The sequence below is a fragment of the Terrabacter sp. R4-6 genome, from assembly GCF_057529065.1.
Genome location: NZ_CP197224.1, coordinates 1,980,783 through 2,036,081, shown reverse-complemented (window position 1 = coordinate 2,036,081; position 55,299 = coordinate 1,980,783). Strand labels below are relative to the sequence as shown.

At 72.1% G+C, this 55,299-nt stretch carries 58 protein-coding genes (2 of these 58 running past the window's edge); 36 read left to right on the top strand and 22 right to left on the bottom strand.

All coding sequences use genetic code 11. The features are described 5' to 3' along the window. The 3 genes from ACSSS0_RS09645 to ptsP all read left to right on the top strand — a co-directional run. Positions 1-1,983: the 3' portion of a PTS fructose transporter subunit IIABC gene (locus tag ACSSS0_RS09645; protein ID WP_487230961.1), read on the top strand. Its footprint begins 102 nt before the window's first position; only the last 1,983 of its 2,085 coding nucleotides appear in the window; its start codon lies off the left edge, out of view; it ends in the stop codon at positions 1,981-1,983. Positions 1,984-2,059: 76 nt separating this feature from the next. Next, the gene (locus ACSSS0_RS09640) at positions 2,060-2,329 is read left to right on the top strand and encodes an HPr family phosphocarrier protein (RefSeq protein WP_435984204.1); all 270 of its coding nucleotides are present in this window, start codon (positions 2,060-2,062) and stop codon (positions 2,327-2,329) included. Between the two features lie 5 nt (positions 2,330-2,334). Then, a complete protein-coding gene (gene ptsP, locus ACSSS0_RS09635) occupies positions 2,335-4,029 on the top strand; it encodes a phosphoenolpyruvate--protein phosphotransferase (protein WP_487230960.1) in 1,695 nt (564 codons plus the stop codon). A gap of 26 nt (positions 4,030-4,055) precedes the next feature. On the opposite strand, the gene ACSSS0_RS09630 is transcribed toward ptsP, so the two are convergent. Then, entirely contained in the window at positions 4,056-4,496 is a 441-nt protein-coding gene (locus ACSSS0_RS09630) for an SRPBCC family protein (protein ID WP_487230959.1), read from the bottom strand. A 148-nt stretch (positions 4,497-4,644) separates the two neighbouring features. Between ACSSS0_RS09630 and ACSSS0_RS09625 the strand changes: the two genes are divergently transcribed. Beyond that, positions 4,645-4,986 carry a hypothetical protein gene (locus tag ACSSS0_RS09625; protein ID WP_487230958.1) on the top strand — a complete coding sequence of 114 codons (342 nt, stop codon included), beginning with the start codon at positions 4,645-4,647 and terminating at the stop codon, positions 4,984-4,986. 21 nt (positions 4,987-5,007) lie between these two features. On the opposite strand, the gene ACSSS0_RS09620 is transcribed toward ACSSS0_RS09625, so the two are convergent. Then, positions 5,008-7,209 (bottom strand): ATP-dependent DNA ligase, encoded by a 2,202-nt coding sequence (locus ACSSS0_RS09620; protein WP_487230957.1) that lies wholly within the window; start codon positions 7,207-7,209, stop codon positions 5,008-5,010. Positions 7,210-7,393: 184 nt separating this feature from the next. Here ACSSS0_RS09620 and ACSSS0_RS09615 point away from each other — a divergent pair, with 184 nt between their 5' ends. Then, on the top strand, positions 7,394-7,795 hold the full coding sequence (locus tag ACSSS0_RS09615) for a PPOX class F420-dependent oxidoreductase (protein WP_435984208.1): 402 nt from the start codon (positions 7,394-7,396) through the stop codon (positions 7,793-7,795). A 2-nt stretch (positions 7,796-7,797) separates the two neighbouring features. On the opposite strand, the gene ACSSS0_RS09610 is transcribed toward ACSSS0_RS09615, so the two are convergent. After that, on the bottom strand, positions 7,798-8,604 hold the full coding sequence (locus ACSSS0_RS09610) for a UbiA family prenyltransferase (RefSeq protein ID WP_487230956.1): 807 nt from the start codon (positions 8,602-8,604) through the stop codon (positions 7,798-7,800). 118 nt (positions 8,605-8,722) lie between these two features. Between ACSSS0_RS09610 and ACSSS0_RS09605 the strand changes: the two genes are divergently transcribed. The 5 genes from ACSSS0_RS09605 (at position 8,723) to ACSSS0_RS09585 (ending at position 12,890) form a co-directional block, all read left to right on the top strand. Then, entirely contained in the window at positions 8,723-9,793 is a 1,071-nt protein-coding gene (locus ACSSS0_RS09605) for a type III polyketide synthase (protein ID WP_487230955.1), read from the top strand. 11 nt (positions 9,794-9,804) lie between these two features. Then, a complete protein-coding gene (locus tag ACSSS0_RS09600) occupies positions 9,805-10,356 on the top strand; it encodes an isoprenylcysteine carboxyl methyltransferase family protein (RefSeq protein ID WP_487230954.1) in 552 nt (183 codons plus the stop codon). After that, complete coding sequence (locus ACSSS0_RS09595; protein WP_487230953.1) at positions 10,353-11,468, top strand: NAD(P)/FAD-dependent oxidoreductase; 1,116 nt, start codon at positions 10,353-10,355, stop codon at positions 11,466-11,468. The genes ACSSS0_RS09600 and ACSSS0_RS09595 overlap by 4 nt, the downstream gene beginning before the upstream one ends. Then, positions 11,465-12,097 carry an isopentenyl-diphosphate Delta-isomerase gene (idi, locus tag ACSSS0_RS09590; RefSeq protein WP_487230952.1) on the top strand — a complete coding sequence of 211 codons (633 nt, stop codon included), beginning with the start codon at positions 11,465-11,467 and terminating at the stop codon, positions 12,095-12,097. The genes ACSSS0_RS09595 and idi overlap by 4 nt, the downstream gene beginning before the upstream one ends. 73 nt (positions 12,098-12,170) lie before the next feature. After that, positions 12,171-12,890, top strand: coding sequence for a phosphodiesterase (locus ACSSS0_RS09585; RefSeq protein ID WP_487230951.1), 720 nt, complete (start codon positions 12,171-12,173; stop codon positions 12,888-12,890). Here ACSSS0_RS09585 and ACSSS0_RS09580 read toward each other — a convergent pair. The 7 genes from ACSSS0_RS09580 to ACSSS0_RS09550 form a co-directional block, all read right to left on the bottom strand. Continuing rightward, the gene (locus tag ACSSS0_RS09580) at positions 12,862-13,281 is read right to left on the bottom strand and encodes a CBS domain-containing protein (RefSeq protein ID WP_487230950.1); all 420 of its coding nucleotides are present in this window, start codon (positions 13,279-13,281) and stop codon (positions 12,862-12,864) included. The two genes, ACSSS0_RS09585 and ACSSS0_RS09580, sit on opposite strands and share 29 nt — an antisense overlap. 101 nt (positions 13,282-13,382) lie before the next feature. Further along, the gene (locus tag ACSSS0_RS09575; RefSeq protein WP_487230949.1) at positions 13,383-13,823 is read right to left on the bottom strand and encodes a hypothetical protein; all 441 of its coding nucleotides are present in this window, start codon (positions 13,821-13,823) and stop codon (positions 13,383-13,385) included. 183 nt (positions 13,824-14,006) lie between these two features. Next, on the bottom strand, positions 14,007-14,354 hold the full coding sequence (locus ACSSS0_RS09570; RefSeq protein WP_435984217.1) for a YciI family protein: 348 nt from the start codon (positions 14,352-14,354) through the stop codon (positions 14,007-14,009). A 121-nt stretch (positions 14,355-14,475) separates the two neighbouring features. Beyond that, on the bottom strand, positions 14,476-15,186 hold the full coding sequence (locus ACSSS0_RS09565; protein WP_487230948.1) for a dienelactone hydrolase family protein: 711 nt from the start codon (positions 15,184-15,186) through the stop codon (positions 14,476-14,478). Positions 15,187-15,303: 117 nt separating this feature from the next. Next, positions 15,304-15,759, bottom strand: a complete 456-nt coding sequence (locus tag ACSSS0_RS09560) for a hypothetical protein (RefSeq protein WP_487230947.1) — start codon at positions 15,757-15,759, stop codon at positions 15,304-15,306. 82 nt (positions 15,760-15,841) lie between these two features. Beyond that, positions 15,842-16,372: a DoxX family protein gene (locus tag ACSSS0_RS09555; RefSeq protein ID WP_487230946.1), complete on the bottom strand. Its 531-nt coding sequence runs from the start codon at positions 16,370-16,372 to the stop codon at positions 15,842-15,844. Between the two features lie 190 nt (positions 16,373-16,562). Continuing rightward, positions 16,563-16,994 (bottom strand): NINE protein, encoded by a 432-nt coding sequence (locus ACSSS0_RS09550; protein WP_487230945.1) that lies wholly within the window; start codon positions 16,992-16,994, stop codon positions 16,563-16,565. A 175-nt stretch (positions 16,995-17,169) separates the two neighbouring features. On the opposite strand from ACSSS0_RS09550, the gene ACSSS0_RS09545 reads away from it, so the two are divergent. The 3 genes from ACSSS0_RS09545 to ACSSS0_RS09535 are packed head-to-tail and all read left to right on the top strand — an operon-like array spanning position 17,170 to position 20,010. Further along, positions 17,170-18,426, top strand: coding sequence for a sensor histidine kinase (locus ACSSS0_RS09545; RefSeq protein ID WP_487230944.1), 1,257 nt, complete (start codon positions 17,170-17,172; stop codon positions 18,424-18,426). Beyond that, positions 18,414-19,055: a response regulator gene (locus ACSSS0_RS09540; protein WP_487230943.1), complete on the top strand. Its 642-nt coding sequence runs from the start codon at positions 18,414-18,416 to the stop codon at positions 19,053-19,055. Before ACSSS0_RS09545 ends, ACSSS0_RS09540 begins: the two co-directional genes overlap by 13 nt. A 10-nt stretch (positions 19,056-19,065) precedes the next feature. Next, positions 19,066-20,010, top strand: coding sequence for a DUF4097 family beta strand repeat-containing protein (locus ACSSS0_RS09535; protein ID WP_487230942.1), 945 nt, complete (start codon positions 19,066-19,068; stop codon positions 20,008-20,010). Positions 20,011-20,092: 82 nt separating this feature from the next. Here the strand turns inward: ACSSS0_RS09535 and ACSSS0_RS09530 are convergent, their stop codons facing one another. Next, positions 20,093-20,458, bottom strand: coding sequence for an antitoxin (locus ACSSS0_RS09530; protein WP_435984225.1), 366 nt, complete (start codon positions 20,456-20,458; stop codon positions 20,093-20,095). A gap of 302 nt (positions 20,459-20,760) precedes the next feature. Here ACSSS0_RS09530 and ACSSS0_RS09525 point away from each other — a divergent pair, with 302 nt between their 5' ends. Continuing rightward, the gene (locus ACSSS0_RS09525; protein ID WP_487230941.1) at positions 20,761-21,513 is read left to right on the top strand and encodes an SDR family NAD(P)-dependent oxidoreductase; all 753 of its coding nucleotides are present in this window, start codon (positions 20,761-20,763) and stop codon (positions 21,511-21,513) included. On the opposite strand, the gene ACSSS0_RS09520 is transcribed toward ACSSS0_RS09525, so the two are convergent. The 3 genes from ACSSS0_RS09520 to ACSSS0_RS09510 all read right to left on the bottom strand — a co-directional run bounded on the left by ACSSS0_RS09520 (position 21,510) and on the right by ACSSS0_RS09510 (position 24,382). Beyond that, positions 21,510-22,541, bottom strand: coding sequence for an NAD-dependent epimerase/dehydratase family protein (locus ACSSS0_RS09520; protein ID WP_487230940.1), 1,032 nt, complete (start codon positions 22,539-22,541; stop codon positions 21,510-21,512). The genes ACSSS0_RS09525 and ACSSS0_RS09520 overlap by 4 nt on opposite strands. Next, positions 22,538-23,092 carry an SRPBCC domain-containing protein gene (locus ACSSS0_RS09515; RefSeq protein ID WP_435984228.1) on the bottom strand — a complete coding sequence of 185 codons (555 nt, stop codon included), beginning with the start codon at positions 23,090-23,092 and terminating at the stop codon, positions 22,538-22,540. Before ACSSS0_RS09515 ends, ACSSS0_RS09520 begins: the two co-directional genes overlap by 4 nt. A 102-nt stretch (positions 23,093-23,194) precedes the next feature. Beyond that, complete coding sequence (locus ACSSS0_RS09510) at positions 23,195-24,382, bottom strand: GNAT family N-acetyltransferase (RefSeq protein ID WP_487230939.1); 1,188 nt, start codon at positions 24,380-24,382, stop codon at positions 23,195-23,197. Between the two features lie 425 nt (positions 24,383-24,807). Between ACSSS0_RS09510 and ACSSS0_RS09505 the strand changes: the two genes are divergently transcribed. From ACSSS0_RS09505 to ACSSS0_RS09495, 3 genes are read left to right on the top strand one after another with little or no spacing between them, the layout of a single operon-like run. Next, complete coding sequence (locus ACSSS0_RS09505) at positions 24,808-26,382, top strand: hypothetical protein (protein WP_487230938.1); 1,575 nt, start codon at positions 24,808-24,810, stop codon at positions 26,380-26,382. Between the two features lie 29 nt (positions 26,383-26,411). Beyond that, complete coding sequence (locus ACSSS0_RS09500) at positions 26,412-27,212, top strand: inositol monophosphatase family protein (RefSeq protein ID WP_487230937.1); 801 nt, start codon at positions 26,412-26,414, stop codon at positions 27,210-27,212. A gap of 7 nt (positions 27,213-27,219) precedes the next feature. After that, positions 27,220-28,413, top strand: coding sequence for a benzoate/H(+) symporter BenE family transporter (locus ACSSS0_RS09495; RefSeq protein WP_487230936.1), 1,194 nt, complete (start codon positions 27,220-27,222; stop codon positions 28,411-28,413). Positions 28,414-28,519: 106 nt separating this feature from the next. Here ACSSS0_RS09495 and ACSSS0_RS09490 read toward each other — a convergent pair whose 3' ends face one another. Continuing rightward, positions 28,520-29,152, bottom strand: a complete 633-nt coding sequence (locus ACSSS0_RS09490) for a hemerythrin domain-containing protein (RefSeq protein ID WP_487230935.1) — start codon at positions 29,150-29,152, stop codon at positions 28,520-28,522. Between the two features lie 175 nt (positions 29,153-29,327). Here ACSSS0_RS09490 and ACSSS0_RS09485 point away from each other — a divergent pair, with 175 nt between their 5' ends. The 3 genes from ACSSS0_RS09485 (at position 29,328) to ACSSS0_RS09475 (ending at position 32,070) form a co-directional block, all read left to right on the top strand. After that, positions 29,328-30,743: an esterase/lipase family protein gene (locus ACSSS0_RS09485; RefSeq protein ID WP_487230934.1), complete on the top strand. Its 1,416-nt coding sequence runs from the start codon at positions 29,328-29,330 to the stop codon at positions 30,741-30,743. A 67-nt stretch (positions 30,744-30,810) separates the two neighbouring features. After that, on the top strand, positions 30,811-31,575 hold the full coding sequence (locus ACSSS0_RS09480; RefSeq protein WP_487230933.1) for a hypothetical protein: 765 nt from the start codon (positions 30,811-30,813) through the stop codon (positions 31,573-31,575). An 81-nt stretch (positions 31,576-31,656) separates the two neighbouring features. Beyond that, entirely contained in the window at positions 31,657-32,070 is a 414-nt protein-coding gene (locus ACSSS0_RS09475) for a VOC family protein (RefSeq protein WP_487230932.1), read from the top strand. Positions 32,071-32,114: 44 nt separating this feature from the next. On the opposite strand, the gene ACSSS0_RS09470 is transcribed toward ACSSS0_RS09475, so the two are convergent. The 5 genes from ACSSS0_RS09470 to ACSSS0_RS09450 are packed head-to-tail and all read right to left on the bottom strand — an operon-like array spanning position 32,115 to position 37,671. Then, positions 32,115-33,713, bottom strand: a complete 1,599-nt coding sequence (locus ACSSS0_RS09470) for an MFS transporter (protein WP_487230931.1) — start codon at positions 33,711-33,713, stop codon at positions 32,115-32,117. Between the two features lie 58 nt (positions 33,714-33,771). Then, positions 33,772-34,569, bottom strand: coding sequence for an arylamine N-acetyltransferase family protein (locus ACSSS0_RS09465; RefSeq protein WP_487230930.1), 798 nt, complete (start codon positions 34,567-34,569; stop codon positions 33,772-33,774). 33 nt (positions 34,570-34,602) lie between these two features. Continuing rightward, complete coding sequence (locus tag ACSSS0_RS09460; protein ID WP_487231202.1) at positions 34,603-35,622, bottom strand: Y-family DNA polymerase; 1,020 nt, start codon at positions 35,620-35,622, stop codon at positions 34,603-34,605. 57 nt (positions 35,623-35,679) lie between these two features. Continuing rightward, positions 35,680-36,696, bottom strand: coding sequence for a patatin-like phospholipase family protein (locus ACSSS0_RS09455; protein ID WP_487231201.1), 1,017 nt, complete (start codon positions 36,694-36,696; stop codon positions 35,680-35,682). A gap of 54 nt (positions 36,697-36,750) precedes the next feature. After that, positions 36,751-37,671, bottom strand: coding sequence for a sigma-70 family RNA polymerase sigma factor (locus ACSSS0_RS09450; protein ID WP_487230929.1), 921 nt, complete (start codon positions 37,669-37,671; stop codon positions 36,751-36,753). 90 nt (positions 37,672-37,761) lie between these two features. Between ACSSS0_RS09450 and ACSSS0_RS09445 the strand changes: the two genes are divergently transcribed. The 9 genes from ACSSS0_RS09445 (at position 37,762) to ACSSS0_RS09405 (ending at position 47,681) form a co-directional block, all read left to right on the top strand. Then, the gene (locus ACSSS0_RS09445; RefSeq protein ID WP_435984240.1) at positions 37,762-38,100 is read left to right on the top strand and encodes a VOC family protein; all 339 of its coding nucleotides are present in this window, start codon (positions 37,762-37,764) and stop codon (positions 38,098-38,100) included. Further along, the gene (locus tag ACSSS0_RS09440; RefSeq protein WP_487230928.1) at positions 38,097-38,654 is read left to right on the top strand and encodes a pyridoxamine 5'-phosphate oxidase family protein; all 558 of its coding nucleotides are present in this window, start codon (positions 38,097-38,099) and stop codon (positions 38,652-38,654) included. The genes ACSSS0_RS09445 and ACSSS0_RS09440 overlap by 4 nt, the downstream gene beginning before the upstream one ends. Before the next feature lie 313 nt (positions 38,655-38,967). Next, positions 38,968-40,011 carry a LacI family DNA-binding transcriptional regulator gene (locus ACSSS0_RS09435; protein ID WP_487230927.1) on the top strand — a complete coding sequence of 348 codons (1,044 nt, stop codon included), beginning with the start codon at positions 38,968-38,970 and terminating at the stop codon, positions 40,009-40,011. A 137-nt stretch (positions 40,012-40,148) separates the two neighbouring features. Further along, positions 40,149-41,402 (top strand): sugar ABC transporter substrate-binding protein, encoded by a 1,254-nt coding sequence (locus tag ACSSS0_RS09430; protein ID WP_487230926.1) that lies wholly within the window; start codon positions 40,149-40,151, stop codon positions 41,400-41,402. Between the two features lie 4 nt (positions 41,403-41,406). Beyond that, complete coding sequence (locus ACSSS0_RS09425; RefSeq protein ID WP_487230925.1) at positions 41,407-42,417, top strand: carbohydrate ABC transporter permease; 1,011 nt, start codon at positions 41,407-41,409, stop codon at positions 42,415-42,417. A 1-nt stretch (position 42,418) separates the two neighbouring features. Further along, complete coding sequence (locus ACSSS0_RS09420; RefSeq protein WP_487230924.1) at positions 42,419-43,294, top strand: carbohydrate ABC transporter permease; 876 nt, start codon at positions 42,419-42,421, stop codon at positions 43,292-43,294. Positions 43,295-43,327: 33 nt separating this feature from the next. Continuing rightward, positions 43,328-44,953: a glucoamylase family protein gene (locus ACSSS0_RS09415; RefSeq protein ID WP_487230923.1), complete on the top strand. Its 1,626-nt coding sequence runs from the start codon at positions 43,328-43,330 to the stop codon at positions 44,951-44,953. A gap of 40 nt (positions 44,954-44,993) precedes the next feature. Further along, a complete protein-coding gene (locus tag ACSSS0_RS09410) occupies positions 44,994-46,820 on the top strand; it encodes a glycoside hydrolase family 3 protein (protein ID WP_487230922.1) in 1,827 nt (608 codons plus the stop codon). Between the two features lie 138 nt (positions 46,821-46,958). After that, positions 46,959-47,681: a hypothetical protein gene (locus ACSSS0_RS09405; RefSeq protein WP_487230921.1), complete on the top strand. Its 723-nt coding sequence runs from the start codon at positions 46,959-46,961 to the stop codon at positions 47,679-47,681. Here ACSSS0_RS09405 and ACSSS0_RS09400 read toward each other — a convergent pair whose 3' ends face one another. After that, positions 47,682-47,930 (bottom strand): DUF2630 family protein, encoded by a 249-nt coding sequence (locus ACSSS0_RS09400; protein ID WP_435984249.1) that lies wholly within the window; start codon positions 47,928-47,930, stop codon positions 47,682-47,684. 53 nt (positions 47,931-47,983) lie between these two features. Here ACSSS0_RS09400 and ACSSS0_RS09395 point away from each other — a divergent pair, with 53 nt between their 5' ends. From ACSSS0_RS09395 to ACSSS0_RS09385, 3 genes are all read left to right on the top strand, one after another. Continuing rightward, positions 47,984-48,655: an alpha/beta fold hydrolase gene (locus tag ACSSS0_RS09395; protein ID WP_487230920.1), complete on the top strand. Its 672-nt coding sequence runs from the start codon at positions 47,984-47,986 to the stop codon at positions 48,653-48,655. A gap of 25 nt (positions 48,656-48,680) precedes the next feature. Further along, complete coding sequence (locus ACSSS0_RS09390; RefSeq protein ID WP_487230919.1) at positions 48,681-49,253, top strand: DinB family protein; 573 nt, start codon at positions 48,681-48,683, stop codon at positions 49,251-49,253. 135 nt (positions 49,254-49,388) lie between these two features. Continuing rightward, entirely contained in the window at positions 49,389-50,018 is a 630-nt protein-coding gene (locus ACSSS0_RS09385; RefSeq protein WP_487230918.1) for a hypothetical protein, read from the top strand. Here the strand turns inward: ACSSS0_RS09385 and ACSSS0_RS09380 are convergent. Beyond that, positions 49,995-50,987: a LacI family DNA-binding transcriptional regulator gene (locus ACSSS0_RS09380; protein WP_487230917.1), complete on the bottom strand. Its 993-nt coding sequence runs from the start codon at positions 50,985-50,987 to the stop codon at positions 49,995-49,997. The genes ACSSS0_RS09385 and ACSSS0_RS09380 overlap by 24 nt on opposite strands. A 226-nt stretch (positions 50,988-51,213) precedes the next feature. On the opposite strand from ACSSS0_RS09380, the gene arfA reads away from it, so the two are divergent. The 4 genes in view from arfA to ACSSS0_RS09360 are tightly spaced (at most 4 nt apart) and all read left to right on the top strand, a layout consistent with a single transcriptional unit that may run on beyond the window. Beyond that, complete coding sequence (arfA, locus tag ACSSS0_RS09375) at positions 51,214-52,749, top strand: arabinosylfuranosidase ArfA (RefSeq protein ID WP_487230916.1); 1,536 nt, start codon at positions 51,214-51,216, stop codon at positions 52,747-52,749. Beyond that, the gene (locus ACSSS0_RS09370) at positions 52,746-54,110 is read left to right on the top strand and encodes an ABC transporter substrate-binding protein (protein ID WP_487230915.1); all 1,365 of its coding nucleotides are present in this window, start codon (positions 52,746-52,748) and stop codon (positions 54,108-54,110) included. Before arfA ends, ACSSS0_RS09370 begins: the two co-directional genes overlap by 4 nt. A gap of 4 nt (positions 54,111-54,114) precedes the next feature. Then, positions 54,115-55,086, top strand: a complete 972-nt coding sequence (locus ACSSS0_RS09365; protein WP_487230914.1) for a carbohydrate ABC transporter permease — start codon at positions 54,115-54,117, stop codon at positions 55,084-55,086. Next, positions 55,083-55,299: the beginning of a carbohydrate ABC transporter permease gene (locus tag ACSSS0_RS09360; protein WP_435984257.1), read on the top strand. The gene runs 611 nt beyond the window's last position; 217 of the gene's 828 nt are visible here — the first part of the coding sequence; it begins with the start codon at positions 55,083-55,085; its stop codon lies off the right edge, out of view. The genes ACSSS0_RS09365 and ACSSS0_RS09360 overlap by 4 nt, the downstream gene beginning before the upstream one ends.

Genomic DNA, 55,299 nt, shown 5'->3' with positions numbered 1-55,299 from the left:
TGCACCGACCTCGACGCCTTCCTGGGCGACGTGCGCAAGCGCGAGGAGACGATGGCGACCGGGCTGCCCGGCGGCATCGGCATCCCGCACGCCCGCAGCGCCGCCATCACCGAGCCCTCGCTCGTCTTCGGGCGCTCCGGCGACGGCATCGACTGGGGTGCCAAGGACGGGCCGGCCACCCTCGTGTTCCTCATCGCGGCCCCCGAGGCCGGCGGCGACGCGCACATGCAGATGCTGCCCAAGCTCGCCCGCGCCCTCATGAAGAAGGACTTCAAGGCCGCCCTCGCCGCCGCGACGACGGAGGCCGAGGTCGTCCGGATCGTCAGCGCCGAGGTCGAGCTCGACCAGCCGGTCATGGCAGCCGCAGCCGCCGGCACCGCTGGGGCCGGAGCCGGTGCCGCCGGCACGGACACGACGGGCGCTGCTGCGCCCCCGGCCGCCAAGCGCGTGCTCAACCTCGTCGGGGTCACCTCGTGCCCGACCGGCATCGCCCACACCTACATGGCGGCCGAGGGTCTCGAGAACGCCGCGAAGGCCGCGGGCCACACGATGAAGGTCGAGACCCAGGGCTCGGCAGGCTCGACGCCGCTCAGCGCGGCCGAGATCGCGGCCGCCGACGCCGTCATCTTCGCCCACGACCTGCCCGTCAAGGACGCCGGCCGCTTCGCCGGCAAGCCCCTCGTCGACGTCGGCGTCAAGAAGGGCATCTCCGACGGCCCGGCGCTCGTCTCCCAGGCCGAGCAGCTCGTCACCGAGTGGGACGCCGACCCGAGCAAGCGCGAGGCCGCCGTCGCGGCCGCCGCTGCCGGTGGCTCCTCCGGCGGTCTGACCTCGAAGGTCGAGAGCGGCGCGAGCACCGGCACGAAGATCCGCCAGTGGCTCATGACCGGTGTCTCCTACATGATCCCGTTCGTCGCGGCAGGCGGCATCCTCATCGCCCTGTCGTTCATGCTCGCCCAGGTCGCCCTCGGCGAGCAGGGCGCCATCGAGATCGTCAAGTACGGCCTCACGGCCGAGGGCAAGTACAACATCACCCAGAGCTTCAGCGCCCTCAGCCTCGAGTCGTGGGCCGGTCTGCTCTTCGTCATCGGCGGCGCCTCCTTCGGCTTCCTCGTGCCGATCCTCTCCGGCTTCATCGCCTTCGCGATCGCCGACCGTCCCGGCCTCGTGCCCGGCATCGTCGGCGGGTCCATCGCCGCGACGATGGGCGCCGGCTTCCTCGGCGGCCTCGCCACCGGCTTCCTCGCCGGCTTCGTCGCCCGCTGGATCGCGCACTGGAAGGTCGCCAAGGGGGTCCGCGGCGTCATGCCGGTCGTCGTCATCCCGCTCCTGTCGACCCTCATCACCGCAGGACTGTTCATCACCGTCCTCGGCCGCCCGATCAAGGCCCTGAGCGACGCGCTGACGAGCGGCCTCAACGACATGAGCGGCTCGAGCGCCCTGCTCCTCGGCATCGTGCTCGGCGCCATGATGGGCTTCGACCTCGGTGGCCCGGTCAACAAGGCGGCCTACTTCTTCGCGACCGCGGGCCTGGCCACGGCCGGCACGGTGGCCGACGCTCCCCAGCTGAAGATCATGGCCGCCGTCATGGCGGCGGGCATGGTCGCGCCGCTCGCCATGGCCCTCGCCACGACGGTCCGCCCGCACCTCTTCTCCGAGCCCGAGCGCGAGAACGGCAAGGCCGCGTGGCTGCTCGGCGCGTCGTTCATCTCCGAGGGAGCCATCCCGTTCGCGGCGGCCGACCCGGTCCGCATCATCACCTCATCCGTGATCGGCTCCGCCGTCACCGGTGGCCTCGTGATGATGTTCGGCGCGACGCTCCGGGCGCCGCACGGCGGCATCTGGGTGCTGCCGCTCATCGGCAACTTCCTCCTCTTCCTGCTCGCTCTCGTCATCGGCGTCCTCGTCATGACCGCGATCGTCGTCGCCCTGAAGTCCCGCGACACGCACCTTGCAGAGGTCGACGCGAGCGCTACGGTCTGATCAGGGCGTGAGCTCGATCGCCGTCTGATCCACATCGACAGCACGACCACTCTGAATCCATAGAAGGAGCACGTCCATGGCAACCCGCACCGTCACCATCGCCTCCTCGGTGGGGCTCCACGCCCGCCCGGCCGCCCTCTTCGTCGAGGCCGCGAGCGCGTCCGGGCTCGACGTCGAGATCGCCAAGCCCGGCGAGGACCCCGTCGACGCGACGAGCATCCTCGGCGTCATGGCCCTCGGGGCCAGGCACGGCGAGGAGGTCGTCCTGACGGCCGAGGGCGACGGCGCCGACGAGACGCTCGACTCGCTCGTCGCGCTCCTCTCGCGCGACCTCGACGCGGAGTAACGAGCATGGCCGAGTCGGCGAGCTCCTCCGAGACCAGGCACGGCATCGGTGTCAGCCCGGGCACGGCGTACGGGCCGGTGGTGCAGGTCGCACCGCCGGTCCGGCCGCCGGCCGATGAGAAGGCGGTCGACGACCAGGAGGCGGCGCTCGCCGACGTGCGTGCGGCCTTCGAGTCGGTCGCCGTCTCGCTCGAGGAGCGGGCGACCCGGGTCGACGACACGGCCCAGCAGATCCTCAAGGCGACGGCCCTCATCGCCCGCGACAAGGGCCTCGTCAAGGCCGCGGCCAAGGAGCTCGCGGCCGGGCACGGCCGGGCGCACTCCATCGCCAACGCGGTGGAGACGTATGCCGCGCAGTTCGAGGCGCTCGGCGGCTACTTCGCCGAGCGGGTCGCCGACCTGCGTGACGTCGGGTCGCGCGCGGTCGCAGCGGTGCTCGGGGTCCCGGCCCCCGGCGTACCTTCCTTCACCGAGCCCAGCGTCATCGTCGCCGAGGACCTCGCGCCCGCCGAGACGGCGACGCTCGACCGGCGCCTCGTCGTCGGCATCGTCACCGAGGCCGGCGGCCGCACGAGCCACACGGCGATCCTCGCCGCGCAGATGGGGATCCCCGCCGTCGTCCAGCTCGCCGGGGCCACCGAGATCGCCGCAGGCACCCCCGTCGCGCTCGACGGCGACACCGGTGAGGTGACGATCGACCCCGACATGGAGCTCGTGACCGCCCAGCGGGAGCGGGCCGCGCGCCGCGCCGAGGCGCTGTCGCACCTCTCCGGTCCGGGTCGCACGTCCGACGGCGCCGAGGTCGCGTTGCTCGCCAACATCGGCGGCGTCGAGGACGCCGTCGCCGCCGGAGCCCTGGACCTCGAGGGCGTCGGGCTCTTCCGCACCGAGTTCGTCTACCTCTCGGCGACCAAGGCCCCGACGGTCGAGGAGCAGACCGAGATCTACCGCGGCGTCTTCGCGCCCTTCGAGGGACGACGCGTCGTCGTTCGCACCCTCGACGCCGGCGCCGACAAGCCGCTGAAGTTCGCCGACCTCGGGCCGGAGGAGAACCCGGCCCTCGGGCGTCGCGGCCTGCGGCTCTCGGCTGAGCGGCCCGACCTGCTCGACGCCCAGCTCGAGGCGCTCGCCGTCGCCGCCCGCGAGACCGGCGCCGACGTGCGCGTCATGGCCCCGATGGTCGCCACGGCCGAGGAGGCGGCGTGGTTCGCGCGGCGCGTCCGCGAGAACGGGCTGCCCAAGGCCGGCGTCATGATCGAGGTGCCGGGCGCCGCGCTGCGCGCCCACGACGTGCTCGGCGAGGTCGACTTCGGCTCGCTCGGCACCAACGACCTCGCGCAGTACACGATGGCCGCCGACCGCATGCAGGGCGCGCTGTCCGACCTGCTCGACCCGTGGCAGCCCGGCGTCCTCGACGTCGTCGGGCTCGCATGCGAGGGGGCCGCCCGAGCCGGCCGTCCTATCGGGGTCTGTGGCGAGTCCGCCGGCGACCCGCTGCTCGCCCTCGTCCTCGTCGGCCTCGGGGCCTCGTCGCTGTCCATGGCGCCGAGCAAGGTGCCGGTCGTGCGGCTGGCACTCTCGCTCCACTCGGTCGCCGAGTGCCAGGCCCTCGCCGCCGCGGCCCGTGGTGCGCGCACCGCCGTCGACGCCCTCACGGCCGTGCGGGAGGCGGCCCGGACCGAGCTCACCGACCTGCTCTGAGCACTACCTGTGCGGGGTCGCGCCTGCTACCGCGCCTGCGACTCGGCGAAGGTCTTGAACGCCTCCATCATCGACAGGCTCTGCTTCGGGAAGCTCTTGGCCATCAGCACGCCCACGACCTTCATGGCGCCCTGGAACTGGAACTCGTTGTGGGTCACCCAGCGCGTGGCGTCGGGGCCGGCCTCGTGGAACTCGTTGCGCGTGGTCGAGTGCACGCCCTTGGCGTCGTAGGTGCCCTCGAACGCATACGGCAGGTCACGGCGCGTCACCGTCTCGACCATCTCGAGGGTGCCGCGCCCACGGCGGTAGGTCAGGCGGGACTGGGCGCCCGGGTGACCGGGCTCGCCGTGCATCGGCTCGAAGGAGATCAGCCCCTCCTGCCACTTCGGCAGGTTGGCCGGGTCGTCGAACAGCTCGATGAACCGCTCCCGCGGCACCTGGACGACGATCTCCTGGGTGAACTGCATGCTCGCACGCTACTGCCGATGCGCGGCGCCGTCTGCGGCCCGCGGTGGGTGACCACCCTCATAGGCCTGAAACGGTTGCACGCCAAGGCGCCTCGATAGACTCGAGGTGGACGTCGACACCGGCGCCCACGCGGCAAAGGAGCTCGGCATGAGCACGTCCAGCCTCTACATGGATCGGGTCCGTCTCGAGGACGGCTACCACGCGGACGACCTTCCCTTCATCGAGCACGCGCTGACCCAGCTGTTCACCCAGCTGGAGCGCTTCGACCCGTCGATGGTCCACATCGGGCTCCGGGTCAAGGACCGCGGGCAGCCGGGCATGCACACCTCCGTCGAGGTCTGCATCAGCGGGCTGCCGACCGTCATCGGGGTCTCCGACCTGACCGACACCAAGGCCGCGCTCAAGGACGCCGAGGACAAGGTCGTCTCCCAGCTGCGCGAGGCGGCCGACCGCCACCACGACCGCCGCCCCCGCCAGCCCCGCCACTGACGGGTCGAGACGCCCTGTCGCTCAGTCGGACCCGGCGGAGAGCACGTCGGCGAGGTCGTAGCTGACGGGCTCGTCGAGCTGGTCGAAGGTGCACGACTCGGGCGTGCGGTCCTCGCGCCACCGGACGAACTGCGCCGTGTGCCGGAAGCGGGTGCCCTCCATGTGGTCGTAGCGCACCTCGACGACTCGCTCGGGACGCAGGGGCACGAACGAGAGGTCCTTCTGGTTGTTCCAGCGGGAGTACTCCGACGAGCGCGGAGTGCGGACGCCGCCGGCATCCTCCGCTGGAGCAGCCCAGTTCCAGGGGTGCTCGTCCCACTCGGCGACGAGGGGCTGGAGCTCCTCGAAGAGCTCCTTGCGGCGAGCCATGGGGAAGGCGCCGATGACGCCGACCGAGGCGAGCTGCCCGTCCTCGCCGTAGAGCCCGAGCAGGAGCGAGCCGATGGCGTCGGGCCCGCTCTTGTGCACCCGGTAGCCGGCGACGACGCAGTCGGCCGTGCGCTCGTGCTTGATCTTGAACATGAGGCGCTTGTCGGGCTCGTAGGCGATGTCGACCGGCTTGGCGATGACGCCGTCGAGGCCCGCGCCTTCGAACTGGGTGAACCAGCCCTTCGCGACGTCGCGGTCGGCTGTCGCCGCGGTCAGGTGGACGGGCGCCTCGGCCGTGGCGAGCGCCTTCTCGAGCGCCGCGCGCCGCTCGGCGAACGGCTTGTCGAGGTAGGATTCCTCGCCGAGCGCGAGCAGGTCGAAGGCGACGAACGATGCCGGCGTCTCGGCCGCCAGCTTCTTGACGCGCGAGGCCGCCGGGTGGATGCGCTGCTGGAGCAGGTCGAAGTCGAGCCGGTCTCCCGACTCCGGTGACACGAGGACGATTTCGCCGTCGATGACGCACTTCTCGGGGAAGTTGGCGAGAACGGCCTCGACGACGTCGGGGAAGTAGCGCGTCATCGGCTTCTCGTTGCGGGACCCGATCTCGACGAGGTCGCCGGACCGGAAGATGATCGACCGGAAGCCGTCCCACTTCGGCTCGTAGAGCACGTCGACCTTGACGGCCGAGAAGTCCTTGACCGGCTTGGCGAGCATCGGCGACACGGGAGGAACGACCGGCATGCCCCACGTCGAGCGCAGGTCGGCGTCGCGCTCGGCCTTGGGCGCCATGTACTCCTCGTCGGCCTTGTCGGTGCGCCGCTTGCTCGGCTGAACGCGCGGCGGCTCGCCCGGCATCTTGGGGTAGTCGGGCGGGAAGTTCAGCTCGCCGAGCCCCCGCTCGCTGACGTCCTTGTCCCACAGAGCGATCGCGGCCGCGACGTCACCGACCACGTCGTCGATGCCGGCCCACGCGTCGCCGCGGTCGGCGACGAGCTGCGGCACGGTGCGCACCGTCAGCTCCTTGGGGTCGACGGTCGCGAGCTCGTCCCAGGTCACCGGCGTCGACACCGGCGCACCGGGGAGCGGCCGGGGGGAGTAGGCCGACGCGATGGTGCGGTCGCGGCAGGCCTGGTTGAAGTCGACGAAGATCTTCTCGCCGCGCTCCTCCTTCCACCACGAGGTCGTCACGAGGTCGGGGAGGCGTCGCTCGAGCTCGCGCGCGATGCCGATGACGCCGTGCCGCACGTCGAGGAACTCGTGGGTCGGCGCGACCCGCGCATAGACGTGGACCCCCCGGTTGCCGGAGGTCTTGGCCCACGCGGTGAGCCCGATCTCGGCCATCACCTCGCGCAGGGCGAGCGCGGCCTCGACGGCGTCCGTGAAACCGCGCCCCGGCTGGGGGTCGAGGTCGATGCGCAGCTCGTCGGGCCGGTCGACGTCGGCCGTGCGGACCGGCCACGGGTGGAAGGTGATGGTGTTCATCTGCGCCGCCCACACGGCATCGGCGATCTCGTCGATGACGAGCTGCGGGTGCCTGCGGCCCGACGGATAGGTGCACATGACCGTGCGCGTCCCCTCGGGCACGCCCTTGGGTGGGTTCTTGGAGAAGAACTCATCGCCCTCGATGCCCTCCGGGAAGCGCTGGAGCGTCACCGGCCGGCCGCCGAGCGCCCGCAGCATCGGGTCGGCCACGGCGACGAGGTAGTGCGCCATGTCGAGCTTCGTCACGGGCTGCCCGTCGGCCATCCCGGCCGCCGGCCACAGCACCCGGTCGGGGCTCGAGACGCGCACCTCCCGCACCCCGGACGGGCTCGACGGACTGGGCGCTTCGACGACGACGGGCTTGGCGCTCACCCGCCGATCGTAGCCACGAGGTGCGACGACGGGACGGACCGCGCGCTGTGCATCGGGTCAGGAGGTGACTTTGCCTCGCGGCAGCCGGACGAACGGCGTCCGTGGGTCAGGGGGTGACCCAAGGCACAGGGTGCCGGCGGGGCCTCCCTGCAGGCGGCGCCGGCGGACCGGGTACGTCTGGCCCATGACCCAGGCGCCCACGCTCCACAACCTCGGCGGCGAACGTTTCGTGCTGCTGACGACGTACCGCCGCAACGGCGAGCCGGTCCCGACCCCCGTGTGGGTGCTGCCCGACGCCGGGGCCGCGATCGTCAGCACGCCCGACGGTGCCGGCAAGCTCAAGCGCCTGCGCCACGACCCGCGCGTCACGATCCAGCCGTGCGACCGCCGCGGCAACGTGGAGCCCGACGCCCCGGTCGTCGAGGGCCGCGCCGAGATCATCCGCGACTCCGCCGCCTCCGAGGCGGTCAACCGTCGGCTCGCGCGCAAGTACGGCGTCGAGTTCCGCATCTTCATGGCCATCGAGTGGGTCGTGCGCCGCGGCAACAGCACTCGTGTCGTCGTCCGGATCACGCCGACCGACTGAGCTCAGCTGCGCACGACGAGACTGACGACGTTCGCGAGGGCGATGAGCACCGCCGCGACGAACGGCAGGCGCCCGCGCCCCACGACGGCCACGACCGCGAGAGCCACGCTCGCTGCGAGCAGTCCCAGCCCGACGGCGTCAGGACCGGGGCCGTATGCCGCCACGACCGACCCCGCGAGCAGCACCGTGGGTGCCAGCCACCGCACGACCCGCTCCCCGAGCCGGTGCGGCAGACCGCGCACCCCGGTCGCCTCGTCGTCGGCGAGGTCGGGCAGGGCGTTGAGCAGGTGCGCGCCGACCCCGAGCAGCGCGCCGGTGAGGAGCACCCACGCGGGCGGCCAGACGGGGTGGGGGAGGGCGAGCGTGACGACGGCCGGCAGCGCGGCGAACGCGACGGCATACGGCAGCGGGGAGAGCGCGGTGCGCTTGAACCACAGGTTGTACGCCCAGCCCGACGCGACGCCGAGGAAGAGGTGGACGAATCCCGAGGCCCAGCCGCACGCGAGGGACAGCACGACGCACGCGACGAGCGCGGCTCCGCAGGCGGCGCGGACGACCGGCTCGGTCACGGCGCCGGCGGCCAAGGGCTTGTCGGTGCGCCCGACGGCGCGGTCACGACGTGCGTCGAGGAGGTCGTTCGACCAGCCGATCGACAGCTGGCCGGTGAGCACGGCCGCGGTCACGAGCAGCCCGCGCGCGAGCGTGTGGCCCGCCGACCAGGCGAGCAGGGCGGTGAGCACGGTGACGGCCACGGTCGGGCCCGGATGGCAGGCGAGCGCCAGACCCCGCACCGTCCGCCGCACCGCCACGGGCCGAGCCTAGGGCTCCCGCCGCCACCCTCCGGGGACCGCCGGGGACGCGACGCTCTGCCGAAGGCCCTGTCCAGCCTCGCGACACACCGGCGCCCGGGGCGCCTACTCTGAGGCGGTGAGCCACCTAGCGGCCGTCCGCGGCGTCCTGCCCGAGCACAGCTACGCGCAGGCCGAGGTCACGGCGGCCTTCGCCGACGTGCTCGGCTCGACCGGGTCGGACCGGGCGCTCCTCGAGCGCTTCCACGCCAACGCCGGGGTGAGCCAGCGCCACCTGGCCCTGCCGCTCGAGCGCTACTGGCAGCTCGCGGACTTCGGCGCGGCCAACGACGAGTTCATCCGGGTCGCGACCGAGCTCGGCTCGCACGCGGTCACCAAGGCGCTCGCCGCCTGTGGTCTCACCCCGCAGGACGTCGATCTCATCATGTCGACGACGATCACCGGCCTCGCCGTCCCGTCGATCGAGGCCCGCGTCGCCGCCGAGATCGGGCTGCGTGACGACGTGAAGCGGGTCCCCCTCGTCGGGCTCGGCTGCGTCGCGGGCGCCGCCGGTGTGGCCCGCGTCCACGACTACCTCCTCGGCCATCCCGACGACGTCGCGGTGCTCCTCTCCGTCGAGCTGTGCAGCCTCACCGTCCAGCGCGACGACCGCTCGACCGCGAACCTCGTCGCCAGCGGCCTCTTCGGCGACGGCGCCGCCGCCGTCGTCATGGTCGGTGCCCACCGCGCGGCCGACCTCGCGTCGGCCCAGCCACGCGTCGTCGCCACCCGCAGCCGGCTCTACTCCGGCACCGAGCGCGCCATGGGCTGGGACGTCGGCGCGACGGGGCTGCGCATCGTCCTCGGCGCCGAGGTCCCCGACCTCGTGCGCGAGAACGTCCGCGACGATGTCGACCGCTTCCTCGCCGGACAGGGCCTGACCCGCGCCGACATCGGCTGGTGGGTCGCGCACCCCGGCGGGCCCAAGGTCCTCGAGGCGATGCAGGAGGCGCTCGGGGTGGACCGGGAGGCGCTCGGCGTCACCTGGCGCTCGCTCGACCGCATCGGCAACCTCAGCTCCGCGTCCGTGCTCCACGTGCTCGCCGACACCCTCGCCGACCACACCCCCGAGCCGGGCTCGTGGGGCGTCCTCATGGCGATGGGCCCTGGCTTCTGCCTCGAGCTCGTCCTGCTCCGCGCGGCCGACTGACAGGAGTGGCGATGACCTCCCAGTGGCTCTTCACCGGCCTCGTCCTGCTCGTCGGGCTCGAGCGTCTCGCCGAGCTCGTCGTGTCGAAACGCCATGCCGCATGGGCGTTCTCGCGCGGCGGTGTCGAGCGGGGGCAGTCGCACTACCCCGTCATGGTCGTGCTCCACACGGGCCTGCTCGTCGGTGCCGTCGCGGAGGTGTGGCTCGCCGACCGCCCGTTCGTCCCGGCGCTCGGCTGGGTCATGCTCGCGCTCGTCGTGGCCAGCCAGGCCTTGCGCTGGTGGTGCATCACGACCCTCGGCAACCAGTGGAACACCCGCGTCATCGTCGTCCCCGGCCTCCCGCTCGTGCGCCGCGGCCCCTACGGCGTCATCCCGCACCCGAACTACGTCGCCGTCGTCGTCGAGGGCCTCGCCCTGCCGCTCGTGCACACCGCCTGGGTGACGGCCCTCGTCTTCACCGTCGCCAACGCGGCCCTGCTCACCGTCCGCATCCGCGTCGAGAACGATGCCTTGCGCGAGATCGGCTCTCCCGCAGGCGCCCCCACTGGGGCCACCCCGTGAGCGTCGACGTCATCGTCATCGGCGGCGGCCCTGTCGGCCTCGCCACGGCGTTGTATGCCGTCCGCTCGGGTCTGTCTCCCGTCGTCCTCGAGCCGCGGGCGGGCTCGATCGACAAGGCCTGCGGCGAGGGCCTGATGCCCGGCGGCCTCCAGGCCCTCGCCGGCCTCGGGGTCGACCCGGCCGGACACGACCTCCGCGGCATCCGCTACATCGCCCGGGGCCGCGTCGCCGAGGCCGACTTCACGGCCGGTCCGGGACGGGGCATCCGGCGCACCACCCTGCACGCCGCCCTGACCGAGGCCGTGGTCGCCGCCGGCGTCGAGGTGCTCCCGTTCGGCGCGACCGAGGTGACGCAGGACGACACCGGCGTGACCGTGCGCACCGACGACGCGGGCAGCGACGGGCCGACACTCACCGCGCCCTGGGTCATCGCCGCCGACGGGCTGCACTCGCCGACGCGCCGCTCCCTCGGTCTCGACCGCGACCACCCGACCGGCCGCCGCCTCACCACCAGCAGCCGAGGCGTCGCTCGAACGGCCGACACGCGCCCGCTCCGCCGCTACGGGCTCCGCCAGCACTACGGCATACCCCCGTGGGGAGACCACGTCGAGGTGCACTGGGGCGCCCACGGAGAGGCGTACGTGACGCCCGTCGCCGACGACCTCGTCGGGGTCGCCGTGCTCAGCAAGCAGCGAAACCCCTTGTCGGAGAGTCTTGCCGAGTTCCCCGAGCTGCGCGAGCGCCTCGACGGGGCGCCGGTCGTGACGTCGGTGCGCGGTGCCGGGCCGCTGCGACAGCGCACGACGCACCGCGTCGCGGGCAGGGTCCTGCTCGCCGGCGACGCGAGCGGCTACGTCGACGCCCTGACGGGAGAAGGCATCTCGCTCGGCCTCGCCCACGCGCGGGCCGCGGTCGCGGCGGTCGCCGGCGACGACCCACAGTCCTACGAGCGGTCGTGGCGGGCGGCCACCCGGCGCTACACGCTGCTGACGCACGCGCTCGTCCACGTCACCCGCCCTGCGTGGACCCGGTGGCTGCTCGTGCCGGCCGCCGCGACCCTGCCCCCGGTCTTCCGTGGCGCGGTCAACGAGCTGGCGAGGCCCGGCCGATGATCGCCGTGACCCCGACCGGCGAGGAGGAGCTCGTCGTGCTCGTCTCCCCGGACGGCGAGGCCATCGGCACGGCGCCCAAGGCGACGGTCCACCACGCCGACACCCCGCTCCACCTCGCCTTCTCCGTCTACCTCCTCGACGACACCGGCTCGCTCCTCGTGACGCAGCGCGCCCTCGCCAAGGCCACCTTCCCGGGCGTCTGGACCAACTCCGCCTGCGGTCACCCGGCCCCGGGTGAGCCCGTCGAGGACGCCGTCGGCCGCCGCGCGCGGGACGAGCTCGGCCTCGACGCGCACGACCTGCGCCTCGTGCTGCCCCGCTTCTCCTACCGCGCCGAGATGGACGGCGTCGTCGAGTGGGAGCTGTGCCCGGTGCTCGTCGGTCGCGTCAGCGGGGTCGCGCCTGCGCCCGGCCCCGACCCCGCCGAGGTCGAGGCGGCGGAGTGGGTGCCGTGGCGCCAGTTCTCCGCGGACGTCCTGTCCGGCCGACGTGAAGTCTCGACGTGGTGTCGTGAGCAGGTGACCGAGCTGGCCGCCCTCGGTCCCGACCCGGCGGCCTGGCCGTCCGCCGACGCCGCCGACCTCCCGCCCGCGATGTCCTCCCGTCCGACACGACCCCCACTCGAGTGAGCGCCTCTCTCCGGTCGCGTGAGCGCCCCGCCCCAGGACGGCGCATTCGCCTCCGGCTGGGTAGGTGGACCTCGTGACCGCCACCTCTCTCCCGCGACCCGCACCGCCTCGTATGCCCACCCCTCCCGAGCGCGCTGCCGGCGTCGTGCTCGCCGCGGGACTCGGGCTCGTCGCGTGGGCCTCCGGACGCAAGCCGCTCCATGCCGTCGGGAGGACCTGGGACGCCGAGCTACGCATCGACGCGCCGGCCGCGCACCTCGGGGTCCCGCTGCTCGTCGACCGCGGCGTGCACCCGTGCACCGTCCGCGTCTCGCGCGCCATGAGCACCAGGCCCGGCTGGTGGGACGTCGGCGGCCTCGCCGTGCGTCTGCCGGCCGCCGGCACGTCCGGCGGCCCCGCCGACCTGCTCCTCGCCACGACGGGGACGGGACGGGTCACCCGCTACGTCCTGCGTCCGGTCCGGTGGGCAGCGAGCCGGCCCCTGACGACGCTGCTGCCGACCAGGGCCGGGGAGCACTCGCTCGCCCTGCTCGCGAGACCCAGCGGCGACGACGCCGTGCCGCGTGAGTACGAGCTGGCGGTATCGCTCGACGGTGGCCCCTGGCGCGCGACAGGGCTCCTGCAGCTGCACCTCGAGCAGGCTGACGCCGCCACGCGGTTCGACCCGGTCGTCAACGAGCTCGCCGGCACCTCACCGCCGGCCTGGGTCGTCGCCGTGCGCGAGCCCGCCTACCGGTGGGCGCGACGGCTCGGCAGCAGACGCCTCAGAGGCGGTCGGGCGCGGCCGCGCTGATGTCTGCGAGGACCGAGCCGTGATCCTGCTCGATCGCCAGGTCGCCGAGTGACACGACTCCCACCGGCGTGCCGCCCTCCACGACGGGAACGCGACGCACGGCACTGTCGCGCATGAGGCGCACGACGTCGCCGACGAGGTCGTCCGGTGCGGCCACCACGTCGGCCGGGGTGCTGATGCTCGAGAGCATGGCCGAACCGGGGGCCACGTTCTCTGCGATGACCCGCAGCACGATGTCCCGGTCCGTCACGATGCCGACCAGCTGGTCGCCGTCCACCACGAGGACGCTGCCGATGTTGACGTCGCGCATGGCGCGGGCCGCGTCGACGGCCGTCGCCTCGGGCCCGAGCACGACGGGACCCTCTGTCATGATCTCGCGGATGGTCTTCACGATGTCGCCCTTCTCTCGCGGTCGCTCACCGTCCCCCTACCCGGTGGCAGCCTGTGTGGACAGCCGAAGACGTGAGGGAGTGGACCCGTGGGGCCGAAGCGTCAGAGGACCTCGTCGGCGATGGCCACGAGCGCAGAGGCCTCGCACCCGGCGGCGAGCGCCTCCTGGGTGGCCTGCCGGGCGGCGACGATCGCGTCGGGCTTGAGGGCCGCGATGACGGCGGCGACGGCACGGGCCTCGATGCATTCGTCGTGCTCGCGCAGCTCATCGAGGTTGCAGGTGCTGGGATGCGTGCCGATCTGGGCCTCGCAGGCGGAGTCGAGATCGCGCTCGAGGTCCCACAGCGCCACGAGGTCCTCGATCTCGGGATAGTGCTCGAGACCGTTGCGGGCGACCTCGAGGGCGTTGCGGTCGTGCACTCCGGCGATCGTGCACGCGAGGCGGGCGACCCGGAACGCGAAACGTCGCGCCTCCCCGCGCTCCGCGCCCGCGATGCGCGCGGCAAGGCTGGGAGCCACGGCCTCGACCGGGTGCAGCTTCACGGGTACTCCTCGACGGTCTGGGACAAGGCTGCAAGAGCAGCCCACCCCGCCATACCCGCTCGGGGACCTGCCCACCCGGTCGGCGGCCGCGGACCAAGAAGGCGTCCTCCCGGACCGTCACGAACACCCGCAAACGGCCGTCCCCGCTCGGTGCCGGGCCCTCCGCGACAGCTGGGTGCGAGGTCACTCGTCCTGCAGGGCCCGCACCTCGACGGGACCGTGACACGCCGCCGAGCCCTCGCGGGCCAGGGCCAGGGCGGCGTCGAGGTCGGCGGCCTCGACGATCCAGAAGCCGCCGAGCCACTCACGGGCCTCGCTGAACGGGCCGTCGGTGACCGACCCCGCGCCGGCCGACGCGTCGACGACCTTGGCCTGGCTCACATCGGTGAGCCCGCCGGCGTGGACCCACGCCCCGGTCTCCTGCAGCTTCCGGTTGAAGGCGTCGACGGCGGCGTACATGTGCTGGATCTCGTCCTCGGAGGGCATGGCGTCGCCCTCGCGGTGGTGGACGGAGAGGAGGAACTGCGTCATGGGAGGTGCTCCTGGGTCGGTGGTGTGGCTGGGTCCGGCTCGGCTGCCGGCTCACCCCCACGTCGAACGGCCGGACGCTGCCTCGACACGGCTCGATGAAGGAGGTCTGCGGTGGCGAGGCTCAGCCGACGGGCAGCCGCTCGCGGAGGAACTCGGTCGTCGTCGCCCACGCGAGCGCCGAGGACGCCGGGTCGTGCCACGGCATGTCGTCGTTGTCGAAGGCGTGGTCGGCGCCGGCATACGTCTCGAAGACGGTCGCGGGCTGCTCGGTCACGGAGGCCTCGATGCGGCGAACCGTATCGGTGTCGATGAAGGAGTCGGCGAGCCCGAAGTGGTGCAGGCTCGGGGCCGTCACCGTCATGACGTCGTGGAGGCCGGGGAGCGCCGAGCCGTAGTAGCTGACGAGCGCGTCGAGCGGCGCGGAGCCGTCGGACTCGAGGTGTGCTGCCACGTTGAAGCCGAGGCCCCCGCCGAAGCAGAAGCCGACCGCGCCGACACCGGCGGTGACCTCGTCGCGTTCGCGCAGCCACTCGACCGTCGCCGCGGCGTCGGTGACGGCGGCCTGCCAGTCGAGGCGCTGCACGAGGCCCATGCCCTGCTGGAGCGCGTCGTCGCCCACGACGGGCGAGGTGACGCCGAGGCGCCAGAAGATCTCCGGTGCCACGACGACGTAGCCCTGCTCGGCGAGCTGGGCGCCGCGGCGCTGGATGTAGTCGCTGACGCCGAAGATCTCCTGCAGCACGACGATCCCAGGGCCGTGCCCGGTCGGAGGAAGCCAGAGGTGCGCGGGCATCTCGCCGGCGTCGGTCGTGATGGTCACGTGTTCGGTCATGCCGTCAGTATGTCGAGACGGCCGGGACCGTGGCCGTGTGGCGCCAGCGTGTCCCGGCCGTCGTCATGGCGTATGCCGTGTGCTCCCACGGGTACCCGAGGCGGGCTCGTCGGGAGGTCAGCGTCGCGGACGCAGCTCGAGCAGGCGCGCGTCGTACATCCGCACCCGCTCGGCGAGGACGTCGTGCTCGCGCTCGTGGCTGCGCAGCACCGCGACGAGCGCCACGATGGCGACGACGAGGAGGCCACCGAGGGCCACGAGGGTCAGGACGCCACCACGCGTGTCCGCGCGACCGGTGGCGAGCAGGGCGAGGACGGCGACGAAGAGCAGCGCGACGACGCCTCCGAGGCCGCCGATGCGACGCGACGCGGACCGGTCGGCCGCGTCGAGCGCCTCCTGGGCGATGGCGCGCTCCTCACGGGCGACGCTGTGGCACAGGTAGGTCGCGGCCGGGAAGCGGTGGCTGTCGCGGCGGCGTCCGCGCCCGTGCAGCCGGTAGTCCATGGGGACGTCGACGAGGTGCGGGCGGGGTGCGCCGAGGCCCGGCGCGGGGATCGTGGTCAGCGCGGTCATCTGCGGGCTCCTTCTCTCTGCCGCTGGGTGCGCCCCATCACCATCAGGGTGCACCCAGCGGCGGCTGGGTGATGCGGTTTCGTCAGTCGTCCGAGCCGGCGTGCAGCCGGGCCCCGAGGGCGTAGGCGGCGACGACGAGGGCCGAGGCGGCCAGGACGACGTCCTTGAGGACGTACTGGCCCATCAGCGTCGGACCGTGCGGGAAGAGCTCGGCCGTGAAGAGGGCCAGCGGCGACATGATCCCGATGAGCGCTCCGCCGAGGACGACGATGCCGAGCCGCAGGAACTTGCCGGTGACAAGGGTCAGGCCGATGACCGTCTCGGTGACGGCGGTGAGCAGCACCGCGGTGTGGCCTGAGACGAGGCCGAAGGTCAGCCGGTCGATCGTCGCCGAGGCGATGGCCTCGGCCGGGCTGAGACCCGGGACGAACTTGATGACGCCGAAGCCGAGGAAGACCAGCCCGAGGCTGATGCGCAGGGCCTGGAGGCTGTAGGCCACGAGGAACGCCTGGAGGCGGTCGACGGCCGTGGTGGCGACGCCCGTCACGGTGCCGCGGAGGGTGGATCGGTGGGTCCCGGGCTTGCCGGGACGGTCGAGGACGTACTGCGACATGGTGGTTGCTCCTTGTGAGGTCGAACTGTCGAGACCTCAGATGGAGCAGGACCGCCGGAAGATACGCCCGGCGCTCGGGTTGAGTCGATCTACCTAGACCAAACACGGCCCGACGCGGGCAAATCGGACGCCGTCGGTGGCCCTCGCAATTCGCTTGACACGCAAGCGCATTCGCGCAGGTACTGCGTGGTCACCAGTTGACGAGCAGCCGCTCCTGCTTGTCGCGGAAGCTCCCGACGAGGATGAGGATGAGGTCGATGAGCGCCCAGACCCCGAGCCCGCCGAAGGTGACGAGCTGCAGGATGCCGGTGCCGACCTTGCCGACGTAGAAGCGGTGCACGCCGAGGACCCCGACGAAGAAGCAGAGCAGCGCCGCTGCGAGCCTCGAGCGGTCGCTCACGGGCTGCCCCTCGGCGTCGAGGGCCACCGGCACGAAGGCCGCCGCGAGGGAGGGTGCGGCCTGGACGGGCGACGGCGCGGGTGGGAGGAGCGGGCCGAGCTGGTCGGTCCACGAGTCGCCGTCCCAGTAGCGCGACTGGGGCTTGCCCTCCGGGTCGGGATACCAACCCGCGGGGATCTCGCGCGGTGCCGGGGGGACCGGCTGGTCGGGCTGCTGCGTCATGGTGGCCTCCGAGTGGTGGACGGTCGTCGGGCTGACCGGGGATCCCTCCCAGCATGGTGGACACCGCCTCCCGACGGCAGCCCCTTCGGCACCGGACCGCCCTGTACTTTTCTCCACCCCCGGCCGGTCACCCACGTCATGGTCCGGCGTGCCCACGGACCCCTACCGTGGTCGCGTGACCACGATCCCCGCCCGTGTCGAGCAGCGCCTCGCACCCCGCCACACGGCATACGTCGTGCTCGGCGGGGTCGTCGGTGCGCTGGCGGCGCCGGTGGTGTGGACGCTCGCGAGCCTCGCGGCGGGACTGCTCGTCGTCGTCGTCGGTGTCGCGTTCGTCGGGCTGCTCCTGCTCGTGTCGGAGGGGCTGAGCCGCTGGCACCGCGCCCGGGCCGCGGCACTGCTCGGCGTCGTCGTCGGCGCGCCGGCCGCGCCGGCCGCACCGGTCGAGCCGGGATGGCGCGGCTGGCTGGCGCTGCTGGGCCGGGCGACGACGTGGCGGCAGCTGGCGTACCACGCGTTCATCGGCCCCACCCTGCTCGCGGCGTCGGCCGCGGTCATCGCGTCCTGCTGGGGTGGCGGCCTCGTGCTCGTCACCTCGCCGCTCTGGTCGCGGATCAGCCCCGAGGTGCTCGCCCTGCCCGGCGGTCTCCTCCAGGGGGTCGGACGGATCTGGGTCTCGACCGCCGTCGGCTTCGGCCTCCTCGTCCTCGCCCCGCGGGTGGCCCGCTGGCTCGCCGCCCTCGACCTCGTGGTCCTGCGCCCGATGCTCGGCGAGACGCGCGGCGAGCAGCTCTCCCCGCGGGTCACGGCGCTCGAGCAGACCCGCGCCGGCGTCATCGACGCCGCCGACGCCGAGCGTCGCCGCATCGAGCGCGACCTCCACGACGGCGCCCAGCAGCGCCTCACCTCGCTCGCGCTCAACCTCGGGATGGCCCGCTCGGCGCTGGCACCCGATGCGCCACCCGAGACGCGCCGGGCCATCGAGGAGGCGCACGACGAGGCGAAGCAGGCGCTCGCCGAGCTGCGCGGCTTCGTCCGCGGCCTCCACCCCGCGGTGCTCGACGAGCGAGGGCTCGACGCGGCCCTGTCGGGCATCGTCGCCCGGGCGCCCGTGCCGACGAGCCTGCACGTGCTCCTCGCCCGGCGTCCCCCGCGGACGCTCGAGGCCGTCGCCTACTTCGTCGTGTCGGAGGCCCTGACCAATGTCGCGAAGCACTCCGGAGCCACCCGCGCCGCCGTCCGCGTCACCTCGGACGCCGACCACCTCGTCGTCGAGGTCAGCGACGACGGCCAGGGCGGCGCCGCGACGGGCGCCGGATCGGGGCTCACCGGGCTGACCAACCGGGTGGCGTCCGTCGACGGCACCCTCACCGTGACCAGTCCGGTCGGCGGTCCCACCGTGCTCAGGGCGGAGATGCCATGCGGGTCGTGATCGCCGAGGACTCGATCCTCCTGCGGGACGGGCTGATCCGTCTGCTCGCCGCCAACGGCATCGAGGTCGTCGAGGCCGTGGGCGACGCCGAGGCAGCACTCGTTGCCGTCGAGCGGCACCGGCCCGACCTCGCCCTGCTCGACGTGCGGATGCCGCCGAGCCACACCGACGAGGGGCTGCGCGCCGCGCTCGTCATCCGCGCCTCGTGGCCCGAGGTCGCGCTGCTCATCCTCAGCCAGTACGTCGAGGAGCGGTATGCCGCCGACCTCCTCGCGAGCACCACCTCCGCCGTCGGCTACCTCCTCAAGGACCGCGTCGCCGACGTCGACGAGTTCGTCGACTCGCTGCGCCGCGTCGCGGGCGGGGGCACGGCGCTCGACCCCGAGGTCGTCGCCCAGCTGCTGCTGCGGCGCGACAAGAGCCCCCTGCAGCGCCTCACCGACCGCGAGCGCGAGACGCTCTCGCTCATGGCCGAGGGTCGCTCCAACACCGGCATCGCCCGCGCCCTGCACGTCAGCGAGAGCGCGATCGCCAAGCACGTCAACGCCATCTTCACCAAGCTCGACATGCCGACCGCGGCGGGCGACCACCGCCGCGTCCTGGCCGTGCTCCAGTACCTCTCGGAATAGGGGACCCACCATGTCCGTGCACGACCCGACGAACCCCCAGACGAGCCCGCCGACGAGCCCGGCGACGACCCAGCCGTCGTCCGTCCCCGACGACCGCGTCCACGGCGACTCGCTGCCCGGCGCCGAGCCCTACGGCGACTCCTGGCTCCGGCCGACCCTGACGGCCGAGCCGGCCGTCGGCGCGCCCGCCGGCTCGCCCGCCGGCCCGAACGGCGCCGGTGGTGGACCGGCCACCCCGTCAGCACGTCCGTGGTGGCTCCTCGCCGGACTCGGGGCGACCCTCGTCCTCGCGGGTGCCGCCGGCGTCACGACGTGGGGCGCGGCGACCGGTGGTCTCTGGCGGAGCATCGATCAGCACCAGACCTACGAGCAGCCTGTCGGTGCCCTGACGATCAGGGGTGGGGCGAGCGACATCGAGGTCCGGGGCGGCGGCGCGGCGGGCACGGTCCAGGTCAGCCGACACCTGTCGTGGGGTCCGGGATCGAGCGAGCCCACGCCGCGAGAGCAGTGGTCCGGCACGACGCTCACCGTCGACGCGGAGTGCCGCGGCCTCGTCGCCTGGTGCTCGGTGGACTACGTCGTCGTCGTCCCGGACGCGGCCGACGTCACGGTCGACACCGGGTCCGGCGACATCACGCTGACCGGCTCCCTCGGCGGTGTCACGCTCAAGGCGGGCTCCGGGGACATCGAGACGGCAGACCTCGGGGCCGAGCAGGTCACGGCCGAGGCGGGCAGCGGGGACATCGACGTCGAGCTCGCCAGTGCGGTCTCGCCCGTGTCGCTCAGGACGGGGTCGGGCGAGGTCTCGGTGCGCCTGCCACAGGGCGCCGTGTACGCCGTGGACACCGAGACGGGGTCCGGCGACACGGAGGTCAGCGTCCCGACCAACCCGGGCAGCACCACGACGCTGCGGATCCGGACCGGGTCCGGCGACATCGCCGTCGACCACCGCTGACGCGGCCGACGCGCCCCGCACACGACGAAGCCGTATGCCGCAGAGGGGGTCTCGGCGGCATACGGCCCTGGGAGGTGCCGGCTCAGGTGGGGTTGCCGGCGGGGGTGTCCTCGTCGAAGGCGCTGTGCTTGTCGTCGGGCACGGCAGAGGCGGCCGGGGTGGGAGGAGCCGCCTGGTCGTGATGCTCGACGAGCTTGTCGATGCCCTTGTCGACCGAGGCACGGACCTTGGTCACGGTGTCGGCGTGCTTGCCGCCGGTCTTCTCGTCGATCTTGGCCTCGGCCTTGTCGAGGGCCCCGTCGACCTTGCCCCGGTTGTCGTGGGCGTAGCCCGCGGCAACCGACATCGCGGCCTTGGCCATCTCGACGACCGCGTCGCCGAAGTCCTTGGCCTTCTCCTGCAGGTGGACCTCGTCCGCCTTGCTCTTCAGCTGCTCACCGAATGACACGGTGTCTCCTCGTCTCGCACTGGTCCGACCCTCGTCGGCTCACTGCATCCACAGTCATACCCGGCACCCCTCGCCCGCAACCGGGGTCGACCCCGAAATCGACCCCGATCGACCCTGATTCGCCGGCCTTGCGGCCCGTCTGCCCGACATGTCCGCGAACGTCACGGAACGTCCCGCCGGCCACTGTCTCGTCGGTCACGTCGGCCGATCTGTGACGCGGGGAACTGCGCTCCGGCCGCGACCGGCAGAGACTGGAGAGGCAGGCGGAGCGCCTGCCCCACAACTGAACTGGAGTGATCACCATGAAGCGACTCGACGGACGCGTGGCGCTGGTGACGGGCGCGGCGAGCGGCATCGGCAAGGCGACGGCGGGGCGACTCGCCGACGAGGGCGCAGCGGTCCTGCTGACCGACGTCAACGAGACCCTCGGGGCCACGACGACCGAGGAGCTCAAGGCCTCCGGAGCGCGCGTCGAGTTCCTCCGGCACGACGTCACGAGCGAGGCCGACTGGGAGGCCGCCGTCGCCAGGGCGGTCGAGGCGTTCGGGTCGCTCGACATCCTCGTCAACAACGCCGGGATGGGTGACCTGGCCCCCATCGAGGACACGAGCCTCGCCGACTGGGAGCGCACCATCGCCATCGACCAGACCGGCGTCTTCCTCGGCATGAGGACCGCCGCCGCCCACCTCAAGGCCTCGGGCCACGGAGCCGTCGTCAACATCAGCTCGATCTTCGGCACGAGCGGCGGCTTCGGCACCTCGCCCGCGTACCACGCCGCCAAGGGCGCGGTCCGGACGCTGACGAAGAACGTCGCCCTGCACTGGGCCACCGAGGGCGTGCGCGTCAACTCGATCCACCCCGGCTTCATCGACACCCCGATCCTCGACGCCGCGCGCGGCACCCCGTTCGAGCAGGCGATGATCGACCTCACCCCGATGGGCCGGCTCGGCCGGCCCGAGGAGATCGCGGCCGGTGTGGCCTACCTCGTGAGCGACGACGCGGCCTTCGTCACCGGTCTCGAGCTCTACATCGACGGGGGCTACATCGCCCGCTAGCGTCCGCGGGCGGTCGACCACGCCCAGTCGAGGACCGACCGGTGCCGGGACCACGACGGGTCGCCCGCCGACGGCGCCTGGGGGTCACCGTCGAGCGCGGCCCCGTCGGGGGCCCCGTCGCCGGCCCGTGTCGTCGCGAGCGACCGGGTCACCGCGTCGGAGACGCCGAGCCGTCCGCCCGGTGGCTCGCCGAGCACGTCGGCCGCGTCGCGGTCGCCGACCATGTCGTGCCCGAGGCTCGGGATGAGCGACTCCACCGTGCCGCTCGGCACGTCGACGAGGGCGCCCGCCACGCGGGCGACCGTCTCGACGGGGGCCAGCCACACGGGCACCTGCACCCGCAGCAGCCGGGCGCGGGCGGCATACGTCCGCAGCAGGGAGACGTAGCTGAGCCGGTCGGGGCCGACGACGTCGAGGTGTCCCGTCACGTCGGGCCGCTCGAGCGCCTCGGCGAGGAACCACACGGCGTCCGCGACGGCCACCGGCTGGATGACCGAGCTGCCCATCCAGGCCGGCACGGTCTGCACGACCCCGAGCCGGGTCGACATCTGCCGCATCACCTCGAAGCTCGTCGACCCGGCACCGACGACCATCGAGGCCCGGAGGGTCAGCACCGAGCAGTCGGCCGTCGCGAGGATCTCCTCGACCTCGAGCCGCGAGAGCAGGTGGTCCGAGAGCTCGTCGTCGGGCAGGTCGGGCACGATGCCCGAGAAGTAGACGAGGCGGCTCGCGCCGACGACGCCCGCGGCGTACGCGACGTTGTCGGCGGCCTGCCGGTCGCGCTGCCTGAAGTCGTCGGCGTCGAGGCCGTGCACGAGGTAGCAGATCGCGTCGACGCCCTCGAGCGCCTCGAGGACACGCTCCTCGTCGTGGACGTCGACGCGCCGCCACTCGACGTCACCGGACCACGGGTATGCCGTCGCCGGGCTCCGGTGGTGGGTGGCCACGACGTCGTGGCCGCGGCGGAGCAGCTCGGGGACGAGCCGCGACCCGACGTAGCCGCTCGCGCCGACGACGGCGACCCTCATCGCCGTTTGCGCTCGCGGCGGTCGCGCCGGAAGGAGCCGAGGAGGTCCGTCGCCGAGCGGACGAGGTCGAGCGAGCTGTCGTCGTCCGCCTCGGCGTCCGGGACCGGCCCCGACACCGACATGCACGTGAGGAAGCGCTCGATGAGCGGGTCGGAGGCGCGCTGGACGAGGCCGGTGCCGAAGTCCATCGGGAAGCCGAGGAAGACGAGGTCGGTCACGAGGTGCGCGCGGGTGCGGTCGTCGTCACCGGCGACCGGGTGCAGCGTCAGCGTGATGTCGATGGTCGCCTTGCCGAGGCCGTGCCGCTCCTGGCCCGAGGCCGTCAGGCGCGCCCGGCCGCCCTTCTCGTCGCGCTCGACCATCGACCCGGTGCCGTCGAAGTACATCGACAGCGGCCCGAGCTTGGCCTTGATCTCGCCGACGAAGTCGTCGCCGTCGACCTGCGTGACCTTCGCCCCGGGGAAGCACCGGCCGATCCGGCGCAGGTCCATGAAGTTCGTCCAGACCACGCTCCGCGGTGCGTCGAGCTCCTGCTCGTGCCCGAGTCTCATCGCGTGTCCTTCCGTCAGGCGCGCCGCCCGGTGGCTGGCCGGCGGCGCTTCGTCAACGGTGGCATACCCGCACGGCCCCCGACAGGGGCGCCCTGTCCAGGGTCAGTCGGGAGCGCCGGGCGGCAGCAGCTCCCAGTGCAGGCCGTCGCCCCAGCCGCCGCCGGCGACGCGGTCGACCGCGTGCTCGCGGCCGAACTCCACGAAGCCGACCGAGCGCAGCACGGCGTTGCTCGCCTCGTTGTCGGCCGCGGTCTCGCCGACGAGACGGCGCACGCCGAGGCCACCCTCGCTCGTCGGTGCCAGCGCATGGGCGACGGCGAGCCGGGCCGCCTCCTTGGCGGCACCGCGGCCGCGGGCGCTGGGGAAGAACTGGTAGCCGAGCTCGGCCGTGTCGGTGATCGCCCCGCCGCGGCTGAAGAGGGTGACCCCGCCGAGGGCGCGGTCGGTGTCGGGGTCGGCGACGCACCAGTCGATCGCCGTGCCCTCGGACATCCGCTCCTGCCGGGTGCGCAGCCACGCCGGGAAGGTCTCGGGTCTCAGGACCGACCGGGCCGGCATCCAGTGCTCGGGGTCGTCGTCACGTGGTTCGATCGCGTCGACGTCGTCGAGCCGCCAGGGCCGCAGCCGCACCCGCTCACCCTCGGCCGGTGTCGCGGCGAACCACGGGTTCCGCGGTTCGAGCGGGTCGCCCGGGGTGATGCTGCCGGTCCACGTGTCGAGCGCCTCGGTCCCGCCCTCGGGGTCGGGGTGGCTGCCCGGGATCGTGCCGTGGAACGTGAAGCCCGCGGCCCACGCGGCCCGCCGCGAGCCCCAGTTGCCGACGACGGCGCGCCAGTGGACGCGGGTCACCGGGGCGCCCCAGACGGGCGTCGCGAAGGCGTGTGCGACGACGAGCCGGACCGCGCGGGACATGAGGCCGTGACCGCGGGCGTCCGGGTGCAGCCCGAAGCCGAGCTCGCCGGCGGACGGCGCGGCGCCGGGCCTCAGGTCGATGGTCCCGGCGTAGCGGGCCGTGCCCGTCCCGTCGGTCCACTCGATGGCCCAGGACCGCGTGCCCCCGGGCTCGCCCCACGCGCCGAGGTTGTGCTCGACCCAGCTCAGTGCGTCCTCGCGGGCGTAGGGACGTGGGACCGTCGTCCACCGCAGGCTCTCGGGGTCGCTGCTCTGCTCGACGATCGCGTCGGCGTCCTCGACCGAGTGGGCGCGCAGCGTCACGACGCCGTCGGTCAGCAGGGTCACGTCGGGGGTCACGTCGGGGGTCACGGTGGTCGGCTGGGAGGTCTCGGTCACGGCGTCAGCCTGCCAGCCGGCATACGCCCTCGTCACCGCGATATGAAGAAGGACCGGGAGCCAGCGTGCTGGCTCCCGGTCCCTAGGCCCGCTTCCCCTCCACAGGCTGCGTACCGATGGTTACCGTACCCAATGGGTCGCTCGGACGAACAGGCGTTGCGGGCAACCCAGGACACCGCAACTCGGGGGAGGATGCGTGTGGGAGCCGACCGGCTCGAGACGCGAGGAAGGGTTGCCGTGGGGACAGGGGCCGAGCGCGGCGTGCGACGACAGGCCGGTGGTGGGACGGGAGTCTCCCCCTGGCCTCGACTCCCGTCCCGACCCACCGGTGCCAGTGGTCACGATACGAAGGTCGTGTGCCGTGACGCGTCCTCGTTGCGCACGCGGACGCCGCGCGCAACAGGGGTCCCCGCCCGGGTGCCGGCATGCTGAACGAGCAGGTGCAGTGGGTCCTGCGCAACGCCCGGCTGCAGGCCGCCGACCCGGCCCTGCGCAGCGCGGCGGGCTTCGCCCACGGCGCCGGTCGGGCCGAGCCGGTGCACCGCGCCCAGGTCGGTCGCTGGGAGAACGGCCGCGTCGAGGTGACGCGGTCGCTCGTGCGCCGCTACGAGACGGTGCTCGGCCTGCGCGAGGGGCAGCTGCTCGCCGCCGTCGACCTCTTCTCGCGCTCCCACCAGCCCGTGCGCCCGGCCGCCACGCTCCCTCCGCCGACGCCGCCCGACGTCGACGGCACCCTGGAGCTGCTCGAGCGGGCGCTCGCCGACGAGCGGATGAGCGGCCGCGACTGGGACCGGCTCTCCGACCACCTGGGCCGGATGCCCCACGCGATGGTGCGGGCCGGCGACTGGGAGGCACTGATCCGCCGGCTCATCCAGGAGGTCAGCCTCGCGCTCGACCTCGACTACGTGCAGCGCGACGAGGCCATGGCCCGTCTGGCCGGGCACCCCCGCAGCGCCGGCGTCGTCGCCTCGCTCGTCGCCGAGGTGGTGGGCCGACCCGACGCGCAGTTCTACGTCGACACCCTCAGCCTCCTGCGCTTCATGGACGCCCCGCGCGGCTTCTCCGTCCTCGTCGGCCAGCTCCGCGAGCCGACGAACGCCAGCTCGCTGCGGGCCTGCCTCAGCGTGCTGACGACGCTCGTGCGCGGCACCGGCCTCGACCCCGAGACCCGGCTCGAGGCGATCCGGCTCGCGGTCCAGCACCTGCGCGACCCCACGCACCCCTACCTCGTGCACCGCGGCGCCGCCAACCTCGTGCGCACCCTCGGACCCGACGGCCACCGCGTCGCGACGGGACTCACGGCCGAGGACCGTCGGGCCGCGGCCTCGATCATCCGCAACGGCCGGGCCATCACGGCCCAGGCGATCCGCGAGGCCCACCTGCGCATCCGGACCGAGCTCGAGGCGACCGAGGGGCACGCGGCCGCCCACGAGCCGATCCTCGGCGAGCTGCTGCAGACCGCGCTCGGCGAGACGAACGAGGAGGACCGGTCCTACGCCCTCGGCATCCTCATGCTCTCCCCGCAGAAGCGGGTCATCGGCCGGGTCCACGCCGCGGCCTTCGCCGATGCCCTCGCGTGCCACGACCACGTCGCCGCGCACGAGAGCGTCACCGTGCTGACGTGGATGGGACAGCGCGAGGACCTCGACCTCTTCGAGCGGGTCGCACTGTCGCCCGACTCCGCCCCCGACGTTGCCAAGGAGGCCGGCTACGTCGTCGGAAACACGCACGAGCCCGTGGGTCGACGCCGTGACGAGCGCGAGGAGGCCGTCGCCCGGCGGATCGCCGAGATCATCTCGACCGGCCGGGACGAGTCCGACGTCCAGCTGCTGCGCGGCCTCGTCTACGCCCTCGGCATGCGCGGGCGGCACGACCTCGTCGCGGCCCTCGTGGACGCCCTGCCCGAGCCGGGGCGGGACCCGCACGGGATGGCCGAGCAGGCCCGCGCCACCCTCGGCTGGTGGCTCGACGTGCCCGAGCACCTGAGACCGCTCCGGTGACTCCGCCCGTCGGTCGCTAGGTTGGTGGCGTGGAGACCGACGAGGTGCTGAGCCTGCTCAAGGACGTGGCCGAGGAGGTCATCAACCCGCGGTTCCGGGCGCTCGCCGCCGGCGAGATCCACGAGAAGCGCCCGGGCGACCTCGTCACCGACGCCGACCGCGAGGCCGAGGTGCTCATCACGGCTGCGCTCGGCTCCGCCTACCCCGACGCCGTCGTGCTCGGCGAGGAGACCTTTGCGGGCGACCCGGCGCTCATGGAGCGGTATGCCGTCGCCGACCACGCGTTCACCGTCGACCCCGTCGACGGCACGAAGAACTTCGTCCACGGCTCCAAGGACCACGCCGTCATGGTGAGCGAGACCGTCGACGGCGAGGCCGTGCGGGCCTGGATCTGGCAGCCGCAGCACGAGCTCGGCTTCGTCGCCGAGCGCGGCGCCGGGACGTGGCGCCACGACGCCGACGGGTCGCGCCGGCTGACGATCCCCGAGCCGCCGTCGGCGGCTCTGCGCGGTCGCACGTCACGCCGGAAGTGGAGCGGGCAGGCGCTCGACGGCCTCGAGCCGATGACCCTCACGTGGGTGTCGTGCGGCATCGACTACCCCAAGCTCGTCGAGGGCGCGGCCGACTACATCGTCTACGCGAAGGCCGCGCCGTGGGACCACGTGCCCGGCTCGCTCCTGCTCTCCGAGGCCGGCGGCCTGCTCGGCACGACCGCAGGCGTCCCGTACTCACCGCGCGACATCGCGCCCCCGGGCCTGGTCGCCGCCGGCAGCCCCACGGCATACGACCACGTATGCCGTGCGCTCGCCGCGAGCGCCCACCTGCCCTGACCCGCCCGTGACGTCGCACCCCCGCGCCGCCGGGTCCACCGCGCACGCGGTGCTGGCGGGTGTCGTCTGCGGACTCGTCGGCTTCACGAGCTCGTTCGCCGTCGTGCTGACCGGCCTGGAGGCCGTCGGGGCCGACCCGGACCAGGCGGCGTCGGGCCTGCTCGTCCTCTGCGTGACGATGGGCCTCGGCTGCGTGCTCTTCTCGTGGCGGCTGCGGATGCCGATCACCATGGCGTGGTCGACGCCGGGCGCGGCGCTGCTCGCCGCCGCGACGGTGCCGGCCGGTGGGTTCGCCTCTGCGGTGGGGGCTTTCGTCGTCTGTGGAGTGCTGCTGGCCCTGTGCGGTCTCGTCCGGCCGCTCGAGCGGCTCGTCGAGTCCATCCCGAAGCCGCTCGCGAGCGCGATGCTCGCGGGAGTGCTGCTCACGCTCTGCGTCGCGCCGTTCCGGGCGGTCGTCGCGACGCCGGCCGCCATCGCGCCGGTCATGGTGACGTGGCTCGTCCTCGTCGCCGTCGCGCGGCGCTGGGCCGTCATCGGCGCGCTCGTCGCGGCGCTCGTCGTCATGGCGGTGCAGGGTGTCTTCGGACGCCTCGACCTCTCCGGTGCGGCGCCGTCCCTCGTCCTCGTCGCCCCGTCGTGGGACGCGACGACCCTCGTCGCCGTGGCGGTCCCGCTCTTCATCGTCACGATGACGAGCCAGAACATCCCCGGGATGGCCGTGCTCGCGTCGTTCGGCTACCGGCCGGGCATCCGCGGGCCGCTGCTCTACACCGGTGGGGCGAGCGCCCTCGGGGCCGTCGGCGGCGCGCACGCGATCAACCTCGCCGCGATCTCCGCCGCGCTCGCGGCCGGGCCCGAGGCGCACCCGGACCGGAGCCGGCGCTGGGTCGCGGGGGTCGCGTGCGGCGTCACCTACCTCGCGTTCGGTCCGCTCGCCGGCATCGTCACGGCCGCAGCGCGTTCGGCGCCCGCGGGCCTCATCGAGACCATCGCCGGGCTGGCGCTGCTCGGCACCTTCGCTAGTGCGGCGGCGGCTGCGCTCGCCGACGCCTCGACCCGCGAGGCCGGCGCCGTCACCCTCGTCGTGGCCGCGTCGGGCATCACGGTCGCGGGAGTCGGAGCGGCGTTCTGGGGTCTGGTCGCCGGCGTGCTCGTCCTCCTCGCCCTCCGGCTCGAGCGCGCCCGCCGCGTACGGGACTGACCACTCGACGCCTCTCTCACCTCGAGTGGTCAGTCCCGTACGTACGGGAGCGACACTCGACGCCTCTCTCACCTCGAGTGGTCGGTCCCGTACCGGCGCGGTCAGGTCACTCCTCGGAGGCTCCCGCGGACGCCTTCTTCGACCGGGCCGCGCGAGCGGGAGCGGTCTTGGCGGCCTTCTTCGCGTCGCGGGCCGCCTTCTTCGCCGTGGCCGACGCCTTGGTCGTCTTCTTCGCGGCGACGTAGCGCTGGGGGTCCTTGTCCTTCGGGGTGATCCCCTCGGCCCAGCGCACCGCCTCGTAGCGCAGGAACTGCACCGCGATCTCGTGGCGCAGCTCGAGGCTCGCCCGCTGGCGGAAGTCGGCGAGGTCCTGGCGCTCCTCCTCGCCCATGTGGTCGCTGTTGTGGACGTTGGCGTCGATGACGGCCGTCCACCACGCGTCGGACCCGGTGCGGCAGCGCCCGACCTTGCGCACCGACGTGCGGATGTCGTTGTGGTCCTTGACCGCGTCCTCGACCTCCTCGTCGACGGACTCGGCGTCGGCGCCGCCCGTGCCGATACGCAGCAGCTCGGGGTAGAAGTAGAGCTCCTCGGCCTCGGCGTGGGTCTCGAGGAGGATCTCGAGCCGCTTCCAGACGGCGGCGAGACCCTCGTGGTCGTCGCGCGGCCACTCCTCGAGCATGGCGAACATCCGTCGCTGCTCGTCGTGCTGGCGGAGGATGACGTCGGTGATGTCCACGGGTCGGGCCTTTCTGTCGTCCGGCGGGTTCCGGATCCACTGTGCCGCATCCATACCCGATGCACGTCGTGGGCTTGGCCGTTTCGCGTATCACCGGGCCTCGCTGGTGCCACCGTTGGGTGGTCGGGAGACGTCCGACGCAGTTCACCGGCGCAGGGATGGGTGGTGGGTCCGCATGACGAGCAACGACCTGGTCGTGGTGCTTCCGGGGATCACCGGCAGCACGCTCGGGGTCCGGGGTGACGACGGCTCACCCGCGAGCGAGAACCTCATCTGGGCCCCGAGCGCCGGCGCCGTCTGGAAGCTCCTGACCGGCGGCCAGTCGATCCTCAAGAAGGCCCTGCCGGAGGGGATCGGCGACGACCACCCGGGTGACGGCGTCGAGCCGGTCGCGCTCATGCCCGACGTCCACGTCCTGCCGGGCATCTGGACGCCGATCCGCGGCTACGACGTGCTCGTCAGCGCCCTCGAGAAGCAGGGCTACCAGCGCGGCACCGGCGGCAAGCCGGCGACGCTCATGACGTACGCGTACGACTGGCGCCTGTCCAACCGCTACAACGGCGCTCGCCTGAAGACCGTCGTCGAGCCGGCCCTCGAGCAGCTGCGGGCGCAGGGCGGGGCGTATGCCGACGCGAAGGTCGTCTTCGTCTGCCACTCCATGGGTGGGCTCGTCGCCCGCTGGTACATCGAGAAGTGCGGCGGCGCCGAGGTGACCCGCAAGCTCATCACCCTCGGCACGCCGTGGCGTGGTGCGACCGACGCGCTGACGCAGCTCGTCAACGGCGTCAAGAAGGGCATCGGCCCGCTGTCGATCGACCTCACGGACTTCTCGCGCAGCATGCCCTCGCTCTTCCAGCTGCTGCCGGAGTTCGCGTGCATCGGCAGCGCCGGGGGCTACGCAAAGACGACCGAGGTGTCGGTGCCCAACGTCAGCACGGCGATGGTCGCCGACGCGATGGCCTTCCACACCGACCTCCAGGCAGCCGAGTCCGCTCGGCCGGGGAGCCGGACCTCCGCGCACATGATCGTCGGCATCCGTCAGCCGACCGCGACGACGGTCCAGCTGTCGGGCGGGACGGCCACGGCGTACCAGGACTTCGGCACCGACAACGACTTCGGTGACGGCACCGTGCCGCTGACCGGGGCCGTCGGTCTCGGTGAGGCGCTCGACACGAACCTGGCGGTGCGCGTGCCCGAGCAGCACACCAACCTCCAGTGCAACCAGCTCGCCCTCGACCAGGTGCAGGAGATCCTCTCCGCCAAGCCGGTCCGTCGGCGCGAGCTGACCGACACGAACGTGCGCGCCGTCGTGCCCGACCTCGTCACGCAGGGGCAGGCGCTCAAGGTGACCTTCGACCTCGAGTCGGACGACCCGGACGCCGACCCGCCGCGCAAGGCGGTGACCGTCACGGTCCGCAGCGAGAAGGGGAAGGTGCTCGCGACGGCCGAGCCGACGCTCCGGAAGGGGCACGGCGTCGCGTCCTTCGACGACCTCCCGGCCGGCACGCACACCGTCACCGTCACGGGCTCCGGACCCACCTCCACGGTGCGGCCCGTCACCTCGACGACGCTCGTCTGGCCAAAAGGTTGACTTCGTCGCCGATTTCTCAGTTTTCTTCTTATTCTCGTGGGTAGCGCCTGAGACGGGTTTGGGAACGATGCGCAATTTTCTGTCGAACACTGCTGCGGGATTGGTCAGCGGCGTGATCAGTGGTGCGATTATTCTGGGCGCCGCTGCGTTGGGTGCCGACCGAATCGCACGCATCGCGCTGAATGCGCACCCCACCTGCGCGGAGCCTGCTGGCCTTCAGCCGCTGAGCAACTCCGCGATCGCGAGTTTGAGCGGCTCCGCGGAGAAGGCCGAAGGTCCTTCGATCTCATACGCGCCCAAGTCCGCGCTAGACGGCAGAGGCGGCTCGATCTGGATCCCGAAGCTGGTCCACACTCCTGAGAACACTCGTCGGGGAATCATCGAGTTCTCCCAAGCACCTGAGGACATGTTGCAAATTCACTTCAGCTCAGAGCAGGAGGTGAAGCTTGTCTGCGTTGTGAACGGTCTCGCTAACTCCTACCAGAACTACGAGAACTGGGGTCGGGTCAGAACTGTGAAGGTGTGGTCAGACGACGCCTCCGGCATACAGACCTCGGTGCTGCAGACTCTCGGTTCGGACACGTTTCCCAACGCCCAGTTCGCGGCTCGAGACCTCGCTTTGAGCAAGGACCTCTCGATGCAACTTGTAGATGCCTACAGCGGTTTGACGATCGAATCGTTCGACCCGGACGTCTGTCTTGTGAAGGGTCAACTCGTGGATGCTCCAAACTCCGTCAAGCCAACGGTGCAGCCGCGCTTTGAGCAAGGCTGTCTGGTGCCACCAGATTCGCGCGCCGGGATCTCGTCGATCTATCTGTACGTGGAGCAGTGAGGCGACAAGCCGACGCGCGGCCTGCCGGTGCGACGGACGGGCAGGAACAAGTCAGGGACTATCCAAGGAGAGTTACCGCAGATGACCGATACCACGACGGACGAGAACCGGCGGATCGGCTGGGACTGCGTCGCGCTCGACTGCGCCGACGCGGCAGGCGTGGCGCAGTTCTACGCCAACCTGCTCGGCGGCCGGGTGGAGGCCGACCCCGACGGCGACTGGTTCAACGTGCTGTGGGACGGCCCCCGCATCGCGACCCAGCTCGCACCCGGGCACGAGTCGCCCGACTGGCCCCGTGGCCAGCAGCAGGCGCACCTCGACTTCGTCGTCGTCGACATCGCCGCCGCCCACGAGCGGGTGCTCGCCCTCGGCGGCACCGCTCTCGACCCCGTCGAGCCGCCGCAGCCGGAGCCCGAGCGGGGGTTCCGCGTCTACGCCGACCCCGCCGGTCACCCCTTCTGCCTGTGCCGCCCGACCGAGGACGCCTGGGGCTGAGCCCCGCGGCCCCGCGGCCCCGCGGCCCCGCGGGCCGCAGGCGCTCAGCCGAAGTCGAGTCCGTCGAGCGACGTCGACGGCTTCTGGTCGGGCAGCCGCAGCATGCGGAAGGAGTTGCCCAGACCGAGCAGCCCGGCGAGGAGTGGGACCAGCAGGGCGATCTGGAGGGAGCGGTTGCGGGCGTCGTCGTTGATGGCCACCACCTCGGCCTCGACCTCGGCCGGCTGGCCCGAGATCTGCTGCGAGAGCTGGGTGTTGCTCATGATCTCGGCGTCGTGCTCGAGGGCCTGGGCGATCTGCTGCTGCTGCGCGGCCGGGATGACGGAGCTGTTCTCGGCCAGCTGAGTGAAGGTGAGCGACAGGGCGGCCAGCATGAGCCCGCCCGCCATGGCGAGACCGAAGGAGAGGCCGAAGGATCCGGCGGCGGAGTTGACGCCGGCGGCCTCGCTGACGCGCTCCTCCTCGATCGGGGCGAGCGTGTAGTTGTTGAGCTGCGACACGAGCAGGCCGAGGCCGCACCCGGTGATCGTGAGCGGGACGACGAAGTACCACCCGTTGTCGGCGCGCGGGACGAGCGGGAGGATGATCGCGACGCCGAGGCTCGTGAGGACGAAGCCGGCGCGGATGATCGCGGCGGGCCGCCGGTTGCCGGCCCGCCTCCCGGCCACGAGGGCCGCCGCGAACATCGTGAGGGACAGCGGGGCGAGCGCCAGGCCGGACTGGAGGGCGTTGTACTCGAGCGTCATCTGGAAGTAGAGCGGGAGGGCGATCATGGCGCCGCCCAGGGTGACCTGCTGCAACAGCTGTCCCGAGACGCCGGCCGTGAAGTTCGGGTGGTGGAAGAGGTCCGGGTCGAGCAGCGTCACCTGCCCGGCACGCTTGCGCCGGCGGAGCCACCGGGCCAGGAGCACGAGCGCCGTCGCCCCGACGACGAGGAGCAGGCCGACGTACCGACCGCCCTCCTGCCAGACGAGGATGCCCAGCACCACGCCGCCCATGCCGAGGGCGGAGAGGATCGCGCCGACCACGTCGATCTGGCGCGAGCCGGTGTACTCGACGTCCTTGACGAGCCGGATCTGGCTCAGCACGATGACGATGATGAGGACCTCGAGCGCGAACCCGACCCGCCACGACAGGTAGGTCGTGACGAACCCGCCGAGCAGGGGGCCGATCGCGGCGGCGATGGCGGCGGAGGCGCCGACGAGCGCGTAGGCCTGCTTCTGGGCGGCACCGGCGAAGTTGCCGTGGATCAGCGACTGCATGGCGGGCAGGAGCAGGGACGCCCCGAGCCCACCGATGATCGCCCAGAAGACGATGATCGCCGTGAGGCTCTGGGCCAGCGTCATCGCCAGCGCGCCGACGGCGTACCCGAGCAGTCCCAGGACGTAGGCGCGCTTGCGCCCGATCAGGTCGCCGACCTTGCTGTTGATGAGGATGAAGGCGGCCGAGACGAGTGCCTCGAGCGCGATGGCGGACTGCACCCCGCTGGCCGTCGTGTCGAGGTCGGTGATGACGGCCGAGATCGACACGTTCATCAAGGAGGTGTCGACGACGAGGACGAACATCGCCATGGCCAGCAGGAGCATCAGGCGGCGGCTCCCCGGCACATCCGGAGCCGAACCTTGGGCGGGGTTCTGCGTCATGTCACCCTCTCGGCCACCGAATGGGCCGAAGTCTACCGAGGTCGACGCGCCGCGTCCGTCAATCGAGGACGATGCCGAAGTGCTCGGCGAGGGCGGCGCGCACGGCCTCCTCGTCGGCGAGCTCGGCCTCCTCGCGTCGGCCGTGCGTCGTCGTGACGAGCCGGTCGCCGCTCAGGGTGACCCGGCCCGTCGGGGTGAGCACCGAGGCCAGCCGAGCCCGGGTGAAGTGGCTGTCGGGTGAGCGCTGCTGCCACTCGTTGCGCTCGGCGAAGTCGGCCAGCGGGTGCGGCGTCGTCGTGAGGACGAAGCGGTCGCGCCAGTCCTCGCCGTCGCGGCGCTCGCGGTAGACCCACGTCCCGTCGCGGGCCTCGAGTCCCACCGCGTGGCCGCGCTCGCGGCGCTCGAAGCCGTCGCGCAACGGCAGTGGCTCGATGAACCCCTCGCCGAAGCCGACGTCGGCGAGCACGGGCTCCTCGAGCCGACCACCCGACACGACGAGCGCGACGTGGTCGAACTCGTCGGTGAGCCCGCCGGCCCCGGTGGCGACGCGCGCGGAGACGAGGTCGACGGCATACCCGAGGCGGCGCAGCAGCATGGCGAAGAGGCCGTTGAGCTCGTAGCAGTAGCCGCCGCGGCGGGCGCCGACGACCTTGGCCAGCAGCGACGCCCGGTCGAGGCGGATCGGCCGGCCGAGGGAGATGTCGAGGCTCTCGAAGGGCACGGCCAGCAGGTGCGCCCGGTGCAGCGACGCGAGCGCCGCCGGGGTGGGGGACTCTGGAGCCGCGGCGCCGATGCGCGAGAGGTATGCCGTCGCCTCCGTCGTCGTGAGCGCGTCGGTCGTCGTCGGTGGGGTCACCCGGCCATCCTGTGACCTCGAGCCCCCTTGAGGTCAAGCGGTCGTCTGCGTCGGCAGCGGCAGGGTCACGCCGACCATCGTCACGCCTCGCCCGTCCCACTCGTAGGCCGTGCGCTCGAGCAGGTGCCCGGCCGCGGCCCGCAGGACGGCGGGGTCGAGCGTCGGTGCGTCGAGCGGGCCGCGCTCGAGCACCTGGGTGCCGTCGTCGTAGCGGACGAGCACCTCGAGGCGCCGGGGGAGACGAGGTGCGCCGTCGAGGGCGAGCACTCGCGCGGCGGCGCGGTCGACGCAGCCGTCGAGCACCGCGAGGACCTTGGACCGGGTCCGGGTCGCGGGCAGCGACCGGCTCGCGCTCACCGAACGGCGCGGCCCCGGCAGGCGGATCGTCGCGTCGTCGGTGCCTTGCGCGATGGTGACGAGGCGCCGGGCCATCGCCGTCGTGACGAGGCGCTTGAGGTCGTCCTCGTCGAGCCCGTGGAGGTCGGCGACGACGAAAAGCCCTGCGGCATTGAGCTTCTCGTAGGTCGTCCGACCCACACCCCAGAGCTCGTCGAGGCGCAGGCGGGGCCGCACGCGCGCCTCGAGCTCGGCGTCGACGACGACGAGGCCGTCGGGCTTGGCGCGCCGGCTCGCGAGCTTGGCCATGAGCTTGGTGCGCCCGACGCCGACCGAGACCGCCAGCCCGACCTCGGAACGGGCGGCCGCGCGCAGGGCCACCGCCATCCCGCGCGGGTCGCCGCGGTCTCGCCCGGTGACGTCGAGGAAGGCCTCCTCGACCGAGCCCGGCTCGACGAGGGGCGTGAAGCGGTGGAACACCTCGAACAGGCGAGCCGACGCCTCCTCGTAGGCCTCGGAGCGGTAGCCGGTCACGAGCACCTGGGGCCAGCGGCGCTGGACCTGGCGCAGCGGCATACCGGCGTGGATGCCGAGCGCACGCGCCTCGTAGGACGGGCAGGCGACGACCTCGTGGGCCACGACCATCGGCCGCCCGCGCAGCGCCGGGTCGTCGCGCTGCTCGACCGAGGCGAGGAACGCGTCGGCGTCGGCATGCATGATGACCACCGGCCCAGTCTCCGCCAGCCACCGACAGCCACCGGCAGCCACCGTCGCTCAGTAGCCGGCGTGGTCGAGCGCCTCGGTCGTCAGCTGCCGACCGAGCTCGATCATCTCCGCGGCCCGGTGGAAGTCGAGGGTCCGCACGGCGTTCGACGGCACGGTGACGAGCACGTCGGGCGGGTTGCTCGCCATCCGGTAGCGCGAGATGAGGGCGCTCATCGTCTCGAACGACATGTTGAGCAGGTCGACGAGCCCGACGTCGGCGGACCGGACGACGAGCGCCTCGGTCGGCGTCTGCGGCAGCCGGTCGACGGCCTCCGGCGGGATCGGCTCGTCGTGCTCGACGTCCTGGGCGTGGGCGTGGTGGTCGTGGTCGCGGGCGTGCCCGCCGAAGCGGCTCGTGATGGCGCGGACCCGCTCGGACTCGAGCACCTCGGCGGCGCTGCGCCGCAGCCGGGTCGTCCACTCCTCGCGCGGCACGGGCTCCGACGACTCCTTGACCGGTGTCGTCGGCCCGCCGGTGGCCCGCATGCCCGACAGGGAGACGGCGATCGTCAGGTCCGCCGAGGCCGCCGCGGTCGGCTCGATGGGGATGGGGTTGATGAGGCCGCCGTCGACGAGGACCCGGCCGTTGATGACGGCGGGGGTGATGACGCCGGGGATCGCGATGGACGCGCGGATCGCGTGCTCGACCGGACCCCGCTGGAACCACACCTCGCGACGCGCGTTGATGTCGGTCGCGACCGCCGTGTAGGGGATGGGCAGACTCTCGATCGTCGCGCCGTCGAGGATCTCCCCGACCTTCGCGATGATCCGCTCAGCCCGGATCGCGCCGTTCGGCGAGGTGATGCTGAGGTCGAGCAGCCGCCACACCTCACGCTGGGTCAGGCTCCGCGCCCACTCGGTGTACGCGTCGAGCTTGCCCGCCGCCGCGACCCCGCCGACGAGCGCGCCCATCGACGTGCCCGCGATCGTCACGATCTCGAAGCCGCGCTCGGCGAGCACCTCGAGCGCCCCGACGTGGGCGTAGCCGCGAGCCCCGCCCGACCCGAGCACGACCGCCGCACGCATCCCCTCACCCACGTCATCGACGATAGTCCGCGTCCGGGACGCCTTGCGCGCCGGTCAGGACGTGAGGAAGTAGATCTCCATCACGTCGAGGCGCTCGCGGTCGGCGACCATCTCGATCCCGGTGACGAGGTCGCGGTCGTCGACCGTGAAGCGGAAGGCCACCATGGCCTCGCCCCGCAGCGTCCAGACCGCGCCGACGCCGCCGTCGAAGGCCGCGAGCCGCGCGGACCGGGCGCCGCCGTTGAACCGCTGGGCCACGGCCTCGGGCCCGCGGAGCACCTCGGGTGAGCCCATCGCGACGGCCGCGGCGTCGGACGTCAGCACGACGTCGGGGTCGAGCATCTCGAGCAGGGCCGAGAAGTCGCCGCCCCGGGCCGCGGCGAGGAAGGCCGTGACGACCTCGCGCTGCCGGGTCCGCGCGGGCCCGGACTCGTCGGCGTCGGCCGCGCGGACCCGGCGGCGGGCCCGGCTCGCGAGCTGGCGGGTGGCGGCGGGGGAGCGGTCGATGATGTCGGCGATCTGCTCGAACGGCAGGCCGAAGAGGTCGTGGAGCACGAAGGCGAGGCGTTCGGCCGGGGCGAGCGTGTCGAGGACGACGAGGAGGGCCAGGCCGATGCTGTCGGCGAGCTCGACCTCGCTCGCCGGGTCGGGTGCCGGCCGGGTCGGCTGGGTCGGCGCGGTGCGCACGTCGCCGACCGCGACGAGCTCGGCGAGTCCGGCGTCCCAGCTGTCCTCGCGCCGGGAGCCGCGCGAGCGCAGCATGTCGAGGCTGATCCGACCGACGACCGTGGTCAGCCAGCCCGCGAGGTTGGTGACCTCGGTCGTGTCGCTGCGGCTGAGGCGCAGCCACGCCTCCTGCACGGCGTCGTCGGCGTCCGCGGCCGACCCCAGCACGCGGTAGGCCACGGCCCGCAGCCGCGGTCGTTGCTGCTCGAAGTCGCGGGCGAGCCACTGCTCGCGGGTCTCGTCGTCCATCTCGTCACATCCTCCGGTCGTGATCCGTCATAGCACTGACGAGCCGGAGCCACCCGATGTGACACCGCACCGACCGAACCAGGAGAGAACATGTCCGCCGTGAACACCCTCATCTACCCCGTCGCCGACCTCGCCGCCGCGAAGCAGGTCTTCACGACCCTGCTCGGCGCTGAGCCGCACACCGACGAGCCCTACTACGTCGGCTACTCCGTCGACGGCCAGGAGATCGCCCTCGACCCGAACGGTCACCGCAAGGGCCTGACCGGTGCGACGCCCTACTGGTCGGTCGACGACCTCGAGGCGACGGTCGCCGCGCTCACCGCGGCCGGCGCGACCGTCAGCCAGAAGCCGACCGCGGTCGGGGGCGGTCGCACCGTGGCCGTGCTCGCCGATGCCGATGGCAACATGATCGGCGTGATGCAGGGATGACGGCCGACGACGCCACCGACAGCACCGACAGCACCGACAGCGCCGACGGCACCGACGGCGTACGCCGTCCGCCCGCCGAGGCGCCCGCGTCCCCTCCTCCGCCGCGCCCCACGGCGCAGCGGGTCCGGGACACCCGGGAGCTGCTGGGCCGCGAGATCGACTGCTGGGTCGCGACGGCCGACCCCGCGACCGGCGCACCGCACCTCGTGCCCCTGTCGTTCGACTGGGACGGGACCTCGCTCCTGCTCGCGACCGGGGAACGCAGCATCGCCGGCCGTGGTCTCGCGTCCGGAACGGGGGTCCGGATCGGCCTCGGCGCGACGCGTGACGTCGTCATGGTCGACGGCCTCGTCGAGGCGGTCCCGACGGCCGTCCTCGACCCCGCGGAGGCCGACCGTTTCGCCCAGCGGACAGGTTTCGACCCTCGGGAGACCTCGGGTTCCTACCTCTTCTTCCGCGTCGTCCCCAGCCGCATCCAGGCCTGGCGCGAGGAGAACGAGCTGCGCGGTCGGGACGTGATGCTCGAGGGTCGCTGGATCACGACCACCGACTGATCGAGACCGTGAGCTCGACTGTGCCGCAGTCGATCCCACCTCAACCACAGGCTGACCGCGCGCCTGCTCGGGAGGCGCGGGACGGCATACGCGATCGGCGTCGGTGACGCCGTGTGACGAGGGGCCGGGAGGGGTGTCGTCGACGCCCACCCGGCCCCTCTCCGCTGCCCGCAGCAGCCCTCGGGTCTTGCGCCCCGGCTCCGACGTGTGCACTATGGAGGTGCAGATGTAAGCGCTTACAGAGCCGGGGAGACCCGGTCAGGGGCCTGGTCGCGACACATCACTCAACGACGAGACGCGAGAGGTGGGACCCATGGCGACAGCACGCAGGCAGAGCGCGGACACCGCTCCGTCGACGCCGCCGGCGGGCGCCACCATCTACTCCGTCGCCGAACGCGCCGGCGTCTCGATCGCCACCGTCTCCCGCGTCCTGCAGGGTGCCGGCACGGTCTCGACGACGACGGCCCAGAAGGTCCTCGACGCCGTCGAGCAGCTCAACTACGTGCCGCTCGGCGCCGCCCGCAGCCTCGCCGTCCGCCACCACGAGGCGCACGGGCTCGTGCTGCCCGAGCTCACCGGTCCCTACTACTCCGAGCTGCTCATGGGCTTCGAGTCGCGGGCCGCCGAGCTCGGCCAGAGCGTCACCCTGATGCTCACCGACGGCAAGGCCGACCTCGCCCGCGCCGTGCGCCAGCTCGCGACCCGCGTCGACGCCATCGCGGTGCTCGGCTCGGCCGCCATGCCACCGGCCGTCGCCCGCGCCCTGCACGGGCAGAAGCCCGTCGTCATCATCGCCGGCACGCCCCAGGAGGGCATCGAGAGCGTCCGCGCCGAGAACGCCCACAGCGCCGAGCAGCTCACCGAGCACGTGCTCGCCCATGGGCGCACCCGCCTCGTCTTCGTCGGTGACCCCGAGGGCGCGCCCGACATCGCCGAGCGCCACGCCGGTTTCGTCGCCGCCCACCGGGCGCGTGGCCTCGAGCCCGCCGACCCGGTCCGTGTGCCGTTCCGCGAGGGGGAGGGCGCGGCCGTCGCCGAGCGCATCCTCTCCGGCGAGATCGAGGCCGACGCCCTCGTCTGCGCCAACGACGAGCTCGCCCTCGCGATCATGAGCCGGCTGCAGGACGCCGGCCGCGACGTCCCCGGCGACATCGCCGTCGTCGGCTGGGACGACGTCATGACCTCGCGCTACGTGCGGCCCGGCCTCACCACGGTCCGCCAGCCCGTCCACGAGCTCGGGGTCATCGCCGCCGAGCGCCTGCACCAGCGGGTCGCGGGCGGCCAGCCCCGGCTCGAGCCGCAGATCCTGCCCACGGAAGTCGTCGTCCGCGGCTCCTGCGGCTGCCCCACCCGCTGACCGCCACGCGCGACGCGCCTCCGCCGCCACCCCCCTGGCCAACCGTCCGTCCCTCCCCAACCCCCGACACCGATGTCGGAGACACCCGAGAAAGTGAGACACCGATGAGACGCACCACAGCCATCACGGTCGCGTGCATGACTGCCGCGGCCCTCACCGTGACCGCCTGCGGTCGCAGCGCCGAGAACGGCGGCACCACCGCCGGTCAGACAGGCGCCGCGGTCAGCACCGGCAAGGCCACCGGCACGATCACCGTCTGGGCGATGGGTGCCGAGGGGGACAACCTGCCCAAGCTGACGAAGGACTTCGAGGCCGCCAACCCCGGCGTCAAGGTCCAGGTCACGGCCATCCCGTGGGATGCCGCGCACGACAAGTTCACGGCCTCGATCGCCTCCGGCAACACGCCGGACGTCGCCATGGTCGGCACGACGTGGATGGGCGAGTTCGCGAGCAGCGACGCCATCGACCCGACGCCGGCGCAGATCGACACGTCCGCCTTCTTCGAGGGTGCCCAGAAGACCACCGAGGTCAACGGCACCTCCTACGGCATCCCCTGGTACGTCGAGACCCGCGTCGTGTTCTACCGCACCGACCTCGCCAAGAAGGCCGGCTACGACAGCGTGCCCACCGACGCGCAGGGCCTCAAGGACATGGCCAAGGCCATGCAGACCAAGGCCGGCGCAAAGTGGGGCATCGGCCTGCAGGCAGGCGGCGAGGGCTCGTGGCAGACCCTCATGCCCTTCGCCTGGAGCGACGGCGCCGACCTCACGAAGGACGGCGGCAAGGCGTACAACTTCGACAGCCCCGAGATGGTCAAGGCCGCGACGTACTACCAGTCGTACTTCACCGACGGCATCTCCAACAAGAGCGCCCCGGCGACCCCGACGACCGAGCCCGACTTCGCGAGCGGCAAGGTCCCGATGTTCATCTCCGGCCCGTGGATGATGGCCGCGGTCGAGAAGGTCGGCGGCGCCGGCTTCAAGGACAAGTACAACGTCGCGCCGATCCCCGCCGGCTCGGCCGGGTCGTCGTCGTTCGTCGGTGGCTCGAACTTCGTCGTCTTCAAGAACACGAAGAACCGCGACACCGCCTGGAAGTTCGTCCAGTGGCTCGCCGACCCCAAGGTCCAGTCGAAGTGGTACACCATCTCGACCGACCTCCCGTCGGTCAAGAGCGCCTGGCAGGACCCGGCGCTCGCCTCGGACAAGAAGCTCGCCGTCTTCGGCAAGCAGCTCGAGACCGCAAAGGCGCCGCCGTCGTTCCCGACGTGGGAGCAGGCCGTCAAGGGCCTCGACACCGAGCTGGAGAAGATCACCAAGACCGGCGAGGACCCGGCGACGGGCCTCAAGACGGCCCAGCAGCAGGCCGAGTCCATCGGCACGGGAATGTGATCCGATGACCGCCCAGACCGGCACGACCGGGTCCCCCGCCGGACCCGTGACGCCGCCTCCGGTCACCGCTCCGGGACGACCCGACACAGGGTCGTCCCGGGGGGCGGGCGACGGAGGCTCCCCCGGCCGGGTCGGCTCGGCCCGCCGTCGGGAGGGGCGGGCGGCCTGGATCCTCGCGATCCCCTTCTGCCTGCTCTTCCTCGCCTTCACCGCCTGGCCGGTGGTCCAGTCGCTCTTCATGAGCATCACCGACACGAAGGCCCGCGACCTGCGGCACCCCTTCAGCGTCAACATCATCGGCCTCGACAACTTCACGAAGGCCCTGTCGGACCCGACCTTCCGCAAGGCCGCCGCCAACACCGCCTACTTCGTCCTCATCGGCATGCCGTTGACGCTCGTCGTCGCGCTCGCCGCGGCGGTCGCGCTCGACAAGGGGATCACCCGTTTCCGCGCGGTCTTCCGCCTCGGCTTCTACATGCCGGTCATCACCTCGATCGTCGCGGTGGCCGTCGTGTGGCGCTTCCTCCTGCAGGACCCGGGTGGCCTCATCAACACCGTGCTCGGGTGGTTCGGCATCACCGGGCCCAACTGGCTCGGTGACCCGAACTGGTCGATGCCGGCGCTCATCATGATGGCCGCCTGGCGCAACTTCGGCACCGCGATGATCATCTTCCTCGCGGGGCTGCAGGCCGTGCCCGCCGAGCTCCACGAGGCGGCCGCGATCGACGGCGCCAACGCCTGGAAGCGGTTCCGCTACGTCACGATGCCGCTGCTGCGACCCACCCTGCTCTTCGTCATGGTCACGACGGCCATCGGCTACCTCCAGTTCTTCGAGGAGCCGTTCGTCATGACCAAGGGCGGCCCGCTCAACAGCACGATCTCGCTGTCGATGTACACCTACCAGCAGTTCGGCTTCGGCAACTATGGTCTCGCGTCGGCGATGAGCTACATCATCTTCGTCGTCATCGCGATCGTCACGGCCCTGCAGTTCCGCCTGCTCCGAGAGAGGACCTGACATGTCCGTCGACACCGCACCGCGGACCCGCCGCCCCCCTCGGTCGGGCATGGTCGGATCGAGCCAGGGCAGCCGCTGGTGGCTCTACGTGCTGCTGACCGTCGCGCTCGTCGCCGTCATCGCCCCGTTCGTCTGGATGGTGCTCGGCAGCTTCAAGGGTGAGGGCGAGCTGCGCCAGGTCCCGCCGACGTGGCTGCCCGAGAGCGCCTCGCTCGACAACTACACGCAGCTGTTCAGCAAGCTGAACTTCGGCCAGTTCTTCACGAACTCGATCGTCGTCGCCGTCGTCGTGACGGCCGGCAACCTCATCTTCTGCTCGATGCTCGGCTACGCCCTGGCGATGCTCGACTTCAAGGGCAAGAAGGCGATCTTCATCGCGGTCATGGGCACGCTCATGATCCCGGGCGTCGTGACCTTCGTGCCGCTCTTCGTCCTCGTCGCGAACGCCGGCCTCATCAACACCCTGCCCGGCCTCTTCCTGCCGTTCCTCGTCAGCCCGTTCGGCGTCTTCCTCATGCGCCAGTTCATCCTCGGCCTGCCGAGGGACCTGCTCGACGCAGGGCGCGTCGACGGTGCCGGTGAGCTGCGGATCTTCTGGAAGATCATCCTGCCGCTGTGTGGACCTGCCCTCGCGACGCTCGGCATCCTGACGTTCCTCGGCAGCTGGAACAACTTCCTGTGGCCGCTCGTCGTGGCGCAGTCCGAGGACAAGTACACCCTCCCGGTGGCCCTCGCCCTCTACTCGACGGGCCAGAACAGCACGAACTACGGGCTGCTGCTCGCCGGCGCCACCGTCGTCATCATCCCGATCCTCGTCGTCTTCCTCATCTTCCAGAAGCGCTTCATCGAGGGCATCGCGACCACCGGCCTCAAGTAAGCATTCCCACCCCGGAAACAGGAGCACTGCACCATGTCCGAGAAGAAGCTCTACACCCCCAGCCGTCGCGCGATGCTCGTCGGGGGCGCGGCCTCCGTCGCCGCCTTCGCGCTCGCGCCGTCGGCGTCCGCGTCGAGCACCGGCGCCCGCCGGGCGCCCGCCCTCCTGCGGTCGACCGGCCCGAATGCCGTCCGCTCCCTCGAGAGCGCCACGGTGCGCACGTGGGCGGCCGACACGTGGCGCAGCCTCGTCGCGATGACCGACCCGCGGACCGGCCTGCCCGCCGACAACATCCCCGAGTCGCTCGCCGCCGGCGACCGGTCGGGCTACACGTCCCCGACGAACATCGGTGGCTACCTCTGGTCGACCGTCGTGGCCCGCGAGCTCGGCATCATCACCCGCGGCGAGGCCTCGGCCCGCCTCATCCGCACGCTCAAGACGGTGGAGCGGATGGAGCACCACACGCCGAGCGGCATGTACTACAACTGGTACGACGAGGCGACCGCGACCGCGCTGCACACGTGGCCGGACTCGGGCGACAAGGTCGTCCCGTTCTGCTCCAGCGTCGACAACGGCTGGCTCGGCGCGGCGCTCCTCGTCGTGGCCGGCTCCGACCGGGCCGCAGCCCCGTGGGCCAGGCGGATCTTCGACCGGATGCGCTGGGACTCCTTCTACAACGACAACAGCGACCCGGCGCACCAGGTGCGCCCGGGCGGCCTCATCCACGGCGGGTTCTACCCCTACGAGGACGGGCGTCCCGGCGGCACCTACCAGGGCACCCACATCGGTGGCGACCCCGTCTGGCTCACGACGCACCACTACGACACGACGGTGTCCGAGACGCGCATCACGAGCTACCTCGGCATCATCACCGGCCAAGTCCCGGCCAAGCAGTACTTCGCCATGTGGCGCACCTTCCCCGCGACGTGCGACTGGTCGTGGCACGAGATGCAGCCCGTCGGCGAGAACCGCACGTACTACGGCCTCGACGTCTACGAGGGCGCCTACACCTACCGCGGCATGCACGTCGTGCCCGGCTGGGGCGGCTCGATGTTCGAGGAGCTCATGCCCGACGTCTTCGTCGACGAGGCCGCGTGGGCGCCGCGCTCGTGGGGACGCAACCACCCGCTCCACGTCCGGGCCCAGCGAGAGCACGGGCTCATCGACGCCGGCTACGGCTACTGGGGCTTCAGCCCGTCGAGCAACCCCGCGGGCGGCTACCGGGAGTACGGCGTCGACGCCCTCGGGCTCAACCCGACGGGCTACATGTCCGATCAGGAGAGCACGAACTACGACCCCGGCTTCGGAGACTGCCGGGCGGCGACGAACCCGAGCCCGACGTACGGCGACGGCGTCGTCACGCCGCACGCGGCGTTCCTCGCGATGATGCACGAGCCGGACGAGGCGTTCACCAACCTCGCCAACCTCAAGGCGGACTTCGACTCCTACGACCGCGGTGGCTTCTTCGACGCCGTGGCCGTGCGGTCGGGGACGGTCGCGCGCCGCTACCTCTCGCTCGACCAGGCCATGGTCATGGGCGCGGCCGGCAACGTGCTCGGCAACGACGTCCTGCGTCGCGCCTTCAGTACCAGGGCCGTCGAGCGAGCGCTGCGCCCGGTCATCGGTGTCGAGGAGTTCGGCGCGAGCCCGATCGCCTGACCCGCGTATGAACCTCCCTCACCGACGAAAGGGACCACCCGTGCGCCCCGCGCTCTCCACCTCCGAGGAAGGCGTCGCCTACCGCGACCTCAACGGCAACGGCCGGATGGATCCCTATGAGGACCCACGGCTGGCCGTCGAGGAGCGGGTCGAGGACCTGCTCGGGCGCCTCTCCCTCGAGGAGAAGGTCGGCCTGATGTTCCAGACCGTCATCGAGGCCGGCTCGGACGGCACGGTGCTCGAGCAGCCGGGCGCCATCAGCAAGTCCCCGACGAGCACCGTCGTGATCGACAAGCACCTCAACCACTTCAACGTCCACGCGCTCGACGACCCGCGGATGGCGGCCCGGTGGAGCAACGCCCTGCAGGCGCTCGCCGAGCGGACGCCACACGGCATACCCGTGACGGTGTCGACCGACCCGCGGCACGCGTTCATCGAGAACGTCGGGGTCTCCTTCTCCGCCGGCGCGTTCTCGCAGTGGCCCGAGCCGCTGGGTCTGGCGGCGCTGCGCGACGCGGACGCCGTGCGGCGCTTCGCCGACATCGCACGTCAGGAGTACGCCGCCGTCGGCATCCGGGCCGCGCTGCACCCGACGCTCGACCTCGCGACCGAGCCGCGCTGGGCCCGCCAGGCCGGCACGTTCGGCCAGGACCCCGACCTCGTGACGGAGCTCGGTGTCGCGTATCTCAAGGGTTTCCAAGGTGATTCGCTCGGTCCGGGCAGCGTCGCGTGCACGAGCAAGCACTTCCCCGGCGGTGGCCCGCAGAAGGACGGAGAGGACGCGCACTTCCCCTACGGACGTGAGCAGGTCTATCCCGGTGGACGTTTCGCCGACCACCTCAAACCCTTCCCGCCGATCATCGAGGCCGGCACCGCGGGGATCATGCCCTACTACGGGATGCCGGTCGACCTCGTCGTCGACGGCACGCCGATCGAGCCGATCGGCTTCGGCTACAACAGGCAGGTCGTGACCGGCCTGCTCCGTGAGAAGCTCGGCTACGACGGCGTCGTCGTCACCGACTGGGAGCTCGTCAACGACAACCACGTCGGTGACCAGGTGCTCCCGGCGCGCGCGTGGGGGGTCGAGCACCTCGACCCGCACGGCCGCATGGAGCTGATCCTCGAGGCCGGCGCCGACCAGTTCGGCGGCGAGGAGTGCGTCGACATCCTCCTCGACCTCGTCGCCCGGGGCCGCGTCACCGAGGCGCGCGTCGACGAGTCGGCGCGACGCATCCTCGCCGTGAAGTTCCGGCTCGGCCTGTTCGACGACCCGTACGTCGACGAGGACGCCGCCGCCGCGACCGTGGGCCGGGACGACTTCCGCAAGGAGGGGTATGCCGCCCAGGCCCGTTCGGTGACCGTGCTGCACAACGAGGGTGGCAGGCTCCCGCTCGAGCAGGGCCTGCGCATCTACGCCGAGCGCGTCTCACCCGAGGCGGTCGTGCGGCACGGCAAGCTCGTCGAGCGGCCCGAGGACGCCGACGTCGCCGTCGTGCGGCTCACCGCGCCGTTCGACCCGCGCTCGGACCTCTTCCTCGAGTCGTGGTTCCACCAGGGCTCGCTCGACTTCCCGCCGGGGCTCGTCGCCCGTCTCGAGCGGATCGCCGCCGTGTGCCCGCTCGTCGTCGACATCGTGCTCGACCGGCCGGCCGTCGTCACGCCCCTGCTGCGCTTCGCCTCGGCCGTGGTCGGCAGCTACGGCAGCAGCGACGACGCCCTGCTCGATGCCGTCACCGGCACCATCACACCGTCCGGGCGCCTGCCCTTCGACCTCCCGCGGTCGATGGACCAGGTGCGCGCGCACGGCGAGGACGTGCCGGGCTACGACGACCCGCTCTTCGCCTTCGGCCACGGCCTGACGATCTGAGCCCTGTGGCAAGGAGCCGGCCCCTCAGCTGCGTGTTCACGCAGTCGGAGGGGTCGGCTGCCTCGTTCCCGGGACGCTGCGACACGGGAGGGTGCACGATGCGACCACCATCGGGCAAGACCTCGAGACAGGGACATCATGTTGAGATCCAGTCGTGTCGCAACGGCGCTCGTCGCCGGTGCCGCAGCGCTCGCGGGAGTCGCCGCCACGGCGGTGCCGGCGTCCGCGTCCATGAACGTGCCGGCCAGCGCGAGCATCATCAACCGAATCTGCTCGGGCGCCATCTCCTGGTGGGGCGGCGAGACCGCCTACTCGACGAAGTACAACGTCGACACGCGATCCCACGGCACGGTGAAGATCTGTTACGCCGTCTACAAGTTCAACGACAGCAACAGCTCGTACGACTGGTACGCCGCCGACCTCCAGACCGTGTGGACCAACGCCAGCGGTAGCAACACGAATGCGGCGGCCGTCCTGGGGCAGACCATCTCCTCGGGCAAGTACACGTCGGACAACGACTACTCCGCCACGCCGACCTACACGTCCAGCACGTCGTGCAGCACGCCGATCAACGTCGGACTGACGGCGACGACCGGCGTCTTCGAGGCCAGTGTGAGCACCCCGATCCAGCTCTGCAGCGGCTACACCGTGACTCGGGGCAGCTTCGGCCAGAAGAGCGCCTCGTGGACGACGCCGAAGGTGGGCAAGTCGCCGAGCGTCGAGACCGGCTACCACCAGAAGGTGACGGCAGGACGCCCCACCTACACCTTCACGGTGATGGTCCCGTACTACAGCTACTCCTACAACGGCAGCATCTGGGTCCGGGCCGAGAACTACCGCTGGTACACCTACAAGATCTGATCAGCCGGTGTAGCCCTCGACGGTGCGCTCGGAGCGCACCTCGGCGGCGTCGGGGTCCTGGCCGAACTCGCGCCGGGCCCGGCGCTGGCGCAGCAGGTCCCAGCACTGGTCGAGCTCGACCTCGACGCTGCGCAGCCGGGCGTGCTCCTCGTCGACGGTGATCTCACCGGCCTGGAGGGCGGAGCGCAGCCGGTGCTCCTCGTCGATGAGCGAGCCGATGCGGTCCTGGATCGAGGGGTCGTCAGCCATGCCGCCACGATCGCACGGCGCCACCCGCGCCGTCGAGGGCTAGCATGTGGACAGTGACCACATTCGCGCTCGTCCCCGGCGCCGGCGGCGCCGCCTGGTACTGGCACCGGGTCGTGCCCCTCCTCGAGGAGGCGGGCCACGAGGCCGTAGCCGTCGAGCTGCCCGCCGACGACCCGGACGCCGGGCTGCCGGAGTACGCCGCCCTCGTCACCTCCGCGGTCGAGGGCCGTGGCGACGTCGTGGTCGTCGGGCAGTCGATGGGCGGCTTCACCGTGCCGATGGTCGCGGCACGGCGACCGGTCGCGGGCATCGTGCTGCTCAACGCCATGGTCCCGCTCCCGGGCGAGACCGCCGGCGCGTGGTGGGAGGCCGTCGACTCCGAGGGTGCACGGCTCGAGGCTGCCCGTGCCGGTGGCTGGACCGAGGAGATCGACCTCGACACCTACTTCCTCCACGACGTCGACCCGGCGGTCGCGGCGAGCGGGGAGGAGCACCAGAGGCCCGAGGTCGAGCGGGCCTTCGAGACGCCGTGCGACATCGACGGCTGGCCCGACGTGCCGACCCGTGTCGTGGCCGGTGCCGACGACCGCTTCTTCCCGGTCGGGCTCCAGCGTCGCGTGGCCCGCGACCGCCTGGGTCTCGAGCTCGACGTCGTCCCCGGCGGCCACCTGACCGCACTCTCGCACCCGGTCGAGCTCACGGCATACCTCCTGGCGGGACGCTGACGTCACGACGTGCGAGGGTGGCCCGGTGATCGACGACTTCGCCAAGGCCTACCTGCACGACAACCTGCGGTGGGCCCGGGCGTCCCTGCTGCAGAAGCTCGACGGGGTGTCGGAGTACGACGCCCGCCGGCCCCTGACGACGACGGGCACCAACCTGCTCGGCCTCGTCAAGCACCTCACCCTGTCCGAGGCCCGCTACCTCGGCGGCATCATGGGCCGGCCCTTCCCGGAGCCGCTGCCCCAGTTCGACGACCCGGGCTTCGTGAGCCGTGACCAGCTGTGGGTCAGGGCGGACGAGTCGCGGGCCGACGTCGTCGAGCGCTACCGGCGCGCCTGTGCCCACGCCGACGCGACGATCGAGGCGCTGCCCGTCGACGCCCCCGGACACGTCCCGTGGTGGCCGCGGCCGGACGTCATGCTCTTCAACCTCATGGTGCACGTCCTCACCGAGACGAACCGCCACGCCGGCCACGCCGACATCCTCCGGGAGCACGTCGACGGCGTCATCGGTGACGACCTCGTGTCGACGAGCGACGACGCGGCCGAGTGGGCCGAGCATCGCGAGAGGGTCGAGCAGGCAGCGCGAGCAGCGGGGTGAGGCTCCTGCTCTTGCGCCGACCTTGCGGGATTCCTGCTGCTTCGCGCGGACGCCCTTGCGACGGCGTCGACACACTGGGGCCGAGGCGTCGGTCCCGGCGCCGTCCGTGACCCCAGCGTCCCCGGAGGACCGCCCATGTCTGCCCCCGCCCCGCGTCGGACGCTGCTCGGCCGTGCCGCCCTGGTCGCGGTCGGTGCCGGCGTCGTCGTCCTCGGCGCCCAGTCGATGGGCCCGGCGGCCACGCCGACGCCGCGCGCCGTGGCGCCCGTGAGCAGCGCACCGGGGGCGCCGGCCTCGCCGGACGGCCCGGTCACGCCGCTGACCCCGGAGAGCGACCTCGTCGACGCGAGCGTCTCGACCGGCCTGCGTCCCGTCACCCGGGCCCTGGGCGCCGTCGTGGCCGGACAGCAGTCGTGGGTCCGGATCCCGTGGACGACGGACACGCCGGTCTGCGCCGTGACCGTGACCGTTGCGGCAGCCGGCGCCGACGTCGGCTATCCCGTCAACACCGGCGCCTACTCGTCCTTCTACCGCCAGGACCGCCTCGCGGCGTCCGTCCGCGACTACACGGCCGTGCGCTTCTTCGTGCCGGCCTTCTCCGCCGCCACGGTCGTCACGGCCGACGTCACGGCGAGCTACACGACGACCGCGGGCGCCACAGGCGCCGCGGGCGAGCCGCCGAAGGCCTGCGTCGGCACGAACGTCACCCGGACCTACCGCGTCACCCTCCCGGTGCAGGCGTCAGCGGCGGGTCGGGACGCCTAGCGTCGTCTCGCGCGCCTCGAGCGTCCACGCCACCTGCACCTCCTCGGCGTCTCCGTTCTCGCCGTCGATGCGGCGTGACAGCAGCTGGAGGGCGGCCCGGGCCAGGCCGGTGAGGTCGGGGGAGATCGTCGTGATCGTCGGGTTGGAGTAGCGGGTCTCGGCGATGTCGTCGAAGCCGACGATGGCGACCTCGGTCGGCACGTCCACGCCGGCCTCGACGCAGGCGCGCAGGGCGCCGATGGCCATGAGGTCGTTGAAGCAGAAGACGGCGTCGGGCGGCTCGGGCAGGGCGAGCAGCTGCTGCATCGCGGCGTGGCCGTCGGCGCGCTCGAAGTGGGGCACGCCGATGACGAGGTCGGCGTCGTAGGGGAGGCCGGCGGCCTTGAGTGCCTGGCGGTAGCCGCGCAGACGTGCGGACGCCGTGCCCTTCATCGTCTCGCGACCGACGGCAGCGATGCGTCGGCGCCCTTGCGCCACCAGGTGTTCGGTGGCCGCCCGGGCGGCTGCGACGGAGTCGACCGCGATGTGGTCGAAGCCCGAGGGAACGGGTCGCTCGCCGAGCAGCACCATCGGCAGGCTGTCCGCGCGTCGGCCGATCTCGTCGGGGGAGAGGGCGAGCGGCGAGAAGATGACGCCGTCGATGACGTGCGAGCGCATGCCCTCGAGGACGACCCGTTCGGCGTCGGCGTCGCCGCCGGTCACGTCGAGCAGGACGATGAAGCCGAGGGCGGCAGCCTCCTCGGTGATGCGGGCCGCGAGCTCGGCGAAGTAGGGCGAGTCCATTGCGGGCACGGCGAGGGCGAGGAACCCGGCGCGGCCGTGCTTGAGGCTGCGTGCCGACAGGTTGGGCCGGTAGTGCAGCTCGGCCATCGCGGCCTCGACGCGCTCGCGCGTGCTGGCCTTCACGTGTGGGTGGTGGTTGAGCACGTTGGAGGCGGTCTTGACCGACACTCCCGCACGCTCCGCCACGTCCCGCAGCCGCGCCGCCAACCGTGCCTCCGTCCGTGCGAGCCCCTTGCGTGGCCCCGAGCCTGCCCCCGTCGAGGAACAGGCTAGCGCCCGACGACGCCGTGCGTGATGACCTCGGGCAACCTCTGGACACTTTTCGGTAACCGTTGTAATTTTCAGCACAGACGCAAATGGGTAACCGTTGTAACAACGGTGCGACCCGACGCCGACGGTCAAGGAGGACCGCATGGGACGAGCGACGGTGCGGCTGGACCCCGCCTTCACGGTGGGGCCCGTGCGGCCGAGGACCTTCGGGTCCTTCGTCGAGCACATGGGCCGGTGCGTCTACACCGGCATCTACGAGCCGGACCACCCCGGCGCCGACGAGCTGGGCTTCCGCACCGACGTCGCGCAGCTCGTCCGCGAGCTCGGGGTCACCGTCGTGCGCTACCCCGGTGGCAACTTCGTCTCCAACTACCGCTGGGAGGACGGCGTCGGACCCAAGGCCGACCGCCCCACCCAGCTCGACCTCGCCTGGCGCTCCGTCGAGACGAACCAGGTCGGCACCGACGACTTCGTCGACTGGGCGCGCGGCGTGGGGGTCGAGCCGATGATGGCGGTCAACCTCGGCACCCGCGGTGTGCAGGAGGCCATCGACCTGCTCCTCTACTGCAACGCCGAGACCGGCACGTCGTGGCCCGACCGCCGCGCCAAGAACGGCCACGCCGAGCCGCACGACATCCGCGTCTGGTGCCTCGGCAACGAGATGGACGGGCCGTGGCAGATGGGCCACAAGACCGCTGAGGAGTACGCCCGGGTCGCCGAGGAGGCCGCCCGTGCCATGCGCCGGGTCGACCCCGGCCTCGAGCTCGTCGCCTGCGGCTCGTCCAACCGCGGCATGCCGACCTTCGGCACGTGGGAGCGGGTCGTCCTCGAGCGCTGCTTCGACCTCGTCGACCACATCTCGGCGCACGCCTACTACGAGCCCGTCGGCGGCGACGTCGACTCCTTCCTCGCGAGCGGTGAGGACATGCACCGCTTCATCGAGTCGGTCGTCGCGACGGCCGACCACGTCGCCGCCGTGAGGGGGTCCGACAAGCGGATCATGGTCTCCTTCGACGAGTGGAACGTGTGGTTCCAGGAGCGCTTCCACGGCGAGAGCTCCCTCGAGGTCCGCGAGGCGCCCGAGCTCATCGAGGACGTCTACGACGTCACCGACGCCGTCGTCGTGGGGAGCCTGCTCATCACCCTCCTCCAGCACACCGACCGCGTCTCGATGGCCTGCCAGGCGCAGCTCGTCAACGTCATCGCCCCCATCGCCACCCGCCCCGGCGGCGCCGCGTGGAAGCAGACGATCTTCCACCCCTTCGCGCTGACGGCGAGGTATGCCCGTGGCACCGTGCTGCGCCCCGCCGTCGCCTGCGACGTGGTCGAGACCAAGGCCTTCGGGCCCGTCGACGCCCTCGTCGTCACCGCGACCCACGACCCCGACACCGGAGACCTCACCGTCTTCGTCGTCAACCGGAGCCGCACCGAGACGTCCGCGCTGACGCTCGACGTCGCGGCGGCCGTGGGGGGCCACCCCACGGCATACGCCCTCGTCGAGCACCTCCAGGTGCACGACGACGATCCCTCGGCCACGAACACCGAGGACCACCCCGACCGGGTGACCCCGCGCCCCGGGGACGCCGCGGTCGACGTCACCGCCGGCACCACCCTCACGGCAACCCTGCCGCCCACCTCCTGGCACTGCATCCGCCTCACCGAAGGGACCGTTCAATGACGAACACCACGCCCCGCCCGCAGTCACCCCTCACCCCGCTCTCGCGGCGCACGATCCTGTCGGGAGCGCTCGGCCTCGCCGGCGTGGCCGGTCTGGCCGCGTGCGGCTCCGGCTCTGGCGCGGTCCCCGGCCAGGCCCCAGCCGTGTCGGCGGGTGGTGGCGCCACCGGCTACTCCGGTCCCAAGGTGGCCCTGCAGTTCTGGAACGGCTTCACCGGCGGCGACGGCCCCTTCATGAAGCGCCTCGTCGACCAGTTCAACAGCGAGCACGCCAACATCGCGGTCAGCATGAACACGATGCAGTGGGCCGACTACTACGCCAAGCTTCCCGCGGCCGTCACCGCGGGCAAGGGCCCCGACATCGGCATCATGCACGTCGACTCCGTCGCCACGAACGCTGCCCGCAACGTCATCCAGCCGCTGGACGACGTCGCGACCGCCCTCAAGCTCGACGAGAGCGACTTCGCGCCCGTGCCGTGGAAGGCCGGCATCTACAACGGCAAGCGCTACTCCATCCCGCTCGACGTGCACCCGCTCGGCTTCTTCTACAACAAGTCCGTCATGGAGAAGGGTGGCATCGATCCCGAGAAGCCGCCGATGACGAACGACGAGTACATGGCAGCGCTCGAGACCATGAAGGGCAAGGGGATCGAGGGCCACTGGGCCAGCCCCTTCCCCTTCACCGGCGGCCTGTCCATCCAGTCGCTCATCTACCAGTTCGGCGGCTCGCTCTTCTCCGACGACGCCAAGCAGGTGCTGTGGGCCGACGACGCCGGCGTCAAGGGGCTGACGTGGTTCCAGGACCTCGTCACGAAGGGGTACTCGGCCGCGAAGATCGCCCAGGACGCCGACCTCGTCGCCCTCCAGAACGGCAAGACCGCCTTCAACTGGAACGGCATCTGGACCATCAACACGCTCAAGGAGAAGTCTGGTCTCGAGTGGGGCGTCGCGCCGCTGCCCAACATCGGCGGCACCAAGGCCGCGTGGGCCGGGTCGCACCAGTTCATCCTGCCGACCTCGCGGACGCCCGACCAGAACAAGCAGACGGCAGCCCGCGTCTTCCTCAACTGGATCAGCACGAAGAGCCTCGAGTGGGCCAAGGGTGGCCAGGTGCCGGCCCGCAACTCAGTGCGCGAATCTGCCGAGTTCAAGGCGCTCACGGACCAGGCCATCCTGGCGACGCAGATCGACGACCTGCACTTCCTTCCGTCCGTCGCCGGCATCGGCGATGCGATGCCGGAGTTCGACAAGGCCGTCAACGCCGCGATCCTCGGTGGGCAGGATCCCAAGAAGGTGCTGTCCGACGCTGCCGGCCGTGCGACGAAGATCCTCGAGGCCAACGCCAAGAAGTACGGCGGCTGACCCCATGGCTGTGACCACGGCACAGCCCACGAGACCGCCCTCGGGAGCGTCGCCCACGCCGGGTGCGCGTCGCTCCCGGGGAGCGACAGCCGGCATCCACGGGTCACGGTGGACGCCCTACCTCTTCCTCTCGCCCTTCCTGCTGCTCTTCATCACCTTCGTCGCCGTCCCCGGCGTCCTCGGGATCTGGATCTCCTTGCACGACTGGGACTTCCTGCTGCCCAACAAACCGTTCGTCGGTGTGCAGAACTACGCCGACCTCCTCGACAGCGGGTCCCCGCAGTTCGAGCCGTTCTGGAACGGCATGAAGGCGACCGGCATCTTCGTGGTCATCAGCGTGCCGTTCCTCGTCGTGCTGCCGCTGCTGCTCGCGATCCTGCTCAACCGGCGCTTCCCGGGACGCACGTTCTTCCGCGCCGTGTTCTTCGCGCCGTTCGTCCTCGGTGTGGCGGTCGTCGGGCTCATGTGGCGCTACCTGCTGGACCCGTCCTTCGGCATGGTCAACGGACTGCTCGGGGCCCTGGGCCTGCCTGACCACACAGCGTGGACGACCGCCCAGCCTTGGGCGTGGATCTCGCTGGCCGCCGTCACGATCTGGTGGACCATCGGCTTCAACGCCGTCATCTACCTCGCCGGGCTCGGCGACATCCCTGCCGAGCACTACGAGGCGGCCGAGATCGACGGAGCCACGGCGTGGCAGAAGCTGCGCTACATCACGATCCCCGGCCTGCGACCGGTCCTGGTCTTCGTCGTCGTGACGACGGTGCTGGCGAGCGCCAACATGTTCGGCCAGAGCTACCTCATCACCAAGGGTGGTCCGGGCGACTCCACGCGCACGGCGATCATGGAGATCACCGACCTCGGCCTCTCGCAGTACCGAATGGGCCAGGCCTCGGCGATGAGCTACGTCCTCGCGGTCTTCCTCGCCCTCATCTCCCTCGTCAACGTCTGGGCCTTGAGGGAGAAGAAGTCGTGAAGCGCCGCAACGGACCCCTCTTCTGGCTCGGCATGGCCGTGCTCAGCGTCATCTTCATCGGCCCGCTGCTGCTCGTGCTCCTCACGGCGTTCAAGTCCCAGAGCGAGTCGCGCACGGTGCCGCCGACGTACTTCCCGTCCGAGTGGAGCCTGCGCGCCTTCGACGTGCTCTTCTTCCAGGACGCAGCCAGCCCGGTGCTGCGGTGGTTCCTCA

Bases quoted from the DNA above. Each gene is read 5' to 3' on its own strand.
- ACSSS0_RS09640 (WP_435984204.1), top strand. From the start codon at position 2,060: ATGGCAACCCGCACCGTCACCATCGCCTCCTCGGTGGGGCTCCACGCC.
- ptsP (WP_487230960.1), top strand. From the start codon at position 2,335: ATGGCCGAGTCGGCGAGCTCCTCCGAGACCAGGCACGGCATCGGTGTC.
- ACSSS0_RS09630 (WP_487230959.1), bottom strand. From the start codon at position 4,496: ATGCAGTTCACCCAGGAGATCGTCGTCCAGGTGCCGCGGGAGCGGTTC.
- ACSSS0_RS09625 (WP_487230958.1), top strand. From the start codon at position 4,645: ATGAGCACGTCCAGCCTCTACATGGATCGGGTCCGTCTCGAGGACGGC.
- ACSSS0_RS09615 (WP_435984208.1), top strand. From the start codon at position 7,394: ATGACCCAGGCGCCCACGCTCCACAACCTCGGCGGCGAACGTTTCGTG.
- ACSSS0_RS09600 (WP_487230954.1), top strand. From the start codon at position 9,805: ATGACCTCCCAGTGGCTCTTCACCGGCCTCGTCCTGCTCGTCGGGCTC.
- idi (WP_487230952.1), top strand. From the start codon at position 11,465: ATGATCGCCGTGACCCCGACCGGCGAGGAGGAGCTCGTCGTGCTCGTC.
- ACSSS0_RS09570 (WP_435984217.1), bottom strand. From the start codon at position 14,354: ATGACGCAGTTCCTCCTCTCCGTCCACCACCGCGAGGGCGACGCCATG.
- ACSSS0_RS09565 (WP_487230948.1), bottom strand. From the start codon at position 15,186: ATGACCGAACACGTGACCATCACGACCGACGCCGGCGAGATGCCCGCG.
- ACSSS0_RS09560 (WP_487230947.1), bottom strand. From the start codon at position 15,759: ATGACCGCGCTGACCACGATCCCCGCGCCGGGCCTCGGCGCACCCCGC.
- ACSSS0_RS09555 (WP_487230946.1), bottom strand. From the start codon at position 16,372: ATGTCGCAGTACGTCCTCGACCGTCCCGGCAAGCCCGGGACCCACCGA.
- ACSSS0_RS09550 (WP_487230945.1), bottom strand. From the start codon at position 16,994: ATGACGCAGCAGCCCGACCAGCCGGTCCCCCCGGCACCGCGCGAGATC.
- ACSSS0_RS09540 (WP_487230943.1), top strand. From the start codon at position 18,414: ATGCGGGTCGTGATCGCCGAGGACTCGATCCTCCTGCGGGACGGGCTG.
- ACSSS0_RS09535 (WP_487230942.1), top strand. From the start codon at position 19,066: ATGTCCGTGCACGACCCGACGAACCCCCAGACGAGCCCGCCGACGAGC.
- ACSSS0_RS09525 (WP_487230941.1), top strand. From the start codon at position 20,761: ATGAAGCGACTCGACGGACGCGTGGCGCTGGTGACGGGCGCGGCGAGC.
- ACSSS0_RS09520 (WP_487230940.1), bottom strand. From the start codon at position 22,541: ATGAGGGTCGCCGTCGTCGGCGCGAGCGGCTACGTCGGGTCGCGGCTC.
- ACSSS0_RS09515 (WP_435984228.1), bottom strand. From the start codon at position 23,092: ATGAGACTCGGGCACGAGCAGGAGCTCGACGCACCGCGGAGCGTGGTC.
- ACSSS0_RS09505 (WP_487230938.1), top strand. From the start codon at position 24,808: ATGCTGAACGAGCAGGTGCAGTGGGTCCTGCGCAACGCCCGGCTGCAG.
- ACSSS0_RS09485 (WP_487230934.1), top strand. From the start codon at position 29,328: ATGACGAGCAACGACCTGGTCGTGGTGCTTCCGGGGATCACCGGCAGC.
- ACSSS0_RS09480 (WP_487230933.1), top strand. From the start codon at position 30,811: ATGCGCAATTTTCTGTCGAACACTGCTGCGGGATTGGTCAGCGGCGTG.
- ACSSS0_RS09475 (WP_487230932.1), top strand. From the start codon at position 31,657: ATGACCGATACCACGACGGACGAGAACCGGCGGATCGGCTGGGACTGC.
- ACSSS0_RS09470 (WP_487230931.1), bottom strand. From the start codon at position 33,713: ATGACGCAGAACCCCGCCCAAGGTTCGGCTCCGGATGTGCCGGGGAGC.
- ACSSS0_RS09460 (WP_487231202.1), bottom strand. From the start codon at position 35,622: ATGCATGCCGACGCCGACGCGTTCCTCGCCTCGGTCGAGCAGCGCGAC.
- ACSSS0_RS09455 (WP_487231201.1), bottom strand. From the start codon at position 36,696: ATGCGTGCGGCGGTCGTGCTCGGGTCGGGCGGGGCTCGCGGCTACGCC.
- ACSSS0_RS09450 (WP_487230929.1), bottom strand. From the start codon at position 37,671: ATGGACGACGAGACCCGCGAGCAGTGGCTCGCCCGCGACTTCGAGCAG.
- ACSSS0_RS09445 (WP_435984240.1), top strand. From the start codon at position 37,762: ATGTCCGCCGTGAACACCCTCATCTACCCCGTCGCCGACCTCGCCGCC.
- ACSSS0_RS09440 (WP_487230928.1), top strand. From the start codon at position 38,097: ATGACGGCCGACGACGCCACCGACAGCACCGACAGCACCGACAGCGCC.
- ACSSS0_RS09435 (WP_487230927.1), top strand. From the start codon at position 38,968: ATGGCGACAGCACGCAGGCAGAGCGCGGACACCGCTCCGTCGACGCCG.
- ACSSS0_RS09430 (WP_487230926.1), top strand. From the start codon at position 40,149: ATGACTGCCGCGGCCCTCACCGTGACCGCCTGCGGTCGCAGCGCCGAG.
- ACSSS0_RS09425 (WP_487230925.1), top strand. From the start codon at position 41,407: ATGACCGCCCAGACCGGCACGACCGGGTCCCCCGCCGGACCCGTGACG.
- ACSSS0_RS09420 (WP_487230924.1), top strand. From the start codon at position 42,419: ATGTCCGTCGACACCGCACCGCGGACCCGCCGCCCCCCTCGGTCGGGC.
- ACSSS0_RS09415 (WP_487230923.1), top strand. From the start codon at position 43,328: ATGTCCGAGAAGAAGCTCTACACCCCCAGCCGTCGCGCGATGCTCGTC.
- ACSSS0_RS09405 (WP_487230921.1), top strand. From the start codon at position 46,959: ATGTTGAGATCCAGTCGTGTCGCAACGGCGCTCGTCGCCGGTGCCGCA.
- ACSSS0_RS09400 (WP_435984249.1), bottom strand. From the start codon at position 47,930: ATGGCTGACGACCCCTCGATCCAGGACCGCATCGGCTCGCTCATCGAC.
- ACSSS0_RS09385 (WP_487230918.1), top strand. From the start codon at position 49,389: ATGTCTGCCCCCGCCCCGCGTCGGACGCTGCTCGGCCGTGCCGCCCTG.
- arfA (WP_487230916.1), top strand. From the start codon at position 51,214: ATGGGACGAGCGACGGTGCGGCTGGACCCCGCCTTCACGGTGGGGCCC.
- ACSSS0_RS09370 (WP_487230915.1), top strand. From the start codon at position 52,746: ATGACGAACACCACGCCCCGCCCGCAGTCACCCCTCACCCCGCTCTCG.
- ACSSS0_RS09365 (WP_487230914.1), top strand. From the start codon at position 54,115: ATGGCTGTGACCACGGCACAGCCCACGAGACCGCCCTCGGGAGCGTCG.